This is a genomic window from Sphingomonas sp. Leaf231 (genome assembly GCF_001421995.1).
Classification (GTDB): Bacteria; Pseudomonadota; Alphaproteobacteria; order Sphingomonadales; family Sphingomonadaceae; genus Sphingomonas.
In genome coordinates this window covers 964981-1022297 of sequence record NZ_LMLS01000002.1, presented here as the reverse complement: position 1 = coordinate 1022297, position 57317 = coordinate 964981, and the positions used below count along the sequence as shown (strand labels likewise).

General features: G+C 64.1%; 53 protein-coding genes, 2 tRNA genes and 2 pseudogenes (2 of these 57 only partly in view). 30 read left to right on the top strand and 27 right to left on the bottom strand.

Going from position 1 to position 57317, the window contains the following annotated elements; genetic code table 11:
- From clpB to ASE95_RS10985, 5 genes are all read left to right on the top strand, one after another.
- Positions 1–652, top strand: partial view of an ATP-dependent chaperone ClpB gene (gene clpB / locus ASE95_RS11005; RefSeq protein ID WP_056635595.1) — the end only. The gene continues 1928 nt to the left of window position 1, outside the view; the window shows 652 of its 2580 coding nt (coding positions 1929–2580); its start codon lies off the left edge, out of view; the stop codon is at positions 650–652.
- A gap of 235 nt (positions 653–887) precedes the next feature.
- Positions 888–2570 carry a malate dehydrogenase (quinone) gene (gene mqo / locus ASE95_RS11000; RefSeq protein ID WP_235528270.1) on the top strand — a complete coding sequence of 561 codons (1683 nt, stop codon included), beginning with the start codon at positions 888–890 and terminating at the stop codon, positions 2568–2570.
- 89 nt (positions 2571–2659) lie between these two features.
- Complete coding sequence (gene dapB / locus ASE95_RS10995) at positions 2660–3388, top strand: 4-hydroxy-tetrahydrodipicolinate reductase (RefSeq protein ID WP_056635592.1); 729 nt, start codon at positions 2660–2662, stop codon at positions 3386–3388.
- Between the two features lie 10 nt (positions 3389–3398).
- Entirely contained in the window at positions 3399–4058 is a 660-nt protein-coding gene (nth, locus tag ASE95_RS10990; protein WP_056636251.1) for an endonuclease III, read from the top strand.
- A 90-nt stretch (positions 4059–4148) separates the two neighbouring features.
- Positions 4149–4225 (top strand) — tRNA-Arg (locus tag ASE95_RS10985).
- 171 nt (positions 4226–4396) lie between these two features.
- On the opposite strand, the gene mutL is transcribed toward ASE95_RS10985, so the two are convergent.
- Positions 4397–6169: a DNA mismatch repair endonuclease MutL gene (gene mutL / locus ASE95_RS10980; RefSeq protein ID WP_056635589.1), complete on the bottom strand. Its 1773-nt coding sequence runs from the start codon at positions 6167–6169 to the stop codon at positions 4397–4399.
- Between the two features lie 141 nt (positions 6170–6310).
- Between mutL and ASE95_RS10975 the strand changes: the two genes are divergently transcribed.
- From ASE95_RS10975 to ASE95_RS10945, 7 genes are all read left to right on the top strand, one after another.
- Positions 6311–7351, top strand: a complete 1041-nt coding sequence (locus ASE95_RS10975) for a rod shape-determining protein (protein WP_056635584.1) — start codon at positions 6311–6313, stop codon at positions 7349–7351.
- Positions 7352–7375: 24 nt separating this feature from the next.
- Positions 7376–8284 carry a rod shape-determining protein MreC gene (mreC, locus tag ASE95_RS10970; RefSeq protein ID WP_056635581.1) on the top strand — a complete coding sequence of 303 codons (909 nt, stop codon included), beginning with the start codon at positions 7376–7378 and terminating at the stop codon, positions 8282–8284.
- On the top strand, positions 8281–8790 hold the full coding sequence (locus ASE95_RS10965) for a rod shape-determining protein MreD (protein WP_056635577.1): 510 nt from the start codon (positions 8281–8283) through the stop codon (positions 8788–8790). The genes mreC and ASE95_RS10965 overlap by 4 nt, the downstream gene beginning before the upstream one ends.
- Positions 8787–10916 carry a penicillin-binding protein 2 gene (gene mrdA, locus ASE95_RS10960; protein WP_056635575.1) on the top strand — a complete coding sequence of 710 codons (2130 nt, stop codon included), beginning with the start codon at positions 8787–8789 and terminating at the stop codon, positions 10914–10916. Before ASE95_RS10965 ends, mrdA begins: the two co-directional genes overlap by 4 nt.
- Positions 10913–12025 (top strand): rod shape-determining protein RodA, encoded by a 1113-nt coding sequence (gene rodA / locus ASE95_RS10955; protein ID WP_056635572.1) that lies wholly within the window; start codon positions 10913–10915, stop codon positions 12023–12025. Before mrdA ends, rodA begins: the two co-directional genes overlap by 4 nt.
- A 99-nt stretch (positions 12026–12124) precedes the next feature.
- Positions 12125–12200, top strand: a tRNA-Lys gene (locus ASE95_RS10950).
- Between the two features lie 208 nt (positions 12201–12408).
- Complete coding sequence (locus ASE95_RS10945; protein ID WP_056635569.1) at positions 12409–13188, top strand: DUF1206 domain-containing protein; 780 nt, start codon at positions 12409–12411, stop codon at positions 13186–13188.
- A gap of 64 nt (positions 13189–13252) precedes the next feature.
- On the opposite strand, the gene ASE95_RS17680 is transcribed toward ASE95_RS10945, so the two are convergent.
- Entirely contained in the window at positions 13253–15817 is a 2565-nt protein-coding gene (locus ASE95_RS17680; protein ID WP_056635564.1) for a FecR family protein, read from the bottom strand.
- Positions 15818–16001: 184 nt separating this feature from the next.
- On the opposite strand from ASE95_RS17680, the gene ASE95_RS10935 reads away from it, so the two are divergent.
- Together ASE95_RS10935 and ASE95_RS10930 are read left to right on the top strand one after the other, a co-directional pair.
- Positions 16002–17645 carry a ShlB/FhaC/HecB family hemolysin secretion/activation protein gene (locus tag ASE95_RS10935; protein WP_235528269.1) on the top strand — a complete coding sequence of 548 codons (1644 nt, stop codon included), beginning with the start codon at positions 16002–16004 and terminating at the stop codon, positions 17643–17645.
- Entirely contained in the window at positions 17645–19930 is a 2286-nt protein-coding gene (locus ASE95_RS10930; RefSeq protein WP_056635560.1) for a putative bifunctional diguanylate cyclase/phosphodiesterase, read from the top strand. The genes ASE95_RS10935 and ASE95_RS10930 overlap by 1 nt, the downstream gene beginning before the upstream one ends.
- A gap of 5 nt (positions 19931–19935) precedes the next feature.
- On the opposite strand, the gene ASE95_RS10925 is transcribed toward ASE95_RS10930, so the two are convergent.
- A complete protein-coding gene (locus ASE95_RS10925; protein WP_056635557.1) occupies positions 19936–20331 on the bottom strand; it encodes a hypothetical protein in 396 nt (131 codons plus the stop codon).
- Between the two features lie 119 nt (positions 20332–20450).
- Here ASE95_RS10925 and ASE95_RS10920 point away from each other — a divergent pair, with 119 nt between their 5' ends.
- Entirely contained in the window at positions 20451–21194 is a 744-nt protein-coding gene (locus ASE95_RS10920) for a dienelactone hydrolase family protein (RefSeq protein ID WP_056635554.1), read from the top strand.
- Between the two features lie 16 nt (positions 21195–21210).
- Here ASE95_RS10920 and ASE95_RS10915 read toward each other — a convergent pair whose 3' ends face one another.
- The gene (locus ASE95_RS10915; protein ID WP_056635549.1) at positions 21211–22887 is read right to left on the bottom strand and encodes a GMC oxidoreductase; all 1677 of its coding nucleotides are present in this window, start codon (positions 22885–22887) and stop codon (positions 21211–21213) included.
- Between the two features lie 66 nt (positions 22888–22953).
- The gene (locus ASE95_RS10910; RefSeq protein WP_056635546.1) at positions 22954–23541 is read right to left on the bottom strand and encodes a gluconate 2-dehydrogenase subunit 3 family protein; all 588 of its coding nucleotides are present in this window, start codon (positions 23539–23541) and stop codon (positions 22954–22956) included.
- 303 nt (positions 23542–23844) lie between these two features.
- On the opposite strand from ASE95_RS10910, the gene ASE95_RS10905 reads away from it, so the two are divergent.
- From ASE95_RS10905 to ASE95_RS10890, 4 genes are all read left to right on the top strand, one after another.
- Positions 23845–24114: a hypothetical protein gene (locus ASE95_RS10905; protein ID WP_056635543.1), complete on the top strand. Its 270-nt coding sequence runs from the start codon at positions 23845–23847 to the stop codon at positions 24112–24114.
- Positions 24115–24415: 301 nt separating this feature from the next.
- Positions 24416–25492 carry an extracellular catalytic domain type 1 short-chain-length polyhydroxyalkanoate depolymerase gene (locus ASE95_RS10900; protein ID WP_056635541.1) on the top strand — a complete coding sequence of 359 codons (1077 nt, stop codon included), beginning with the start codon at positions 24416–24418 and terminating at the stop codon, positions 25490–25492.
- 225 nt (positions 25493–25717) lie between these two features.
- Positions 25718–26551: a PEPxxWA-CTERM sorting domain-containing protein gene (locus ASE95_RS18295; protein ID WP_056635537.1), complete on the top strand. Its 834-nt coding sequence runs from the start codon at positions 25718–25720 to the stop codon at positions 26549–26551.
- Positions 26552–26655: 104 nt separating this feature from the next.
- On the top strand, positions 26656–27606 hold the full coding sequence (locus ASE95_RS10890; protein WP_235528268.1) for a formate/nitrite transporter family protein: 951 nt from the start codon (positions 26656–26658) through the stop codon (positions 27604–27606).
- Positions 27607–27822: 216 nt separating this feature from the next.
- Here the strand turns inward: ASE95_RS10890 and ASE95_RS10885 are convergent, their stop codons facing one another.
- From ASE95_RS10885 to ASE95_RS10845, 9 genes are all read right to left on the bottom strand, one after another.
- Positions 27823–28134 carry a hypothetical protein gene (locus tag ASE95_RS10885; protein WP_056635534.1) on the bottom strand — a complete coding sequence of 104 codons (312 nt, stop codon included), beginning with the start codon at positions 28132–28134 and terminating at the stop codon, positions 27823–27825.
- Entirely contained in the window at positions 28131–29240 is a 1110-nt protein-coding gene (locus tag ASE95_RS10880; protein ID WP_156347980.1) for a hypothetical protein, read from the bottom strand. The genes ASE95_RS10885 and ASE95_RS10880 overlap by 4 nt, the downstream gene beginning before the upstream one ends.
- 254 nt (positions 29241–29494) lie before the next feature.
- Positions 29495–29806, bottom strand: coding sequence for a hypothetical protein (locus ASE95_RS10875; protein WP_056635528.1), 312 nt, complete (start codon positions 29804–29806; stop codon positions 29495–29497).
- Positions 29803–30912, bottom strand: coding sequence for a hypothetical protein (locus ASE95_RS17670; protein ID WP_156347979.1), 1110 nt, complete (start codon positions 30910–30912; stop codon positions 29803–29805). The genes ASE95_RS10875 and ASE95_RS17670 overlap by 4 nt, the downstream gene beginning before the upstream one ends.
- A gap of 245 nt (positions 30913–31157) precedes the next feature.
- Positions 31158–31559 carry a thiol-disulfide oxidoreductase DCC family protein gene (locus ASE95_RS10865; RefSeq protein WP_056635522.1) on the bottom strand — a complete coding sequence of 134 codons (402 nt, stop codon included), beginning with the start codon at positions 31557–31559 and terminating at the stop codon, positions 31158–31160.
- Positions 31552–32088, bottom strand: coding sequence for a DUF4166 domain-containing protein (locus ASE95_RS10860; protein ID WP_056635520.1), 537 nt, complete (start codon positions 32086–32088; stop codon positions 31552–31554). Before ASE95_RS10860 ends, ASE95_RS10865 begins: the two co-directional genes overlap by 8 nt.
- A complete protein-coding gene (locus ASE95_RS10855) occupies positions 32082–32555 on the bottom strand; it encodes a DUF2269 family protein (RefSeq protein WP_056635517.1) in 474 nt (157 codons plus the stop codon). The genes ASE95_RS10860 and ASE95_RS10855 overlap by 7 nt, the downstream gene beginning before the upstream one ends.
- Positions 32548–33825 carry an SDR family oxidoreductase gene (locus ASE95_RS10850; protein WP_056636244.1) on the bottom strand — a complete coding sequence of 426 codons (1278 nt, stop codon included), beginning with the start codon at positions 33823–33825 and terminating at the stop codon, positions 32548–32550. Before ASE95_RS10850 ends, ASE95_RS10855 begins: the two co-directional genes overlap by 8 nt.
- Positions 33826–33836: 11 nt before the next feature.
- On the bottom strand, positions 33837–34160 hold the full coding sequence (locus tag ASE95_RS10845; protein ID WP_056635514.1) for a hypothetical protein: 324 nt from the start codon (positions 34158–34160) through the stop codon (positions 33837–33839).
- A gap of 151 nt (positions 34161–34311) precedes the next feature.
- On the opposite strand from ASE95_RS10845, the gene ASE95_RS10840 reads away from it, so the two are divergent.
- The 7 genes and pseudogenes from ASE95_RS10840 (at position 34312) to ASE95_RS17660 (ending at position 41580) form a co-directional block, all read left to right on the top strand.
- A complete protein-coding gene (locus ASE95_RS10840) occupies positions 34312–36066 on the top strand; it encodes a sensor histidine kinase (protein ID WP_082450056.1) in 1755 nt (584 codons plus the stop codon).
- Positions 36063–37403: a sigma-54-dependent transcriptional regulator gene (locus ASE95_RS10835; RefSeq protein ID WP_056635507.1), complete on the top strand. Its 1341-nt coding sequence runs from the start codon at positions 36063–36065 to the stop codon at positions 37401–37403. Before ASE95_RS10840 ends, ASE95_RS10835 begins: the two co-directional genes overlap by 4 nt.
- Positions 37404–37405: 2 nt before the next feature.
- Positions 37406–37679, top strand: a pseudogene (locus ASE95_RS18290) (transposase); the annotation flags it as partial.
- Between the two features lie 276 nt (positions 37680–37955).
- Positions 37956–39185: pseudogene (locus ASE95_RS10825) on the top strand (IS3 family transposase).
- 604 nt (positions 39186–39789) lie between these two features.
- Complete coding sequence (locus ASE95_RS17665; RefSeq protein ID WP_156347978.1) at positions 39790–40623, top strand: hypothetical protein; 834 nt, start codon at positions 39790–39792, stop codon at positions 40621–40623.
- 60 nt (positions 40624–40683) lie between these two features.
- Positions 40684–41118 carry a C40 family peptidase gene (locus ASE95_RS17300; RefSeq protein WP_082450055.1) on the top strand — a complete coding sequence of 145 codons (435 nt, stop codon included), beginning with the start codon at positions 40684–40686 and terminating at the stop codon, positions 41116–41118.
- A gap of 105 nt (positions 41119–41223) precedes the next feature.
- A complete protein-coding gene (locus ASE95_RS17660) occupies positions 41224–41580 on the top strand; it encodes a hypothetical protein (RefSeq protein WP_156347977.1) in 357 nt (118 codons plus the stop codon).
- Between the two features lie 267 nt (positions 41581–41847).
- Here ASE95_RS17660 and ASE95_RS10820 read toward each other — a convergent pair whose 3' ends face one another.
- The 11 genes from ASE95_RS10820 to ASE95_RS10775 all read right to left on the bottom strand — a co-directional run bounded on the left by ASE95_RS10820 (position 41848) and on the right by ASE95_RS10775 (position 51119).
- Positions 41848–42315 carry a DUF5615 family PIN-like protein gene (locus ASE95_RS10820; protein ID WP_056635505.1) on the bottom strand — a complete coding sequence of 156 codons (468 nt, stop codon included), beginning with the start codon at positions 42313–42315 and terminating at the stop codon, positions 41848–41850.
- Complete coding sequence (locus ASE95_RS10815) at positions 42312–43004, bottom strand: DUF433 domain-containing protein (RefSeq protein WP_056635502.1); 693 nt, start codon at positions 43002–43004, stop codon at positions 42312–42314. The genes ASE95_RS10820 and ASE95_RS10815 overlap by 4 nt, the downstream gene beginning before the upstream one ends.
- A 51-nt stretch (positions 43005–43055) precedes the next feature.
- Positions 43056–43697, bottom strand: a complete 642-nt coding sequence (locus ASE95_RS10810) for a helix-turn-helix domain-containing protein (protein WP_056635499.1) — start codon at positions 43695–43697, stop codon at positions 43056–43058.
- Positions 43698–44590: 893 nt separating this feature from the next.
- On the bottom strand, positions 44591–45523 hold the full coding sequence (locus tag ASE95_RS17295; protein WP_162234678.1) for a DUF4747 family protein: 933 nt from the start codon (positions 45521–45523) through the stop codon (positions 44591–44593).
- 47 nt (positions 45524–45570) lie between these two features.
- On the bottom strand, positions 45571–46326 hold the full coding sequence (locus ASE95_RS10805; RefSeq protein WP_056635496.1) for a hypothetical protein: 756 nt from the start codon (positions 46324–46326) through the stop codon (positions 45571–45573).
- Entirely contained in the window at positions 46323–46601 is a 279-nt protein-coding gene (locus ASE95_RS10800) for a hypothetical protein (protein ID WP_156347974.1), read from the bottom strand. Before ASE95_RS10800 ends, ASE95_RS10805 begins: the two co-directional genes overlap by 4 nt.
- A 167-nt stretch (positions 46602–46768) precedes the next feature.
- The gene (locus tag ASE95_RS17650) at positions 46769–47293 is read right to left on the bottom strand and encodes a hypothetical protein (protein ID WP_156347973.1); all 525 of its coding nucleotides are present in this window, start codon (positions 47291–47293) and stop codon (positions 46769–46771) included.
- A gap of 11 nt (positions 47294–47304) precedes the next feature.
- On the bottom strand, positions 47305–47700 hold the full coding sequence (locus tag ASE95_RS10790; protein ID WP_056635488.1) for a hypothetical protein: 396 nt from the start codon (positions 47698–47700) through the stop codon (positions 47305–47307).
- A gap of 725 nt (positions 47701–48425) precedes the next feature.
- Complete coding sequence (locus tag ASE95_RS10785; RefSeq protein WP_056635486.1) at positions 48426–48941, bottom strand: hypothetical protein; 516 nt, start codon at positions 48939–48941, stop codon at positions 48426–48428.
- A 1318-nt stretch (positions 48942–50259) separates the two neighbouring features.
- Positions 50260–50538 (bottom strand): helix-turn-helix domain-containing protein, encoded by a 279-nt coding sequence (locus ASE95_RS10780; RefSeq protein WP_056635484.1) that lies wholly within the window; start codon positions 50536–50538, stop codon positions 50260–50262.
- Positions 50535–51119: a recombinase family protein gene (locus tag ASE95_RS10775; protein ID WP_056635482.1), complete on the bottom strand. Its 585-nt coding sequence runs from the start codon at positions 51117–51119 to the stop codon at positions 50535–50537. Before ASE95_RS10775 ends, ASE95_RS10780 begins: the two co-directional genes overlap by 4 nt.
- Before the next feature lie 373 nt (positions 51120–51492).
- Between ASE95_RS10775 and ASE95_RS17645 the strand changes: the two genes are divergently transcribed.
- The 4 genes from ASE95_RS17645 to ASE95_RS10760 all read left to right on the top strand — a co-directional run bounded on the left by ASE95_RS17645 (position 51493) and on the right by ASE95_RS10760 (position 55342).
- On the top strand, positions 51493–52635 hold the full coding sequence (locus ASE95_RS17645; RefSeq protein WP_156347972.1) for a hypothetical protein: 1143 nt from the start codon (positions 51493–51495) through the stop codon (positions 52633–52635).
- A 653-nt stretch (positions 52636–53288) separates the two neighbouring features.
- Complete coding sequence (locus tag ASE95_RS10770) at positions 53289–53744, top strand: hypothetical protein (protein ID WP_156347971.1); 456 nt, start codon at positions 53289–53291, stop codon at positions 53742–53744.
- A gap of 6 nt (positions 53745–53750) precedes the next feature.
- On the top strand, positions 53751–54263 hold the full coding sequence (locus ASE95_RS10765) for an ImmA/IrrE family metallo-endopeptidase (protein ID WP_056635477.1): 513 nt from the start codon (positions 53751–53753) through the stop codon (positions 54261–54263).
- Complete coding sequence (locus ASE95_RS10760; protein ID WP_056635475.1) at positions 54263–55342, top strand: beta family protein; 1080 nt, start codon at positions 54263–54265, stop codon at positions 55340–55342. The genes ASE95_RS10765 and ASE95_RS10760 overlap by 1 nt, the downstream gene beginning before the upstream one ends.
- Here the strand turns inward: ASE95_RS10760 and ASE95_RS10755 are convergent.
- A complete protein-coding gene (locus tag ASE95_RS10755) occupies positions 55309–56001 on the bottom strand; it encodes a hypothetical protein (protein ID WP_156347970.1) in 693 nt (230 codons plus the stop codon). The two genes, ASE95_RS10760 and ASE95_RS10755, sit on opposite strands and share 34 nt — an antisense overlap.
- 104 nt (positions 56002–56105) lie before the next feature.
- Positions 56106–57317: the 3' portion of a DUF6538 domain-containing protein gene (locus ASE95_RS10750; protein ID WP_056635469.1), read on the bottom strand. 213 nt of this gene lie beyond the right edge of the window; 1212 of the gene's 1425 nt are visible here — the last part of the coding sequence; its start codon lies beyond the right edge, outside the window; its stop codon occupies positions 56106–56108.

The window sequence follows — 57317 nt, the reverse complement described above, 5'->3', positions numbered from 1 at the left end:
CGTATCGCGGTTGATCGGTGCCCCGCCCGGCTATGTCGGGTATGAGGAAGGCGGCGTGCTGACCGAGGCGGTGCGGCGGCGCCCGTATCAGGTGGTGCTGTTCGACGAAGTCGAGAAGGCGCATTCCGATGTGTTCAACGTCTTGTTGCAGGTGCTGGACGACGGGCGCCTGACCGACGGACAGGGGCGCACGGTCGATTTCTCGAACACGCTCATCATCCTGACCTCGAATCTCGGCAGCCAGTATCTCGCCAACATGGCCGAGGATCAGGCGGTGGAAAGCGTCGAGCCACAGGTGATGGACGTGGTCCGCGCGCATTTCCGCCCGGAATTCCTCAATCGGCTGGACGAGATCATCCTGTTCCACCGGCTGGGACAGGCGCACATGGGGCCGATCGTCGACATCCAGTTGGCGCGGGTCGGGCGGCTGTTGGCCGATCGCAAGGTGACGCTGGACCTGACCGGCGCGGCACGCGCGTGGCTCGGGCGGGTCGGCTACGATCCGGTCTATGGCGCGCGTCCGTTGAAGCGGGCGGTGCAGCGCTACGTGCAGGATCCGCTCGCGGATCTCATCCTGCGCGGCGAGGTGAAGGACGGCGCGACGGTGCATGTCGACGAGGGTGACGGGCGGCTGGCGCTGACCGTCACCTGAACGCCCGCGTGCACGCACCGCACGCGGGCGGAACGGGCTTTGTCCCGCCCGCGCCTTGAACCTCGTCGCTTTCGACGCCAAGTGAAGCACCGACACGTTCCGTTTTTGGGTGAGGATTTCATACGCGCGCAGCCCCGGCCCTGGCCGACGTTGCACGCTCGACGATCATCGAACGATGGTCTTCCCGGTGGCCTGTCGCCGGGGAGGACATCGTCACAACGGAAAGACCAGAGCGGTGCAGACCGAAACCATCCCAGTCACGAACGGCGTCACACGCCGCAATCTGCTTGGCTCGGCGCTTGCCGCCGGCACCGCCGCCATTGCCACGCCGTCCGCCCGCGCGGCGGCGGCCGAGCGGAAGGTCGACGTACTGCTGATCGGCGGCGGGATCATGAGCGCGACGCTGGGCGTCATGCTGACGCAGCTCGAACCCGACTGGTCGATCGAGCTGGTCGAGCGGCTGGATACGGTCGCCGACGAAAGCTCCAACGGCTGGAACAACGCCGGCACCGGCCACTCGGCGCTGTGCGAACTGAACTACACGCCCGTCAACAAGGCCGATGGCCGGGTGGAGATCGCCAAGGCGATCGAGATCAACGAACAATTCCAGGTCACGCGTCAATTCCTTGCCGCGCAGGTGAAGGCCGGCGTGCTCGGCAATCCCCGCACCTTCATCAACTCCACGCCGCACATGAACCTGGTGTGGGGGGACGAGAATGCGGCCTTCCTGAAGAAGCGGCACGAGGCGCTTGGTGCCAGTCCGCTGTTCTCGGGCATGGAATTCACCAACGACCCGGCGCAGATCGCCGCATGGGTGCCGTTGATGATGGAAGGTCGCGCGGGCGGACAGAAACTCGCCGCGACGCGCTCGCCGCTCGGCACCGACTGCGACTGGGGCGAAGTGACGCGTCAATATGTCGGTGCGCTGCGCAAGCATCCCAAGTTCACGCTGACCACCGGGCACGAAGTCCGCTCGCTGGAGCGCAACGCCGACGGCACGTGGCGCGTCACCGCGCGCGGCATGAAGGACGATGACGAACAGGTCATCACCGCGCGCTTCGTCTTCGCGGGTGCCGGTGGCGGCGCGCTGCCGATTCTTCAGAAGTCGGGCATTCCCGAGGCCGACGACTACGCCGGCTTCCCGGTCGGCGGCTCGTTCCTCGTCACTGACAAGCCGGGCATCGCGCATCGCCACCTCGCCAAGGTCTATGGCAAGGCGGCGACGGGATCGCCGCCGATGTCGGTGCCGCATCTCGACACCCGCTATCTGAACGGCCGTCAGGTGCTGCTGTTCGGCCCGTTTGCGACATTCTCTACCAAGTTCCTGAAGGAAGGGTCGTATTTCGACCTGCCTGCATCGGTGACGCTGGACAATTTCCGACCGATGCTGGCGGTCGGCTGGGACGATTTCGACCTGGTCGAATATCTCGCCGGGCAGCTTGTCATGAGCCAGGAAGACCGGATGGACGCGCTGCGCGAATATCTGCCCGGCGCCAAGGATGCCGACTGGCGGCTGTGGCAGGCGGGACAACGCGTGCAGATCATCAAGCGCGATCCGCAAAAGGGTGGCGTCCTGAAACTCGGCACCGAGATCGTCGCGTCGAAGGACGGTTCGATCGCCGCGTTGCTGGGCGCGTCGCCGGGCGCATCGACCGCGCCGTCGATCATGCTGAACCTGTTGCAGAAGGTGTTTGCCGATCGGCTCGCCACCCCGGCGTGGCAGCAGCGCATCCGCGCGATGGTGCCCAGCTACGGCGTCCCGCTCAACGACAGGCCTGACGCGCTGGCAAGCGAATGGGCCGCGACCGCGGAGGTCCTGCAACTCGCCATCCCCTCCCCCGCCGTCCATGTCGCGCAGACCCCGCGGCCCGCGGCGACCCGCGTCAAGCCGGACCGGCATCCCGATCTGGCGCTGTAGAGCGGCGATGCCATCCCGCCCCTGTTCGTGACCGGACCTTTCGTGCGAAGGGTGCCGCCGCATTCGCCCTTCCGTTCAAGGTATCCCGCATGACCAGCATCGGCATCTATGGCAGCAACGGCCGGATGGGCCGCGCCATCGCCACCATCGCCGCGGCCGAGGGCGTGGCGATCGCGGGCGGCGGCGATGCGGGAAGCGATCCGTTGCCGATCGCGCAGGCTGCCGATGTGCTGGTCGATTTCTCCACGCCCGCCGCGATGGAGGCCCATCTGGCGGCGGCGGTGGCGGCACGCACCCCGATCGTGATCGGCACCACCGGATTGTTCGGGACGCACCATGCGCTGCTCGAACAGGCGGCGGTCGTGATCCCGGTGCTCCAGACCGGCAACACCTCGCTGGGGGTCACATTGCTGGGCGTGCTGGTGCGCGAAGCTGCGGCTCGGCTGGGCGCGGACTGGGATATCGAGATTGCGGAGATGCACCACCGGCACAAGGTCGACGCACCGTCCGGGACTGCCTTGCTGCTGGGCGAAGCGGCGGCGGCGGGGCGCGACACCCGGCTTGCGGAGGTGCGTGTCGACAGCCGCGCCGGGCTGGTCGGGGCACGCAGCGAGGGGACGATCGGGTTCGCATCGCTGCGTGGCGGATCGGTGGTCGGCGATCACATGGTGGTGTTCGCCGGAGAGGGCGAGCGCGTCGAGATCGGCCACCGCGCCGAGGATCGCACGATCTTCGCGCGCGGCGCGGTGAAGGCGGCGCTGTGGCTCGCCGGTCGCGCACCCGGCCGCTATGCGATGGCGGACGTGCTCGGGCTTTGAGGGCGTCGCCGTGAACCGGAGGGACGTCGCCGAATTCTACCACCGATTGGCCGAGGTCAACCCGCATCCGGAAACCGAGCTGGAATCGGTCAACGATTACACGCTGCTGGTCGCGGTCGTCCTTTCGGCGCAGGCGACCGACGCCGGGGTCAACAAGGCGACGCGCGCACTGTTCGCCAGCGTCGACACACCGCAGAAGATGGTGGCGCTCGGGCTGGACGCCCTGAAGCAGCACATCCGCACGATCGGGCTGTTCAACACCAAGGCCAAAAACGTCATCGCGCTGTCGCAGGCGCTGATCGACGAACATGGCGGGCACGTGCCGGCCAGCCGCGAGGCGCTGGAGAGATTGCCGGGCGTCGGGCGCAAGACCGCGAACGTCGTCATGAACGTCGCGTTCGGCGCGGAAACCTTCGCGGTCGACACCCACATCTTCCGCGTCGGCAATCGCACCGGGCTGGCGAAGGGCAAGACGGTGCTGGCGGTCGAGAAGAAGCTCGACGCCGTCACGCCGGCACCGTTCCGCGTCCACGCCCATCACTGGCTGATCCTGCACGGCCGCTACGTCTGCAAGGCACGCAAACCGGAATGCTGGCGCTGTGTCGAGATCGACCTGTGCGCGTTCAGTCCCAAGACACCGCCGCCCACGGCAAAGGCGACGAAGACCTGACCCTTCCTGAACGACAAGGCCGGGCGACGACAATTCCCGCATCAAAACGGGTAGCGCCCGCCGCGAACGCCTGCTAGGCGACGCTCACCGGCACCCGTAGCTCAGCTGGATAGAGCGCTGCCCTCCGAAGGCAGAGGCCACTGGTTCGAATCCAGTCGGGTGCACCAGCTTTTCGATGGCCTTCGCGGAGTGGCGCGTCCGTCGGGATGGCGCGATCGGCGGTACCCGTGCATCGCTTCAAGTGAAACTGCGAGTGGCTCCAATGGAGTATCGCGCGATCGCGCGGGCGCAGGATGGTTCGCGGCATCGACGATCGAAGGCGTGGTCGCCCTCGCCTGTCACCTGCGCCCGAACAGCTTCTCGATGTCGCCATGCGCCAGCTTCACCCATGTCGGGCGGCCGTGGTTGCATTGCCCGGAATGCGGCGTCGCCTCCATCTCGCGCAGCAGCGCATTCATCTCGGCCGGGGACAGCACGCGCCCGGCCCGCACCGACCCATGGCAGGCCATCGTGCCCGCGATCGCATCCAGCCGTTCGCGCAGTGACAACGCCTCGTCATAGGCGCCGAGTTCGTCGGCGAGGTCGGTGACCAGCCCCTTGGGATCGCCGCTGCCGAGCAATGCGGGCGTTGCGCGGACCAGCACCGCGCGCGTGCCGAACCGCTCCAGTTCCAGCCCGAACTCCGCCAGCTCGGCGGCGCGCGCCTCCAGCCGGTCGCATGCCGGTTCGTCGAGCTCGACCACTTCCGGGATCAGCAGCGACTGGCTGGCCACGCGCCCGCCCGCCAGCGCGGCGCGCATCCGTTCCAGCACCAGCCGTTCATGCGCCGCATGCTGGTCGACCAGCACCAGCCCGTCCTCCGCCTCCGCGACGATATAGGTTTTGGCGACCTGACCGCGCGCCACGCCGAGCGGAAAGTCGTCCCGCACCGGCGGCGGGGTCCAGTCCGGTGTGGGTCGCGCCTGCGGTGGGGCCGCGAAGAAGGTCGGGCGGCGTTCGTGGACGCCGGAGCCGGTCGCCTCCCCCGACGCGGTCGATGCGGGCCAATGGGAAGCGGTCGCAGCCGGCGGGGCGATTTCGGTGCGGAACAGCGCGGCGATGTCGGTCGGCTGTTCGTGCGCGACGCGGTGCCCGGCGGCGTCGAGCGCGCGGCGCAGCCCGGACACGATCATCCCGCGCACCAGCGCCGGATCGCGAAACCGCACCTCCGTCTTGGCGGGATGAACGTTCACGTCGACCTCATTGGCCGGGACGTCGAGGAACAGCGCGACCACCGCATGCCGGTCGCGCGGCATCATTTCGGCATAGGCACCGCGGATCGCCCCGATCAGCAGGCGGTCGCGCACCGGCCGCCCGTTGACGAACAGATATTGATGGTCGGCCACACCGCGGTGGAAGGTCGGCAACCCCGCGACCCCGCCCAGCACATGGCCCTCCCGCTCCAGGTCGATTGCGACAGAATTGTCGGCCAGCGCCCGGTCGGTCAGCGCAGCGACCCGCGCCGGGCGGCTGTCGGCGGCGGCGACCGACAGCACGCGCCGCCCGTCATGCTCGACCGAGAAAGCGATATCGGGACGCGCCATCGCGAGTCGCCGCACCACGTCCAGGCATGATGCATATTCCGCACGCGGCGAGCGCAGGAACTTGCGCCGCGCGGGCACGCGCGCGAACAGCGCCTCGGCGACGACGCGCGTGCCGGGCGGCAGCGCGGCGGGGCCGTCGCGCTCCGGCGCCCCGTTGTCGATCGTCCGCGCCCACCCCTCCGCGCCCGCCGGGCGACTCTCGATCGTCAGCCGCGCGACCGAGGCGATCGACGGCAGCGCCTCTCCGCGAAAGCCGAGCGTGCGGACCTGTTCGATGTTCTCATCGGGAAGTTTGGAGGTGGCATGCCGCTCCAGCGCCAGCGAAATCTCGGCTGGCGTCATGCCGCAGCCGTCGTCGGCCACCTCGATCCGTTCGATACCGCCGGCTGCCAGCACGACAGAAATTCGCGTCGCGCCCGAATCGATCGCATTCTCGACCAACTCCTTCAACGCGCTGGCTGGTCTTTCGACCACTTCACCGGCGGCGATACGGTTGACCAGATGCGAGGGGAGGCGGCGTATTGACACAGCGCAGCACCTAGCCCAAGCGGCGGCATCCCGCGACCCCGCAGATTGCATCGCCAGCATGATTCCTGCGGCAGGCGCGGACTTGGACGATCACAGCCGGCGCCCCCCATTCCGGCGACAACGACACGGACGACAACGTCAATGATCTTCTCGCGCCTGTTCAAGATGACCTCGCACGACATGGCGATCGATCTAGGGACCGCGAACACCGTGGTGTACGTCCGCGGTCGCGGCATCGTGCTCAACGAACCGTCGGTCGTCGCGGTCGAGACGATCAATGGCGTGAAGCGGGTGAAGGCGGTCGGCAACGACGCCAAGCTGATGATGGGCAAGACGCCGGGCTCGATCGAGGCGATTCGCCCGCTTCGCGACGGGGTGATCGCCGACATCGACGTCGCGGAACAGATGATCAAATATTTCATCGAGAAGGTGCACGGCCGTCGGCGGTTCATGCGCTGGCCGGAAATCGTGATCTGCGTTCCCTCGGGCTCGACCAAGGTGGAGCGCCGCGCGATCCGCGACGCCGCACAGAACGCCGGTGCCAGCGCGGTCTATCTGATCGAGGAGCCGATGGCCGCCGCGATCGGTGCCGACATGCCGGTGACCGAGCCGGTCGGCAGCATGGTGGTCGACATCGGCGGCGGCACCACCGAGGTGGCGGTGCTGTCGCTTCGTGGCCTCGCCTACACCACCTCGGTGCGGGTCGGTGGCGACAAGATGGACGAAGCCATCGTCAGCTACGTCCGTCGTAACCACAATCTGCTGATCGGCGAGGCCACGGCGGAGCGGATCAAGCAGGAGCTGGGCTGCGCCAAGCCTCCCGCGGACGGCATCGGCAAGACCGTCTACATCAAGGGTCGCGACCTGGTGAACGGCGTGCCCAAGGAAATCCAGATAAATCAGGCGCAGATCGCCGAGGCGGTCAGCGAGCCGGTGGCCGCGATCGTCGACGGCGTGCGCATCGCGCTGGAAAACACCGCCCCCGAACTGGCGGCCGATATCGTCGACCAGGGCATCGTGCTGACCGGCGGCGGCGCGCTGTTGCAGGGGCTGGACGAGGTATTGCGCGACGAAACCGGGCTGCCGGTGACGATCGCGGACGATCCGCTGATCTGCGTCGCGGTAGGCACCGGGCGCGCGATGGAAGACCCGTTGTTCCGCGCAGTGCTCCAGAACGGCTAATCTCGAAGGCGGGAGGTGACGGCAATGGCGCCGTCGCGGGATCGGCGGCCCGGCTTTTCGCGGCGCGCCCAATATGGATTGTTCGTCACCTACGTCCTCGGCATCGCCGGGGCCGTGGTAGGGGCGGTGCTGCTTGCGCTGTCGACCTTCAATCCGGCCGCCTTTGCCATGGCACGCGCCGCATTGGCGGAGGCGACCGCCCCGCTCTCCTCTGCTGGCGGCGTGGTGGTTCGCGCGGTTGCTGCCGTGCCCGAGACGATCGGGACATGGTGGCGTGTCCATGACGAGAACGCCGAACTCCGCGCGCGTCTGGCGCGGGCGCGCGGCGCGTTGCTGGTCGGCCGGCAGGCGCGCGTGGAAAACGCCCGTCTGCGTACGCTGCTCCAGATTCGCGACCGCCGACAGGATGTGGTCGCCGCGGCACGGATCGTCAGCACCAGTGCATCGAGCACCCGGCGCTTCGGCCTGCTCAACGCCGGCAGCTGGCAGGGGGTGACCGACGGCCAGCCCGTCAGCGGCCCCGAAGGACTGATCGGCCGCATCCTCTACGCCGGCCCCAATACCGCGCGCGTGCTGCTGGTCACCGATGCCGAAAGCGTCGTGCCCGTGCGCCGTTCGCGTGACGGACGCCCGGCGCTGGCCGCCGGTCGCGGCGACGGACTGATCGACATCCGCACGATCGATACCGCCGACGGTCAGTTCCGGCCCGGCGATATCTTCGTCACGTCGGGCACCGGCGGCATGTTCATCCCCGGCGTGCCCGTCGCGCAGGTGTTGCGCCACGGCACCGACAGTGCACCGGCGCGGCCGTTCGCACGCCCCGACGTGCTCGATTTCGCGATCGTCCATCGTGCGTTCATGCCCGCACCGCCACCTGCCCCCATGCCGACCCCAACCCCGTCGCCGGCTCCGACGCCCGCACCGCCGTCGTGACCCTCCCCGCCCGCTCGCCGTTCGACGAACCGCTGACCCCCGGGCGGGCGCGGCTGTTGCCGTGGGTGACGGTGATGGCCGGCTCGCTGGTCACGATCCTGCCGTGGGGCGCGACACTCCCGCTGCTGCCCCCGGTCGGGTTGCTGATCCTGTTGTCGTGGCGGTCGCTGGCGCCGCTGTCGCTGCGCGTCTGGGCGCCGGCGCTGCTCGGCCTGTTCGACGATCTGTTGTCGGGGCAACCGATAGGCAGCGCGATGTTGCTGTGGACGCTGGCCTATTTCCTGATCGACGCGATCGACGCTCGCTCGGGCGTGCGTGATTTCCTGCAAAGCTGGGCGACCGCCGCGCTGGCGATCTCGCTGGCGCTGGTTGGTGGGCGGCTGGTCGCAACGCCCCTCGGCGCGCATGTCGATACCGTTCTAGCGATCCAGATCGTGATCTCGATCCTCGTCTTCCCCGCCACGGCGCGACTGGTCGCGTGGATCGACCTGCGGCGCGCATTATGAGGCCGCGTGCGCCACGCATCATGACCGAGGCCGCGCAAAGCTACAGCTTCTCGCGCCGCGCCTGGCTGCTGGGTGCCGGGCAGTTCGGGCTGGGCGGGCTGCTGATCGGGCGGATGGGCTATCTGGCGATCGCGCAAAACGAACATTACAATCTGCTGGCGGAAAGCAACCGCGTCAGCATGACGATGATCCCGCCGCGCCGCGGCTGGATCGTCGATCGTCACGGGCAGCCGATCGCCAGCAACCGCACCGACTTTCGCGTCGATGTCATCCCCGATCGGCTGGAAGATCCCGACCGCGTGCTGGAGCGGCTGCGCGGCCTGTTGTCGCTCACCGAAGAGGACCTGGTGCGCATCCGGGCCGAACTGGAACATGCCCCCGGTTTCCGCCCGGTCGAGATCGCAGAGAACATCGACTGGGACCGGTTCGCCGCGGTGCAGGTTCGTCAACCCGAATTGCCAGGCGTCCAGCCGACCCGCGGCTTCGCCCGCCACTATCCCGGCGGCGCGGCGGTGGCGCATCTGATCGGCTACGTCGGTGCCGCCACCGCCGAACAATACAAGAAGACACGCGATCCGCTCTACGTCACGCCGGGATTCAAGCTGGGCAAGGATGGGCTGGAAAAGACGATGGAGCCGCTGCTGCGCGGCACGCCCGGCGCCAAGCGGGTCGAGGTCACCGCGCGCGGCAAACTGGTGCGCGAACTCGCCACCCGGCCTGACGTGCCCGGACGCACGCTGCGCCTGACCATCGACGCCGGGCTTCAGGAATATGCCGCGCGGCGGCTTGGCACCAATTCCGGCTCGGCGGTGGTCTTCGACTGCCAGAACGGCGAGATGCTGGCGATGGTGTCGATGCCGGCCTACGATCCCAACACTTTTTCCGAAGGCATCAGCCAGCTCGAATGGAAGATGCTGAGCGAGGACGATCACGTCCCCCTGATGAACAAGGTGACGCAGGGCCTGTATCCGCCGGGATCGACCGTGAAGCCGATGAACGGGCTGGCGCTGCTCGCCGCCGGGGTCGGCGCGGACGAGCGGGTGTTCTGCTCGGGCGCGATGCGGGTCGGCAATGGCGTGTTCCACTGCCACAAGCGCGGCGGCCATGGCCCGCTCGATCTCAAGAACGCGATCATGCAGAGCTGCGACATCTACTTTTACGAAATGGTGCGCCGGGTCGGTTACGACCGGATCGCCCCCGTCGCGCGGGCGCTGGGGCTGGGCCAGAAGTTCGACCTGCCGTTCGCCACGCAGCGTTATGGCACCGTCCCCGACAGCGCGTGGAAACAGCGAAAGTATCACACCGACTGGAAGGTCGCGGATGCGCTGAACGCCTCGATCGGCCAGGGTTACGTCCTGTCCAATCCGCTTCAACTCGCGGTGATGGCCAGCCGTCTGGCGTCCGGGCGCGCGTTGGTGCCGACATTGATCCGCGATCCGTTCAAGCCGCGCGCCGAGCCGCTGCCGATGGATCCCGAACATTTCCGCCTGATCCGCGAGGCGATGAACGGCGTCGTCAATGGCGGTGGCACCGGCGGCGCGGCGCGGATGCTGGTGCCCGGGATCGGGCTGGCCGCCAAGACCGGCACGGCGCAGGTGCGCCGCATCACCATGGCGGAGCGGCGCTCGGGCGTGCTCAAGAACGGGCAGCTGCCGTTCAAGCTGCGCGACCATGCCCTGTTCGTCTGCTTCGCCCCCTACGACAATCCGCGCTATGCCGCGGCGGTGGTGCTGGAACATAACGGCCACACCATCCGCAATCTCGACACGCCGTTGATCGGACGCGACATCATGACCTATCTGTTCGATCGCGACCGCGCGATGAAGAGCCTGGCGGAGGTCGAGCCGACCTGGGGCGGCGACATCACCACGCGACTGGCGACGCAGCGCGCGGCCTTCCGCGCGGCGCATACGCCCGCACCGCCTGTGGTGCCGGATCAGGACGACACCCCCGCCTCCGCCTCGCCCGCGGTCGCGGCGGCGACCGACGCCTCGAACGCCGCCGCCGAAGCTGCGGCACGCGACGTCGTGGCCGGCAACGGCCCGGCGCGCACCGGCTCGCCCGAACCGGAAACCGAAGCGGAGCGCCGCGCCGCGCCGCGCGACCGCGAAGCCGGCCCGCGATGAGCGGCTTCGTCCCCGCCCCGCTCGTCGCGCTGCCGTGGCGCGTATTGTTGCTGGTCACCGCGATCGGCGGCTTCGGGCTGGTCGTGCTCTATTCGGCGGCGGGGGGCAGCATCCGGCCATGGGTCATCCCGCAAGGGCTGCGCTTTGCCGTGTTCATGATGGGTGCCGTCGCGCTGTCGCGGGTGCCGCTCGACTGGTGGAAACGTTCGGCCTTCTGGATCTACGGCACCTTCCTGATCCTGCTGGTCATGGTCGAACTGCTCGGCGCGGTGCGCGGCGGCAGCCAGCGATGGCTTGGCTTCGGGCCGATCCGCATCCAGCCGTCGGAATTGATGAAGGTGGCGATCGTGCTGGCGGTCGCGCGCTTCTACGACATGCTGCCCGCGGCAGAGACCCGGCGTTTCCAGGCGATCTGGCCGGCCGCGGTGCTGATCGGCATGCCCGCGCTGATCGTCATGATGCAGCCCGATCTGGGCACCGGACTGATGATCTGCGCGGGCGGGGCGACGGTGATGTTCCTCGCCGGTATCCCGTTGCGGCTATTCGTCGGAGGTGCGCTCAGCGCGGCGATCGCCATTCCGCTGGCGGTCACCTACCTTCTCCACGATTACCAGCGGCACCGCGTCCTGATCTTCATGGACCCCGAAAGCGATCCGCTGGGCACCGGCTATCACATCAGCCAGTCGAAGATCGCGATCGGATCGGGCGGGCTGTTCGGCAAGGGTTTCCTGCAAGGCACGCAAAGCCATCTCGATTACCTGCCCGAGGGGCACACCGATTTCGTCTTCGCGACGATGGCGGAGGAATGGGGCCTGGCGGGTGGTGCGTTCCTGATCATCGGCTTCCTGCTGGTGATCCGCTGGGGCGTGAACGTCGGCGTGCGCGCCGAGGATCGCTTCGCCAAACTGGCCGCCGCGGGGCTGGCGACCACGATCTTCTTCTACATGGCGATCAACCTGATGATGGTCATGGGCCTTGCTCCCGTCGTCGGCATCCCGCTGCCGTTGGTCAGTTTCGGCGGCTCGGCGCAGATGACGGTGTTGATTTCGCTCGGCATCCTGATGGGCATCGATCGCTCGATCTCGCTGCGCCAGCGCACGCGCTGGTAAAAAGTCAAAAAAAGGGTTTGCGAATCCGCGAAGCGCTGTTAGAGGCGCGCTTCCCGATCGCGGGGCGGTTCTTCGGAACGGCTTCTCCCGCCGATCAATGGACGCATAGCTCAGTTGGTAGAGCAGCTGACTCTTAATCAGCGGGTCCTTGGTTCGAGCCCAAGTGCGTCCACCAGATTTTCCAACGGCCTCGCGAGCGATCGCGGGGCCGTTGTGCTTTCAGCCGTCACGATCCCGCTTTTCACCCGCGGCGTGTATGGCATCGTGCCCGCCCTATCACCATCAGGCGAGGCGCATCGGCCATCAGTGGCCGCCGTTCGTTCATTACAGCGTTGGAACGACCGGGCGAACACCGGGTTTCTCGTTCAATCGGAGGAACCTGCATGAAAACCAATGCCCGCCTGACCTTCCTGACACGGGTCGGCTTTGCCACGCGTGGCCTGCTCTACATCGTCATCGCCGCGCTGATCCTGCGGACCGGGCGGGCGGAAGATCCCAGCGGGGCGCTGGAATTCCTCGGTCAGGGCGGCGGCCAGATCCTGCTGGGGGTCATGACCCTCGGCTTGGTGGCTTACGGTATCTGGCGACTGGCGGATGCCGCGCTCGACATCGAACGGCATGGTGACGACCGAAAAGGCTGGGCCGAACGCGTGGGGGCGGGCGTCAGCGGCGTCGTCCATCTGGCGCTCGCGTGGCAGGCGGTCGGGCTGATGCGCGGCGCGGCGCTTTCCGGCGATGGCACGCGTGAGGGTGCGCAGGTGGCGCTGCGCCTGCCCGGTGGCTGGGCGCTCGTGATGATCGCGGCGGTGGTGCTGCTCGCGCTCGGGATCGTGCAGCTCGTCAAGGCGGCGAAGGGGTCGTTCCTTCGCTATCTCGATCCCCGCATCGCCCGTCATCCGTGGGTGCGATGGAGCGGTCGGGCCGGCTACGCCGCACGCGGGATCGTCTTCCTCATCAGCGGCTGGCTGCTTTTCAACGCCGGCATCGAGGAACAGGCAGGCGGCACCGGCGGCATGGCCCGCGTGCTGGGATGGCTGACGCATCCGTTCGATCTGATCGTCGGCGCGGGCCTGCTGGGCTTCGGAATGTTCAGCCTGATCGAAGCGCGCTTCCGACGGTTGCACGATGTTCCGATCGACCAGGTGACGCGCAGGTTCGGCTGAGCGCACGGCGTTTGCGTCGCGCGGATCGCCCAGCCGGCGCGACCGACGGGCGGCCTTGGGATCGCTACGGCTTGAGCAGGTTGATCAGCTTCTTGGCGGTTTCCTCGACCTGCCTGCCGGCGCCTTGAACCACCTGCTCGACTGCCTTGGTAGCGCCCTTCAACACGTCCTTGGCCTCCTTGTCTGCCTTCGCCGCGGCCTCCGCCTGCGCTTTGGCGGCATCCTCCGCCGCCTTCGCAGCCGTCCGTTCCGCGGCCTTGGCAGCCTGCTCCGCATCGCGCGCAGCCTTCGCCTCGGATGCGCGCGCAGCCTCCTTGGTCGCTAGTTCTGCCTCCTGCGCCGCCTTGGCCGCGGCCTGATCGTGCAGAAGCTTTTCCGCCTCGCGCGCTGCCTTGTCGGCATTCGCCTTCGTCGCTTCCTCCGCGGCCTTCGTGGCGCGCTCCGCTGCCTTGGCCGCCTCCTGGGCGGCGCGCTCGGCTTCGCGGGCGGCGGCGGCGGCCTTGTCGGCCGCGTCCTTGCCGACCCGCTCGCTTTCGCGCGCGGCGGCGGCGACCTGCTCGGCCGCCAGCTTTGCGGCATCGCGCGCCGCCTTGTCGCGCGCGGCCTGTTCGGCGCGCTCCGCCGCACGTGCCGCCTCCTCAGCCGCCTTGGTGACTGCCTCCGCCGCCTTTGCGGCTTCCCTGGCGGCCTTGTCCGCTTCCTTGGCCGCCTTGTCGCTTTCCTTGTCGGACATTTCCCTCGCGGCGCGTTCGCTTTCGCGCGCCGCGCTCGCGGTCTGATCGGCGATCAGCTTCGCGGCGTCGCGCGCTGCCTTGTCGCGCCCGGCCCTGTCGGCCTGCTCGGCGGCACGTGCCGCGTCATCGGCGGCGCGCGCCGCCTCGCGCGCGGCCTGATCGGCGGCGGCATGACTGGCCGGGTCATTGTTCGCCAGCGCCTCGGCGGCCAGTCGTGCAGCGGTTTCGCTCGCCTGTCGCGCTGCGACCTGCGTGGCGGCCTGCACCGCCTGATGCGCCATCAGCGTGTTCTGCGCCTCGGCCGCAGCTTGCGCCTCGCGCGCCGCCTCGGCGATCCGCGCCGCCGTGTCGGCGGCAAGCGCTTGCGCGCGCGCCAGCAACGCGGCCACCGCCTGCCGCGCGGCGGCGCCGTTCCGCTCCATCTCGGCCGCCGACGTCGCCGCCGCTTCCGCCGCGTTGCGCGCGGCCGCATCGGCCGCAACCCGCTGCGCCTGCTGCACGGCCAGTGCGTCGCCGGCACTCGCGGCGGCCTCTGCCGCCAGTCGCGCCTCGCTGTCGCGCGCCAGCGTGGCATCGGCCTGCGCCCTGGCTTGCGCCGCCTGTTCGGCATTCGCCTGCGCAGTGGCGGCGGCCATGTCCTGCGCGGCCCTGGCCGCCAAGCTGGCCTCGGCCTCCGCCTGCGCCTGCGCGCCTGCCCTCGCCAGCCGCTCGACCTCCGCCTGCGCGGCTTGCTCGGCAGCGACGGCGGCGATCCGGGCGGCGTTGTCGGCTGCGGTCGCGGCGGCAGCGCGCGCCGCTGCGCTTTGCTCCTGCTCGGTTCGAGCACGCGCCGCTTCCTCCGCGGCGGTGGCAGCGGCGGCGGTCGCGCTTGCGCTGGTCCGCTCCGCCTCGGCGCTCGCCTGCGTCGCGGCGACCGCGTCGGCGCCGGTCTTCTCGGCCGCTTCCGCCGCCGCCAGCGACATCGATTGTTGCGCGACGATGACCGAGGCCGTTTCCACGACCCGCGTCGTGGTCGTCGCCGCTTCGGTGGCGATGCGCGTCGCCGCTGCGACCCCGCCGACCTCGCCGCCGATCGTTCCGGACACCAGCCCGCCGGTCACCGCCGACAGCGACGCCGATGGCGCATATACCGCCTCCGTCAGCGTCGGCGCGCCACTCGCCACGACGATGCTCGCCGGAGCATCAACGACGGACGCCGGCACCGACGGTGCGGCCGCCGCCGGCTGCGTCGCTTCCCCCGCCGGGACTTCCGCTGCGGGTTCTTCGGCGGGCGCCTGGGGAGCGGCGGCGGGCGGCGCGGCCGGGTCGACCGTGGCGGCGGCGGGCGAATCGATCACCCGCGACACGCCATTGTCCTCGATCGTCATGCGCATGCGGTTCGAAGCCGACACCATCGCCACCGCGCCCGGCGTCACGAGATCGTGCGCGCCGCCATCCAGGGTGGCAACGTCGACCGCGCCCTCCAGCACCTGCACCGCCGTTCCCTGATCGGACACACCGACCGAAAAGGTCGTGCCCTTCACGACGGCGGCCAGATACGGCGTCTTCACCTCGAAATGCGGGGTCATCTTCTTTTTGATCATGAAGACGATGTTGCCGAACTCCTCGACGACGCGCGTCACCCCGGCGGGTTGTGCTTCGGCGGGCAGCCGCAGCCGCGACGACGGTGCGACCATCATGAACTCGGACCCGCGCACCAGCACCGCACGCCCCCCGGCCGCGGTGGTGACGACATCGCCCGCCGCCACCGCCATCCCGCGCGTGGCGACCGTGCTGACCCCCGAGCGCGCGATCGTGACCGTGCCTGCAGCCTCGCTGATCGTCCAGCCGGCGGGCGCGGCCAGCGCCGGGACGGAGCAGGTTGCCGCCAGAAAGACGAACAGGGCGCGGCGCATGACGATCTCCCGTACCGCGGGCCATATGCCCCCGATCACTTCCGTCCCGCATGGCCGGTGGACGGTTGAGAACCTCTCACCATGCATGGTTTACGATGTCGTAAGGTGCTGACGTGGAAGCCTAAACCAATTCACAACCTCTTCGCGGCTACCCGCCGTCCGTGATGGGGCGAGTTGGGACGGCATGGCGCGCAAGGTAAATTGGTCGGTACTGCTCGCGCTGATGTCGCAGAATGCCGCAGCGCAGACCGCGCTCGACCGCGCCGATCCGCGATTGATCGAACGGACGTTGCCGACGCCGATCGTACCCGACACCGGCACGCCCGCGCCGCCGACACGCGCCGCCCCTACCGCGCAAGATCACGCGCGCATCACCGGCATCGTGCGCGCGGTGATCGTGGAGGGGCGCGGCCCGCTTGGCGCGGAGGTGTTCGCCACCCCGATCGCCGACGTGGCCGGACAGGAACTCAGCCGTGACGACGTCGCCGCACTCGCCGGTTCGATTGCGGCGGTCGCACGCGCGCAGGGCTACCCCTTCGCCACCGCGCAGGTGCCGGCGCAGCGCCTGCGCGACGGCATCCTGCGCATCGCGCTCGACCTCGGCCGGATCGACGCCGTCCGCGTGATCGGCGCGCGCAGCGCCACCGCGGACCGATTGCTCGCCCGCGCGCTGGCGACCGGCGCGCCCGTGCGACGGCAACAGCTGGAGCGCGCATTGTCGCTGGCCGGCGACGTGCCCGGCGTGCGGATCGTCGACAGCCGGCTGGTGCGGCAGGACGGCTTCGGCATCCTGCTGGTGACGATCGAGCATGATCGTGCGTCGGGTTATGTCCAGCTCGACAATCGCGGCAGCAAGGAAGTCGGCCCGGTTCGCTCCACCGCGCTCGCCAGCGTGCGTGATCTGGCGCAGGACGGCGACGAACTGTCGCTGATCGTCTCACAGACGCCGCTCCAGCCAACCGAATTCACGTTTCTGCGCGCGCGCTACGGCGCGGCGTTGGGCAGCGATGGCGCGGTGCTCTCGGCCTCGGGTTCGCTGGCGCGCACGCGTCCCGGCGGCATTCTGCGCACGCTCGACGTGCGCGGGCGCAGCGCCGACGCGGCGATCGCGCTGCAATATCCGTTGCTCCGTACCCGCGCGCGCAGCCTGTGGGCGACCGCCGAGCTGCGCGCGCTGGGCACCGACCAGGATCTGGCGCGTCGCCGCCTACGCCGCGATCGCATCGCCACGCTTACCGGCACGCTGGGCGGCAGCGCGACGCTGGGCGGCGGCCTGCTGCGTGGCGAGGTCGCGACGCTTGCCGGGCTGCCGGTCGGCGGCGGCACGCGCGAAGGCTCGTTGCTCGCCTCGCGCTTCGATGGCGATGCGCGGTTCGTCGCCGGTACCTACATGGTCGACTGGACGGCCACGATCGGCAAGCCGTTCAGCGTGGTGATCGCCAGCGCAGGGCAGGTGTCGTCGCGGCCGCTGCTGGCCGCCGCCGAGATCGGCCTTGGCGGTCCTGCCTTCGGTCGCGGCTATGATTATGCGGAACGAACCGGCGACAACGGGGTGATGGGCTCGTTCGAACTGCGCGTCGACACCGGCCGCATTTCCGGCAGCGTCGTCGATCGCGGGCAAGTCTATGCCTTTGCCGATGGTGGCGTGGTCGGGAACTGGCGCGGCGGGTTCGGCGGGGGCAGCCTCGCCTCGGCCGGCATCGGCCTCCGCATCGGCACCGGCCGGTTCGACTGGATGACGGAGGTCGCACTGCCGCTCGGCCCCGAACGGTTCGACACCGGCGATCGCCGCCCGCGCATCTCGTTGCGCGTGGCGCGCGCCTTCTGATGCGCACGTCCAGCAACGCGCTGATCCTCGCCGCCGCCGCCCTTGTCGGCATGGTCGCGATGCTGCCCGGCGTCGGTGGTCCGATCAGGCGCTCGCTGGAGCCGCTCCGCTTCGCGGTCCAGTCGCACGCCGCCAGTGGCCGGGTGGCGATCGTCGAGATGGACGCGCGCAGCGTGGCGGAGATTCGCCGCTGGCCGTGGCCACGTCACCATTATGCCACGGTGGTCGACCGGCTGCGCGCCGCAGGAGCGGCGACGATCGTCTTCGACGTCGATTTCTCCAGCGCGTCCGATCCGGCCGACGACCGCGCCTTCGCCGCCGCGCTGAAACGCGCCGGTGGACTGGTCACCCTCCCCACGTTCGGGCAGCAGGCGGGCGCGGGCGATCGCCGCAACCTCGATGCGCTGCCGCTCGCGGCGTTCCGCGCGCATGCCAGCCTCGCCTCGGTCAGTTTCTCGCCCGACGTCGACGGGCTGGTCCGCGCATTGCCGATGGCGACGATCACCGCCGGCACCCCGCGCCCGTCGCTATCGGCGTATATTGCCGCGCGCGCAGGGGTCGCGGACGCCGATTACCCCGTCGATTTCGCTATCGACCCTGCCACGATCCCGCGGCTCAGCTTCGTCGCGGTGGAACGCGGCGCGTTCGATCCCGCACTGGTCAAAGGGCGCAACATCCTGATCGGGGCCACCGCGATCGAGATGGGCGACCGTTACCCCGCGCCGCTGCGCGGCGTGCTGCCCGGCGTGACCATTCAGGCGCTGGGTGCCGAGACCCTGTTGCGCGGCATACCCGTCCGCGGTGCGCCGCTGGCTTCGTTCGCGCTGGCGCTGGCGCTGTGCGTGCCGATCGTGCGGGCGCGCCGCCGCGATTTCGCCGGGGCGTGTTTCGTGGCCGCGATGGTCGCGATGACCATCGTCATTCTTTCGGTGCAGCGCGGCCTTGCGGCGCATTACCCGCTCGGGCTCGGCCTGCTGATGATCGCCGCCGCAGGGATGCTCACCGTGGCGCGCGACATCGTGCGCCGCTTTCGCGACGGCCGGCTGCGGGATGAAGCGACCGGCCTGCCCAACCAGCGCGCGCTCGCGGCACGCACCGACCCCGCGACCGGCATCGCCGCGGTGCTCCAGCTCACCAACCTGGAGGAACTGTCGGCGCTGCTCGACAACATGCAGGTCGCGCAGGCGATCGTCCGGACTGCGGAGCGGCTGCGCCTGTGCAGCGCGCATGACGCGGTCTACCGCGTGGGCAGCCACCAGCTTGCGCTGCATCTGCCGACGCACGAAATCGTCGAGGACATGTTGGCGACCATGCGCACGTTGCTGCTCCAGCCGGTCGAGATCATGGGGCGCAAGGTCGACGTCGCCGTCGCGCTCGGCATCGCGGAGGATGGCGACATGCACGCCGCCGCGCTGGCCGCAGGGGAAGCGGCGGCGGCGGGCGTGTTCTGGCGCCGCGCCGCGCTCGACCGCGACCGGCTGGAACATGCGGTATCGCTGATGGGCGAGCTGGACGCCGCGATCCTCGACGGGCAGATCGAGGTCCATTACCAGCCCAAACTGGCGCTGGCGACCGACCGGATCGGCAGCGTCGAGGCGCTGGTGCGCTGGCGGCACCCGGAGCGCGGGTTCGTGTCGCCGGGCGCATTCGTCCCGCTGGCCGAGCAGACCGACCGCATCGAGCCGCTGACACTCTACGTCATGGCACAGGTGATCGCGGACGCCGCACGGTGGCGCGCCGCCGGGCATCGCGTAACCGCCGCGGTCAACATCTCCGCCAAGCTGCTCGACGCCCCGGCCTTCATCGCCGCGGTCGACCGGATGCTCGATACCGCGCCGGTCCCGCCCAGCGCGCTGATCTTCGAGGTGACCGAGTCTGCCGCCATGTCCGATCCGCTGACCGCCACCGCCACGCTGCATCATTTCCGCGCGCGCGGCGTCGCGATCTCGATGGACGATTACGGCACCGGCCAGTCGACGCTCAGCTACCTGCGCGAACTGCCGCTTAGCGAATTGAAGATCGACCGCAGCTTCGTCCAATACGCGCACGAACGGGAAAACGACGCCAAGCTGGTGCGCTCGACGATCGATCTCGCGCATGCGCTGGGGTTGAAGGTGGTGGCCGAAGGGATCGAGGATGCCGCCAATCTGGCCTTCCTCCGCGCGGTCGGCTGCGACTATGCGCAAGGCTATTTCATCGATCGCCCGATGCCCTTCGATGCGCTGGTCGCCCGCCTCGACCATTCGGCGGCGGGCAGTACGCCGGACACCGGGCGCGCGGGCTGATCGCGTCAGCGCGGGCGTTCGGCCGTATCCTCCGCGTACAGCCACGCCAGCGCCGTTGCCTCGTCCCCGAAAACGGCGTGGCGGTGATCGGCGATGCGCTTGGTCTGAAGGCGATGCAGCGGGCCCGATACGATCAGCGCGATCTTGCGCGACGGCGAATCGGGCCGCACCATTCGCGCGAAGTGGTTCGCCACCTCCTGCGGAAGGACGTTCTTTTCCCGCATATCGATCAACGTTCGCAGATGGCCGTGACGCAAGCCGCTTTTCAACATCCGTTGCAACGTCGCCGCGACATCGTCCGCGAAGCGCGCGGCGATCTCTGCGCCCCAGTCACCGGTCAACGTCAGCCGGAGGAACTCTCCCCGCACGTCCGGCTCGATCTTGTAGGTCGGCTTTGTCATGATAGGAGGCTAACACAGCATCCTTAACGAATAAGGCAGTGTTGCAAAAAGGCCTGCGGTCGCCAGCCGTCGACTTCGTCCCTAAGGGGGCGGCTGACCGCAACGATGGAGGCGACGGCATGATCCTGCGCAGCGACGAGGTTCTCGATATCGACGTGCCGGCGGGCGGCACGATGCGGATGCATGTCTTTCGCCCCGCTGCCGACGGGGAATTCCCCGGCGTGCTGCTGTTTTCCGAAATCTATCAGGTCACCGCGCCGATCCGCCGCCTCGCGGCGATGATCGCCGGCAACGGCCATGTCGTTGCGGTGCCCGAAGTCTATCACGAATACGAAGCGGCCGGCACAATCCTCGCCTATGACGCGGAGGGGACCGCACGCGGCAACGCGCTGAAGATCACCAAGCCGGTCGCGGCCTTCGATGCCGATGCGCATGCCGCGCTCGGCGCACTTGCGGCACATCCGGCGTGCAATGGCCGTCTGGCGACGTTCGGCGTCTGTCTCGGCGGCCATCTCGCCGCGCGTGCCGCACTCGACCCGCGCGTCCGCGCCGCGGCGTGTTTCTATCCCACCGACATCCATTCGGGCACGCTCGGAGAAGGGCGGCGCGACGACACGCTGGCGCGCCTGCCGGACATGCGGGCGGAGCTGATGTTCGTCTGGGGGCGGCAGGACCCGCACGTCCCGCTTACCGGTCGCGCGGCGATCCGCGACCGGCTGGAGGAAGTCGGCGCGGCGTACGAATGGCATGAATGGAACGCGCAGCACGCCTTCCTCCGCGACGAAGGGCCGCGTTACGATCCGGCGCTGTTTCTCCAGTCCATGGCGCTCACCCTCGCCTTCTACGCCCGCACGCTGGCCTGACCGCCGCCGGCGGCGATCAGATCACGCCCGCCTTCATCTGCTTGACCGCGTGATCCGCCGCGCGCGCGGTCATCGCCATGAAGGTCAGCGACGGGTTGACGCACGATACCGACGCCATCTGCGCGCCGTCGGTGACGAACAGGTTCGGCGCATCATGCGCCTGGTTCCAGCCGTTGAGCACCGACGTGCCCGGATCGCGCCCCATCCGCGCGCCGCCCATTTCGTGGATCGCCTCGCCGGGGACATGCTTGCCGCGACCGCCCGTGACATTGGTCAGCCCGGCGCGGCGCAGCATCAGCTGCCCCTGCTCCAGCGCGTCGTCCATCATCCGGATCTCGTTGTCGCGGAACGTCACGTCGAAACGGAGCAGCGGCGTTCCGAAGCGATCGGTCTTGGCGAAGTTCAGCATGACGCGATTGTCGTCGTACGGCAGGCACTCGCCGAACGCTCCCATCGAGAAGCGCCATGGCCCGTATTCGCGCATGCCGTGCTTCATCGCCGCGCCGAACCCGTCGACGACGGCGGGCTGGCGACTCGCCTGCCCCTGATAGCCATAGCCGCGCTTGAAGGGCAGTTCCTCCGCGGCAAGGTTGCGGAACCGCGGGACATAGACCCCGCCGGGGCGCCGGCCATATTCGACCAGATCGGTCATGCCGGGGATGTCGCCCGACACCCCGACCCGAAAGATGTGATCCATGACCGCGCTGCCCAGCGCGCCGTTCGAATGGAACCAGCTGCGCTCGCTGTCCGCCGGACGCGAGTTGAGCAGCACGTGGAGCGAACTCATCGCCGACGCGCACAGGAATACCATCCGCGCCTGGACCACTTCGGCGCGCCCGGTCTTCGCATCGACCATCCGCACCCCGGTCACGCGCTTGCGCGCCGGATCGTATTCGAGATTGGTCACCCATGTGTCTGACCGCAGCGTCAGCCGCCCGGTCGCCCGCGCCGCCGGCAGCGTCACGGCCTGCGTCGAGAAATACGCGCCGAAGCTGCACCCGCGCGAACATTGCGACCGCTTCTGGCAACGCGAGCGATTCTGCTCCGGCTTGTCCTCGGTGATGTTGCTCAGCCGGGCGTTGATCAGCTTGCGCCCGGGAAATTCATTCTCCAGCCGCTCCTTCAGCCACGTCTCGGCGACGTTCATCGGGAACGGCGGCATGAACTCGCTATCGGGAAGATAGTCCAGATTCTCCTTCCCGCCCGATACGCCGATGTACTTCTCGACATAGCTGTACCAGGGGGCGACATCTTCGTAGCCGATCGGCCACGGTGTGCCGACGCCCTCCCGCCGGTTCGCCTCGAAGTCGTTCGGCGCCCAGCGGAAGCTCCATCGCCCCCATGTCAGCGACTTGCCGCCGACTACCGACGGCCGCACCCAGTTGAACTTGTTGGGGGCGTCATAGTCATACGGATTCAGCCGATCGTTGATGAAGAACGGCTGCGTCGCCGGCGATACCCAGCCGTTCAGCGCGAAATAGTCACTCTTCGCCAGGGCCGCAGGCATCTTGTCGCGCGCCGGAATGTCATAGGCGGATTTGCCGTCGAACGGATAATCCTCGCCATGCTCGACCATGCGGCCCCGGTCGACCATCAGGACGCGCAATCCCTTTTCGGTCAGTTCCTTGGCGGCCCAGCCGCCGCTCACGCCGGAGCCGATGACGATTGCGTCGAAGCGATCAGTTGCTGTCATGATGTGCGAAGCCCGCGGGATGGATGTTCGGGGAAAGTGGCCGGGCGGTGCGATCCGCCCGCCCGCTCAGGACGAGAAGATGCGCTTGACCTTGGCGTAGGGATACGCGCCGTCGTAATCGCCCGGCACCGGCAGGTAATGCCGCTCCTGCGTGATCCCGACTTCTGACGTGTAATAGCCGGTGAGCACGAGTTGCTTGAACGCCGGGAAGAACTCGGCGGCGTCCGCCAACCCGCCCGTCATCGCCAGCGTCAGCAGTGCGTCCTGTTGCGCCGGCGTCGCCTTGACGGCGGGGGTGCGATAATCGGTCATGCTGCGCGCGTCGATCGTGGCGAGGCCGCCCAGGATGACTGCGCGCTCGTCGTCGATCGCCCAGTCGCCGAGCATGTGTTCGATATAGGCGGGGACGCCCGCCGCGATCGCACCCGGCGTGTCGGTGGTGGGCACCACGCGCTCGCTCAGCGCCGCCACCAGCGCACGCTGCGCCGGCGTGAACACCTTGGCAGGCGCCCCGGTGTTGATCGCCGGATTGGGTTCATAGGCTGCGGCGCGGGCCAATGGGGCGAACACGGTCGCGCCGAACGCGGCAACCATGCCGGCCAGCGCATCGCGACGATCGATTACCGGCGCACCGCGCGCATGAGCTTCGCGCATATCTCTCCCCAACCCACTTATATTGTGGCCGAACTTATCCATGCTGCGTCGGAACAGTCAATGCGATCGGAGTCTAGGGTCTGGTGACACCGCTTGAATAGTCCCCTGCCCCTTACCCGTATTGCGGTCCTTTCCGCGCGACCGGCTGGCCGGGCGATCCGCCCCCTTCGCCGGGAACCCGGCCGCCCGCCGCAGGGATGGCGGCCGGCCCGACCTCGCCTCTCTTCCCGGCCGTTCGGAACAATTCGACGACGGCAGCACTTCTACGCGCCTGGGTAATGCTTCCAGCCAAAAGGGGTTTTCATGAAGAAGATTTTCGCGATCGCATTGTTGGCCGGTACGGCGGCATTGAGCGCCTGCAACTCTAGCCCGCGCGAGCAGGCCGCCGACAATATCGAGGCGAACGCCGATGCCGTCGCGGACAATCTCGAGGATGCGGCGGACGACGTCAGCAACGACACCGCAGAAGACCAGCTTGAGAACAAGGCGGACGCGGTGCGCGAGACCGGCGAGAAGAAGGCCGATGATATGCGCACCAACGATGCCGACACGAACCTCGGCAACGGCATCTGATCCCCGTCGGAGCGGGTGATCCCGTTCCGCTCGGCAGATCGAGACGAGGGGGCGTCCTGTGAAGGGCGCCCCTTTTCGCTGACCGGCGACATGCCATCTGCATGATCTCCAGGTGGTCCGAACGAGTCCGCTTCATGCATGAGCCCGACTGCATCGTCGGATCTCCGCGACGGCGCGCTCCAAACCGCATCCTTGCGCTATCGTCTTGCAGGCACCAGTTATGCTGCACCGCACAACGTCGGCGTGCGTGGCAGTCGCATCGTCGGTTCGACGCTCCTCACTGTCGGCAAGGAGCATCATCATGCGCTCGATTTCCGAAACGATTGCCCGGCTCAAGAACATGGCTCCTGCCGCCCAGACAGGTGGGCGCGACGATCGACTCACGCCGATGGAGGACGTCGGGCAGAATCCGGGGGCGCTCAAGGCGTTCCTGCACATTCCCGCCGATCTGGCGCCGGGTGCGCCGCTCGTCGTCGTCCTGCATGGGTGCACGCAGACGGCGGCGGGCTACGATCATGGCTCCGGCTGGTCGTCGCTCGCCGACCGCTTCGGCTTCGCGGTGTTGTTCCCGGAGCAGCAGCGCGCGAACAACCCAAATCTCTGCTTCAACTGGTTCTCGGCGGAGGATACGCGGCGCGGCGGCGGGGAAGCGGCATCGATCCGCGAGATGATCCTCGCCGCCGTGCAGCGACATCGGCTCGATCCGACCCGCATCTTCGTCACCGGGCTGTCGGCCGGCGGCGCGATGACCGCGGCGATGCTGGCTTGCTACCCCGAATTGTTCGCCAGCGGTGCGATCATCGCCGGCCTTCCCTTCGGGACGGCCGCAGGGGTGCCGCAGGCGCTGGAGCGGATGCGCGGCAACGGCCACGATCGCGCGACGCTCAGCGTGAAGGTACGGGCAGCGTCCGCGCATCGCGGTGCATGGCCCACGGTGTCGATCTGGCACGGCACGGCGGATGCCACCGTCGCTGCCTCGAACGCCGCTCTGATCGTGGAGCAATGGCGCGGCGTCCACGGTGTCACCACGTCCGACGCGGCGGAACGGGTCGATGGCCACACCCGCCGCACATGGCGCGACGCGGCCGGTCGCGCCGTGGTGGAGGAATATGCCGTCGCCGGCATGGGACATGGCACGCCGCTCGCCACCTCCGGTGACGAGGCGTGCGGCACGCCTGCCGCGCATATGATCGACGCGGGCATCTCCTCCACCTACCGCATCGCCGCCTTCTGGGGCATCGTTCCCGCTGTCGCCCCGCCGCTGCCAGGCGGCACCCGCCCGGCACCCACTATCGGCGAACCACGCGCGCCGGCCCGGTTCGATCCTGCGACCGCCATCACCGACGCCCTGCGTGCGGCGGGGCTGATGAAGGGGTAGGCCTAGGCCTCGCCATCGGCAGGGGTCGGTCGGGCGGACGGCAGCGCGCCTGCCCGCTGCTGCGACATCCAGGACCATGGCAGAAACCTGCGCCCGCCCCCCCATTCCCGATATGGCACAGCTGTAAAAATGCTCAGCTTTGCCGCCGTTAACTTGTTGTTAACAAAGAAGTCGGTCGCGGTCGGGCAACTCGTCCCGCGACCGAACAAGATTTGGGGGGATCGAATGTCGAAATATTGGGTAGCGCCGCTGATCGTGGCGCTCACGCCGTTTGCCGCTCATGCAGCGGAAGTGACTCCGGGCAACCTGCAAGGGTGGAAGTCTGCGAACCTCGCCGGCGGCGGGACGGCGGTGATCAACGACACCTACACGCCGCCAGGGGCGGGACAGAACGGGTCGTTGCAGCTCAAGACGCCGGCCAACTCCGGCAAGGCGGACTTTGCCTACAGCCTCGCCGGCAAGAACGTGACGCTTGCCGACATCGCGAACGGCGCGATCTCGTTCGACTATTATCGCTCGTCGACCTCAACCGTCGCCGGCCACTTTCTGCCGGCGCTGCGCTTCTCGTTCACCAACGCCGAGGGCAAAAGCGGGCTTCTCATCTGGGAAGGCGTCTACAACAGCGTTGGCACGGTCACCACCGACAGCTGGCAGACCGCGACGTTGACCGGCGACTATTTCTATCAGCGTACCGCCAATTACATCGGCAGCTTCCCCACCGGCGGGACCACCGACGCCCAGGTTTATGACAAGTCGCTCGCCAGCTACCTCGACGGTTCGGTCTACACCGGATCGACCGGGCGCAAGACCTATGCACTGGGCGCGGGTACGGTGATTAACGGGCTGGAGATCGGTATCGGCAGTGGCTGGGGCGGCGCTTTCGACGGCGCGGTGGACAATGTGTCGATCGATCTGGGCACCAAGGGCCAGATCAGCGCCAACTTCCAGGTCAAGGCGGCGGCGGCGGTTCCCGAACCCGCCACCTGGGCGATGATGGTCCTCGGCTTCGGCGTGATGGGCATCGCGCTGCGCCGGAAGACGGCGCTCCGCTTCGTCTGACGATCGCCATCCACGGCGATAAAGGCCGCGGGAGCGATCCCGCGGCCTTCGTGCATGCGTGGTGCGGCGTCGGAGCCCGCGTCCATAAAGCTCTCCACGCGACCGTGCGGACGCCAGGCGTCGCCGACACGAACGAGATCGCCCCCGGCGCCGTCGATCACCACCCGCGACATACCGAACTTTCCGCATCGACCCAAGGCGACGGCTGCCGCATCCATGCGTTGATCCGCCTGGAACAGGGGAACGAGATGGACGCCGAAGAACGCGCGGACGAGGCACACGAGGCCGAGGAACGAAGCGCCCCCACCGCACGCGTCGTCCACGCCGCGGTCGTCGAACAGGGCGAAGACGAACTGGAGCGACCGATATCGTCGCTATTCTGGTCCGGCGTCGCGGCAGGCATCGCCATCATGGCCTCCGTGTGGGTCAGTGGCGCGCTCCACCTCTACCTGCCTGAGGCGGGCTGGTCGGAAATGGTCGTGGCCCTGGGCTATCCGTTCGGTTTCCTGATCGTCATCCTCGGACGGCTCCAGCTCTTCACCGAACATACCGCGGTGGCGGTGCTGCCGGTAGCCCAACACCCGACGATGCGCGGCATGCTGCGCCTTGCGCGCCTGTGGGTGACGGTGTTCGTGGCTAACCTGATCGGCGCGGCGGCGATCGCGGCATTGGTCGTGGTCGGGCACGTCCAGTCGCCGGAATTACTCGACGCGATGGTTGTGGTATCGCACAAACTGGTCGAGCGCGGCGTGATGGACACGCTGTTACAGGCGATCCCGGCCGGCTTCCTCATCGCGTCGATCGCGTGGATACGCTCGGCGATCGAGGGCAGCGGCTTCATGGTGGTCGTCGCGGTAACCTATGCGATCTCGCTGTGCGGGTTCGCGCATGTGATCGCAGGCGCCGCCGAGGCATTCGTGCTGCTCTGGCATGGCGACGTGACCGCAGGCTGGGTAGCCACCGGATTCCTTTTGCCGGCGCTGGCGGGAAACATCATCGGCGGCACCGGCCTGTTCGCGCTGCTGGGTCATGCCCAGGTCAAGAACGAACTATAGGATGCACCGGTCGCACGATGGCAGCCGTCTGTACCAGACAAACGCAACAGGCGGATGATCTCGCCATCTTCCCTGGCGTGTGACGCATCTGGGAGGGGGGTGGTGCCCCACAGAGGCCAAAGCTGGGCACTCAGATCATTGGAAAATTTTGATCAGTCGCCGGTGATAGAGATGGACGAGGCCATGATCACGCTGTTTTGAAACTCCAGCCGGCGCTCAGTCCCTCGCGTCGCGCAGCGCTTCCAACTCGGCCAGTTTGACGGGATCGTCAGCTGCCAGTGCCTCTTCAAGATACAAGCTGCGGGCGATGTTGCGCACAACCTCCTGCGCTTCGCCACTGTATCCCTCCGCTATAATCGGAAAGGCATTCACTAGCTCGCGAAGAAATACTTTGTCCATCTCTTCCAGATGGTCGGCGAGAGATTCACTCATCTTCACGGCAGTGTCAAGATTGAGCTCCTCTTCATCAGTCAACGTTAGGAACACATAATATTCCGCGATCAAGCTCGCAACCTGCATAGCAATCATGGCTTGACTACCTTCACGTGGATATTGGTGACTTTCATCTTCTTGAAGAACTTCAGTGCCTTGCCTCTCTGAGCAGGAGTAGGAACCTCCCACGTACCGATCAGGCGATGTTCTGCCAGCACCTCCGATTGTCGCAAGAGCTGGGATCGGGCGTGGGGAGCATCGACCACCTTCCATTTCCGGTCGATCACGTAGTCGCCCTGAATGCCGTCGAACTTGACTGGCCGCTTCGAACCGTCCGCCATAGTTCGCATCAACGTCGGCGCCCGACCGGGCTGGGCACCCGTCGCAGCGTCGTTGTAAGCCTTCCAGGGCTTTTGCGACTTGGTCGTCTCCGTTACCCAACCGATCTGCGGCGGATCATAGGTCGTGCGCGGCCTCGCCATGCGAAGTCGGCGCAATGCGGCCGCCTTCGAGAGCGCCGCCCCCGGCCCTGCCGCCAGCGCAACGTTCCCGGCAACCGTCCCCGTTACACGACCGATATCCCGCGCCGACGCGTTGGCGACAGCGCTTGCCGCACGCGAAGCCTGGATACGCGCGGGCGTATCCTCGGCAGCGATCGCAGCATCGATCATACCCGCGATACCGCGACCGGCGTTGCGAGCGGTGGTCACCGGATTCGTCGTCAGCGCAGCGCGGACTCCTGCCGCCGTTTCTGTCCCGACGTCGTAAAGTCCTTCGCCTACGCCACCGACGAATTCGGTGACAGGGTTCGGCTGGTTGCCGGGCCGCGATCCCACAACGGGCTTGGGTTCTACTTTGGGCGACGCACGACTCACCGGCCGCTGGCCATCTCCCGCCGCCGTTTCAGCACGTGACGTTCCCGCCTTTGGCAATGTCGAAGTCCTCGACTTGCTACGATCCCATAAAACAGGGGCGCGATCAGAACTGGTCGGAGCCGGGCGTTTCTCACTGCTAACCGCGTCGGTCCCGCTCGTACCATAATGGCGTCCCGCGCCAGCAAAGGTGAACCGGCCGTCCTCCGGATCGTGCCACGGATTGAATTTGAGTTCGAGACCGTCAGGACTGAGCGCAGGCGGCAGCTTGCCGGTTCGCAGCCACCATGAAAAAGCGCTCGATTGCTTGCCGCCAGAGATCCCGATCATGCCGTCCCGCCTTCGTCATTGCGACGGGAACATATAGAGAACGGTCTGCAAAAAGTCAAGCCTGCGACACGACAACCCCGCGCGCTGGTGCCGGCCTTTGTCTTCTATGAGGTGGGATGTCACGAGGATGGTGCCCCACAGGGGACGAAGCTGGGCACTCAGATCATTGGAGAATATCGGTCAGTTATCGCTGATGAAAAGGCATCGACCCTTATGTCACGCGGCCTTTACGTTGGTTGGCGCTTGCTTCCCGTTTAATCTCTTGCGTCGCGCAACGCTTCCAACTCGACCAGTCTCACGGGATCGTCGGCGGCAAGCGCCTCTTCAAGGTAAAAGCCATGGGCGATATCGCGCACCACCTCCTGCGCCTCGCCACTATATCCCTCCGCTATAACCGGAAATGCATCCACCAGTTCGCGAAGAAATCCCTTGTCCAGTTCTTCGAGATGGCCGCCGAGAGCCTCCATCATCTTCACGGCGGTATCGGGGTTCAACTCCTCCTCGTCGGTCAGTTCTAGGAACACCACATACTCCGCAATAATGCTCGCGACCTGTAGGGCAATCATGGCTTGACGACCTTTACGTAGATGTTCGTGATGTTCATCTTCTTGAGCAGCTTCAGAGCCTTGACCTTCTGAAGAGGCGTTGGGACCTCCCAAGTTCCGATCAGGCGATGTTCTGCCAGCGCCTGCGACTGACGCAAGATCTGGGCCCGCGCCCGGGGCCTATCAACGACAGACCACTTCCTGTCGATCACGTAATCGCCTAGAATTCCATCGAATTTGACTGGCCGCTTCGAGCCGTCCGCCATCGTCCGGATTAACGTCGGCGCCAGACCAGGTCTGGCACCCGTCGCGGCGTCGTTGTAAGCCTTCCAGGGCTTTTGCGACCTGACCGTCTCTTTCACCCAGCCGATCTGCGGGGGATCAAAGGTCGTTCGCGGCCTCGCCATGCGAAGTCTGCGCAATGCGGCAGCCTTTGAGACCGCCGCCCCCGGCGCTGCCGCCAGCGCAACGTTCCCGGCAACCGTCCCCGTGGCACGACCAATGTCCCGCGCCGAGGCGTTGGCGACGGCGCTCGCCGCACGCGAAACCTGAATATAAGCGGGCGTATCCTCGGCAGCGATCGCGGTATCGATCATGCCCGCTACACCAAGACCCATGTTACGAACGGTGGTTGCTGGATTCGTCGACAGCGCGGCATGGACGCTCGCGACCGTTTCTCTACCGACGTCGTAAAGTCCCTCGCCAACGCCACCGACGAATTCAGTAACAGGGTTAGGTTGGTTGCCGGGCCGCGATGCCTTGACGGGCCTGGGTTGCACCTTGGACAACGCACGCTTTACCGGCCCCCGGATATTTCCCGCCGCCGTTTCAGCACGTGACATTCCCGCCTTCGGCAATGTCGAAGGCGGCGACTTGCTACGATCCCTTAAAACAGGCGCGCGATCAGAACTGGTTGGAGCTCGACGTTTCTCACTGCTACCTGAATCAGTCCTGATAACACCATAACGGCGTCCCGCGGCGGCAAAGGTGAACCGGCCGTCGTCTGGATCGTGCCACGGATTGAATTTAAGTTCGAGACCGTCAGGGCTAAGCGCGGGTGGCAGCTTGCCGGTTCGCAGCCACCATGAAAAAGCGCTCGATTGCTTGCCGCCAGATGTCTCGATCATTCTGCCCCGCCCCGTCAATGTAGAAGAACATATGAGGAACATTCTGGAAAAAGTCAAGCTAAGGCACGACAACCCCCGAGCTGGTGCCGGCTTTTGTCCTCTATGGAGGTGCGATTTTATCAGTGTGGTGCCGCCAATCAGACGAAACTGGGCACTCAGATCATTGGAGAATTTCGATCTCCCGCCGCTGAGGGTGGACGTGTTCCGACCGCCAAGCGGCCTTCGTTGTTAGAGCGGCGCAACTTTCACAACACGCGATCCGCATCCTCGGGATGTGGAAGCCAGCACGTCGCCCGCTTGCCGAAGAGCTGGTAGCGGTGCCGCGCCACCCACCGGTAGACGGGATCTCGCAGTGCGTGGGGAACGATCCTTGCCCCCGCCGCCACACGCCACGGCCAGCCAAGCCCGGCATAGATAGCGATCACCGCATCACTGTCGCGCAACGCATGATCGCCATCGACAACGATGATCGTGTCGGGATCGGCGGGATCGATGCCGTGACGGCGAAACAGAGCTGCACCGACCTCGCCCTGCATGGCCGCAAGGCGGAAGCGGCGAGCGCGGTCGTGGCGGAGGATGAACTGCGCGTTGGCCGAACACAGCACGCATTCGGCATCGAACAGGATGATCGGGTGCCCGTCAGTCATGGTGGCGGTCCATGCAGCCGGTGTAGCGGATGATGCGTCCCAACCACCATAGGCTGACCGGCACGTCGAAGAGGTAGCGGCCGTCCTGCTCGCGCTCGCTGGCATTACAATGCGGCCGAAACGCCGAGGGCAGCGGGATGCCGAAGAAGCGGAAGCCGACTAGGTCGAGCCGGAGCGCGTCGTTTTCTACGGACACGTGGAAGATGTTGGTGGCGGGCCCCATCCGCTCGACCATCAAGCCGCGCCGTTCGGACAGCGTGCTTTCATAGCGGCGGCCAGCGAAGTTCCGACACCAGCGCTCGCGATCGCCGTGGCGCTCGAAGGTCACGGTGACGGGCACGTCGGATCCCGGCGCAGGCAGTCGCATCATCCGGCAAAGCAGCCGAGCCAACGGGGTGCGGCTCGCCTCTACCTCGGCGCGCCCCGACCAGCGCTGGTTCTGGTCACTATCGTGAGCGGCGCGCAGGCTTGGCGGCAGCGCGTCGATCGCGGGGCCTAGCAGGCGGCGGAACAGCGGCACGGTCACCATGCGATCTCCGGTTTGGTCACCATCAGCCAGAAGATGACGATGACCCCGATAAACGCCGGCCAGCCCAGCAGGAACCACATCCGCGAGAGGCGAAAGTAGCGCGGCGGCAATGGCACGCCTGCCGGCGTGCGATCGGCGATGCGCCGCATCTCGATCTGGATTGCCACCACCGGCAACCAGCAGGCGCCGACCAGCAAGTAAAGCGCGATGGACGCCGCCAACCACCCTGTCGTCAAGGGAAAGCCGGCGATCTGCGCCAGCCACACACCGGTCACCGGTTGGACGATGACCGCCGGCGTCGTGAACAGCCAGTCGGCGATCACGACGTTGCGGTTGACCACGCGGCGCGCGGCTGCGTCGCCCGAACGGTTCGCCATCCAGCCGTGGAAGGCGGTGCCCAGCCCCGTCCCGAACAACAGGGTTGAGCTGAGGATGTGGACGGTCTTGAGCAGCAGATAGTCAGCCATGACGGGTCTCCAGCGCGTGGACGGCAAGCGACAGTCCGAGGACAGCAGCGTTCTTGACGAGCGCGCCGAAGGGATCAGTCCACAGCTCGGGCGCGATGCGTGTCAGGATCAGGGTATAGGCGGTCATGAGCACGACGCCCGCGAGCGCCGCGCCGCGGCTGCGAACGAGCAGCGCCAGGCCGATCGCGATGTCCGCCATCGAGCCCGCCCGGAGAACCGCAGTGGCCGGCATGCCGGTGAGGCCGACGCGAGCCAACCATGCGGCACTGGTCGCCTGCGGCGTGAAGACCAGTGGGACGATTCCCCCGGCCAGCCACACCAGCGCCAGCATCAGGCGGAGGACGGGTGCCACTGGCACGAGCCGGGCCTGACGAAGATCGGCATCGATCGCCGGGTGCCGCGCCAATGCCTGGTGCAGGGGTGCCGGTAGATGGCCGGTAGCAAGGACCATGGGCGCGTACGCGGCGGTGTTGCCGGCGGCGAGCATTGCCATACCCTCGCGGGTGACCGGTCCGATCCCGATCCTCGCAACCGCAGCCAGGACCAGCCGCGGCACGGTAAAGCCCCACGCGGGCAGCAAACCCAGCCACTGGCGGAAACACGCGGTCAGTGCATCGGTGGTCATCGCCTGCGGCCCGACGACATCCAGCCGCTTTGCCAGTGGCAGCGGTGCGCGCAGTAATCGGATGACGACCTCGACCAGATCGTCGACGTGGATCGGCTGCACCAGACCTCCGGCTTGCGCAAGACGCGGCATGACCGGCAGCGCGGCTAGCGCCGCGAACAGCGCACTGCTTCGTCCGCCGCGACCGATCACCAGCGACGGGCGCAGCACCGTCCATCCCATCACGCTGCCGGCCGGGTCGAGCGCGGCCAGATGATCGTCGGCGGCGGCCTTGCTGCGGTGATAGGCACTGGCGGCCCGCGCATCCGCGCCCAGCGCGGAAATCTGGACGACGTGGCCCACGCCAGTCGCGCGGCAGGCGTCGAACAGCGCCGCCGGTCCGCGCTCGTGAACATCCGTGTAGCCGCGCGTGTCGCCGAACAGCCCGGCGCAGTTCACCACGGCATCCACCCCAATAAGCCGCCTGCGCCAGTCACCGATGTCGTCTTGGCTCAGGTCGCAGCGCAGGGCAGCCACACCAAGGATCAGCCGCTCCAGTCTTTCCGGGGCACGGCCGGCGGCGGTGACGCGCACGCCCTCCGCCACCAGCCGGCCCGTGAGATGGCGACCGATGAAGCCGCCAGCCCCGATGATGAGGACATGCATCGTCGGATCCGTCACGCGTCGGCGCGGGGCGTGCGGCTCCAGACCGCGAACCCCATGCCGGCAAGCGCCAGCAGCACGCCGAACAAGGCGCTGGTCATCGTGCCCTGCACCAGATCGGTCGGGCTGGTAGCAATGCTGCGCACCGACACGAACAGCAGCGGGGTGGCGACCATCATCACCGTCGACCACACCGCCCAGAAACGCGAGCGCTGCTCGGTGCCGCAAAGTTCGGCCAGCAGGATCGACAAGGGACGCCACAGGACGACGGCGGCAAGAATCGCGATCAATGCGGTCAATGCATAGGTCAGCAGCAAGGCTGCGATCGGTAGCAACATGGACAGTCTCCCTTCGAGCGCCGTGCGACAATCGCCCGGCTCGGGAGGTGCTATGCGAATGGCATGCCAGTTGCGGAGAATGGCGAAAATGCGCGCTTCCCGACGGAACAGATACGCGTAGATGTTAACGCAGTGAACGGAATGCCCTGCTATGCTGTCAACGATGGATACGGCTGTCGGCCTTTTCGCCTATATCGGCGCGTTGTCGCTGACCGCGCTTGCCAGTGCGCTCCTCGCGGCGTTTGTCGCCTTGCGCGCCAGAGCACTGCCGGGATCGACACTGCTCTCGATCTTCCTCGGTGGCGTTGCCTTGTGGAGCGTCGCGCAGGCGCTGCCCCCGATCCTCGGTCCCAACGCGTCGCCGGTTACGACGATGCTGATCGCGCTGTCGCCGCTGCCGGCCGCGGCGTTCGTTCATCTCGTCTTCGCCTTTGCCCTATGCGGCGCGCTGCGGCCGGTGGCGATCGCCAGCTATGCGATCGCGGCCTTCGCCGCGCTGGTCGGTCTCGTCTTCGGCGTCGGCGAGGTGGTGCCGTGGCGCGGCTTTCCGGGCATGTTCATACCTTCGCCAGTAGGCTGGGGCGTACTGATGGTGGCAGCGCTGCTGTCGATCGCCGGTCATCTGCGGCTCGCGCGAACCTGGCGCGAACAACTTGGGCAGCACCAGCGTCAGGCCGGCGCGGTGTTCGTCTCCAGCCTGATCGGCCTCATCGCACTGACCGGCTTCGCCTTCCCTGCGCTCGGCATCGACGCCTATCCCTGGCCAATCCTGTTGCTGCCGCTTTATTCGGTGGCACTGGTCTACGGCATCCTGCGGCACCGCTTCATGGCCGCGGACGTGTGGGCGCGGCGCGGCTTGGTCTGGCTGCTGCTGGTGGCAGGAGCGGGCGCGGCGAGCGCGCTGATCGCTTCGCTGCCGCTCGCGCTTGCCGGTCGTCCCGCGGGTCTGTTCGCAACCTGGGCGGCGCTTGCGGCAACACTTGCGCTCGGGTTGGTGATCCTGGCGCCGTTGAAGCGCCTTGTGGATCGCCTCGTCTTCCCCGGCGGGCGGATCAGCGAGGAAGACGTCGCGCAGTGGCGCGACCAACTGGCGGCTGCGGCGGACGAGACGACGCTGGCTGATACCGCACGCGCCTTGCTGACACGGCGGTTGAGCCTGCCCGGCGATGGTCCAACGCTCACCGTCGCCGGAGAAGCGGTGACGCTGGTCGGCTGGGACGAGGCCCCACCCGCTACCCGCCACGTCGCCGAGCGCTTCGCGATCATCGTCGCAGAGAGTGCGCGCCGCCTCGCTGCCGCGCACTTGCTGGTCGAGGCGGAACGCGAGGCACGCCTCGCCGAGATCGGCGCGCTGGCGGCCACGATCGCGCACGACCTGCGCAACCCGCTCGGCATCGTTCAAATGGCCGCGACCGGCGCCCCGGCCGAGGTTCGGGCGGAGATTGGTGAACAGGTCGCGCGCATGAACCACCTCGTCACCGACATCCTCGACTATGCGCGCGCCTGGACCATCGCGCCGCAGCCGGTGCGCGTGTCGGATCTGGTCGCAGCGTTCGGGATCGATACCTACGTCCCCGACGACCTGACACTCTTCGCCGACCGGCAGGCACTGATGCGCGTGTTGACCAACCTCGTCGACAATGCCCGCGCGCTCGGCACACGGGTCGCGATATTCGCGGAACCTGGGCCAACGATCATCCTCGATGTGTGCGACAACGGCCCTGGCATCGCGCCGGAGATTGCCGACAGCCTGTTCCGTCCGTTCGTGTCACGACGCCCCGGGGGCACCGGACTTGGCCTCGCGATCGTCCGCCGCATCATGGAAGCGCATGACGGCACCGTCACGCTTGCCCATCGTGGCGGATGGTCCACCTGTTTCCGTCTCACCTTCGGAGCAACGCCATGATCCTGCTTGCCGACGATGAACCGGCGTTCCAGCGACTGACCGGCGCCTGGCTGCGTGGCTTGGGTCATAAGGTCGAGGTGGTGGGCGATGGCGATGCCGCGCGTGCGGCCTTCGCGGCCAAGCCTTTCGACCTTGTTCTGCTCGATCTCGCCATGCCGCCGCACCATGATCCGGAGGCCGGACTGGCGCTGATCGCGGCCTTCGCGCCGGCACCCGTGGTGGTGATGACTGGCCATGCTGATCATGCACTGGCGTTGAAGGCGGTCGAGGCAGGCGCATGGGACTTCCTCGCGAAGCCGGTCGATCCCGACCTGTTGCGCGTGGTCGTCGCCCGTGCGCTCGAACGCGCGCGGCTGGCGCGAGAGGTGACGATGCTCAAGGCGCAGGCTGGCGGCGATGAGGATATGGGTCTGGTCGGCGCGTCGTCCGCAATGACGGCGTTGCGCGATCTGATCCGCCGCGTCGCGCCGACGCGGTTGCCCGCACTGGTGCTCGGGCCGAGCGGCACAGGCAAGGAACTGGTCGCACGGGCAATTCATGCCATGTCACCACGTGCTGCCCGGCCACTGGTGCCGATCCATTGCGGCGCGGTGCCAGCCGAGCTTCTGGAAAGCGAGCTGTTCGGCCATCTGAAGGGCAGCTTCACCGGGGCGGCCAGCGATCGTCCCGGCCTGATCGAGACCGCGGACGGCGGCACGTTGTTTCTTGACGAGATCGGCGAGATGCCGGCCGCGATGCAGGTGAAGCTGCTGCGCTTCCTTGCCGATGGCAGCTACCAGCCGGTCGGCGCGCGCGCACCGCGCATGGCCGACGTCCGCATCGTCGCTGCCACCCATCGCGACCTCACCGCTGCGGTGGCGGACGGCAGCTTCCGTGAGGACCTATTCTACCGCCTGAAGGGCGTCGTCCTGCGAACGCCATCGCTCGACGACCGCATGAGCGACGTGCCGCTGCTGGCTTGCATTTTCCTGCGTCGGGCAAGCGAGGGTCGCGGAAGCTTCGCTCCCGATGCACTTGACTGGCTGGCGGCACGCCACTGGCCGGGTAACGTCCGTGAACTGCGCGCCGCCGTCGAGTGCGCCGCGGCGCTAGCCGTGCCCGCAGCGGCCGGCGTAGTGGTCGGTGCAGCCGATCTTGCCTTTGCCGTCGGTGACGTGCCCGCGGCACCGATCCACACCGTCTTCGGAACGCTGGACGAAGAGGTCACCGCGCTCGAACACCGTCGCATCGTCGAGGCACTCGCGCGCACCGGCCACAACCACACACACACCGCCCGCGAACTCGGGCTGTCGCGGGTCGGCCTGCTCAAGAAGATGGACCGGATGGGACTACGCTGACTGCGGCGCAATGGCTGCTTGGCGACCGCGGCTATGATCCGAATTGATTCAGGGACGCGCTAGAAGCCAAGAGCATCCGGCCATGCATCCTAGGTCGGAGATCGCGCAACGAGCCAGTGAAGCACGGCTAAAGGCACCACCGAGGGCGCAGCCGCATCGAGATCATGTTCGGCCGTCTGAAGGACTAGCGCCGCGTTGCAACGCGCTACGACCGGTGCCCCAACGGTCTTCTTCTCCGCCGTTTTCCTCGCTGCGACCGTCATCTTCTGGTTATGATCGATGAATTTTGGCCTTAAGCGCACCCCTACCACATGATGCGTCCAAAGCAGCCAGCGCCCTCGGTATACCGATCATATCCGGGGTTTCACCTGCCTGGGATCGACAACCAATGGTCCGGGTGATGATACCGGCGACATCGTGGATGGACGGTGATAGATGCCCTCTGTTGAAGGTCGTTCCATGGCCACCACGATGGGCGTGAGCACGCCAAACTGAGCTGCTGCCGGTTTCGTGGACACCGAGATAAGGTGTTTTTGGAACCGGAGGATGGAGATGCAACGACGGAAGTTCAGCCGCGAGTTCAAGCTCGAGGCGGTGAAGCTGGTGCGGGAACGCGGGGTGTCGGTATCGCAGGCGGCGCGATCTGGACCTGCACGAGAACGTGCTGCGCAAGTGGGTGCGCGAACAGACGGCTGACCCAGGATCGGCGTTTCCCGGACACGGCGTGCTGAAGCCCGAGCAGCAGGAGATTGAGCGGCTGCGCCGCGAGTTGGCTAGAATGAAGGCCGAGCGCGACATCCTAAAAAAAGCGGCGGCCTACTTCGCCAGGGACTCGATATGAGGTTCGAGTTCATCGCGAAGCACCGAGGGATCTGGCCGGTGTCGAAAAAGCGGCGGCCTACTTCGCCAGGGACTCGATATGAGGTTCGAGTTCATCGCGAAGCACCGAGGGATCTGGCCGGTGTCGTGGATCTGCGAAGCGCTCGGTGTTTCTTGGCAAGCGGCTTTCACGCCTGGCTGGTTCGTGCGCCCAGTGCCCGCGCCCATAGTGATGAGGAGTTCGGCACCAGAGTCCGCGCGAGCTTCATCTCCAGCTATCGCACCTACGGCGCGCGGCGCGTCTGGCACGACCTTCTGGCCGAAGGCCTGTCATGTGGTCTGCATCGCATCGAACGGCTGATGCGTGTCCATGGCCTGAGGGCCCGTCCGCGACGTCGTGGCCTGCCCAAGGACGACGGCCTGCGGTCGGTCATCGCCGACAACATCCTCGACCGCCAGTTCACCGCCGAGGCGCCCAACCAGAGGTGGATCGCCGACTTCACCTACATCTGGACGGCCGAAGGGTGGCTCTACGTCGCTGTCGTCATCGACCTGTTCTCGCGCCGCGTGGTCGGATGGTCGATGAGCGACACCATGACCGCCCAGCTCGTGACCGATGCGCTGATGATGGCGATCTGGCGACGCGGAAAGCCCGACGCCCTGCTGCATCACTCGGACCAGGGCAGCCAATACACGAGCGAGCAGTTCCAGCGGTTGATGGCCGACAATGGCGTCACCTGCTCGATGAGCCGGTCGGGCAACGTCTGGGACAACGCAGCGATGGAGAGCTTCTTCTCGTCGATGAAGACCGAACGGATCGGCCGGAAGACATATCGAACGCGCAATCATGCGAAGGCAGACGTGTTCGATTACATCGAGCGCTTCTACAACCCGACGCGCCGGCACTCGACCCTGGGCTATCTCAGCCCCATGGACTTCGAGCGGCAAGCGCATGTAGCCTAACTAGGTGTCCATGGGACCGGCAGCAGCTCAGATGTCCTGCTGGAGCGATGGTCCGACGAGGTGCGCAAATCACCCGGCTGGGTGCAGAAGCCATTAGCGTGCGACTTCATCGCCTATGCTCACGCGCCGGCAGCTACGTGCGTGTTGCTCCCGGTGCCGTCGCTGCAACGGGCTTGGCGTCAACACGGTCGGCAGTGGATAGGGCTATACGGCCTGCGCCGAGCTCAGAATGCAGGTTGGACGTCGGTTAGTGTGCCCGTACCACGCAGCATTCTGATGCAAGCAATTGTCGAGGCTATGTTCGTCACCTAAGCGTGAGCTTTATTACAATTGGCTTTGCCAATCTTGCAATGCACCGGCTCTAATATCACTCTCTCTCCTGACGATTCGGGGGAGAACAGGAATGCGCTGGCTTATAGGTTCTATTCTGATACCCAGCCTTTGCCTAACGGGTTGCTACTCAATAGAGGGGCCGCCCCAGATAATCACTGGGAATGGTGTCGTAAATCAAAAAGGTGCAGTTCAGTCTAAAACCGAAAATCTCGTTAATAACTTTCGATACTCCGTTGACGGCGCAGTGAAGTCAAACGATGGCGCGCCCCTCATGGTCGATAGTGGCGTCTTGCTGGTCAGATCAAATTGCAACGATTTTTTCCGCCAGATGGGCTCTATCCAGCGCGGATCTCAGATTAGTCGTGATCTTATTACGCCCATAATAGCCGTTTTAAGTGGCGTGGTAGCACTAAAAGGATTCTCGGGCGCGCGCAGCGATCGATACCTGCAAGGCCTTTCTCTCGGATCAACAGCTGCGCTGGCTGGGATAGATGTAGTGGACCGGCATTTCTTGTTCGGCGCGGAGAATATTCACTCAGTCCGGCAGCTTACGTTCCGTGCTTTAGATGCGCACCGTCGCGGTCTATTGCAGTCTCATTTGAGCTCATTTGAAAACTCGGTAATGTATTTAATCGACCATCAAGTTATATGTACGCCCGCCAGCATTCTTGACCTAACAAAGAGAGCAATAGCTGCTGGGGAAGTTGCTCCTCGTAAGGATCAATCCGTCGTCGATACTGATGATAAAGCTTTGAGGATGTTGGGCATGGAGCTTGGGCTTCCTGGGCCAGCTTCTCCCGACCAGGCAGGTGCCTTGTACTGGCTATTTAAGGGCAATCCGACGGCCGATGATTTGGCCAATATAGCGAACAAGCTAGGGTCTAATTCTGTAGCGGTGCTAAGCAAGGATCCGGTAACGCTTGCAAATGCTCCTTTGCCGTCAACAGACAGCAAGAGAAAAGCCATTTTGGAAGCATTGAATGAGCTTAGCGTTGAAACGAGAGGATTATTCTCCGCTGATATTCTGAAGCCCGTAGATAAACGGCCGCCTGAGTTTACGCTGGCTCCGTCTTTGTCATCGAGGGTTGAACTGGATGTGCGCTAGCTGCGTGGGTATCAATTAAGGGTTTTCATACCTTAGGTTTTGGTGAATGGGAGGACGCAAATGAACCGTGAAGATTTCAAAAGTGCTTGTAAAGCGGAGCTTGGAAAACCGTATATTTGGGGAAAGGATGGACCTGATTCTTACGATTGCTCGGGCTTCGCTCAATGGGCGCTTGGTAAGCTCGGCCTTGATAAAAGAGGCGATCAGTCCGCGAATGGGCTATATCAGCATTTTTCAGACAAGAAGTATGGCACAATCGTCGTTGCTCGGAAAGATGCCGACGTCGGTGACGTAGTGTTTTATGGGCGAAAAGGTCGTGCCACTCACGTCGCAATCGGCTGGGGAAGCGGGCTAATGATCGAGGCAGGCGGCGGTGGCAGTAAAATGAAAACCATCGATCAGGCAAGGGCGGCAAAAGCTTGCGTAAGGGTAAGGCCGATTACAAGGCGTAAAGACGTAATGGCGATCATCCGACCGAATAGCCTGCCTTGGTAGGTGAATTTTGCAACATATAACTTTGATCGTTGCGCTTTGGCGTCAAAGCACCTTCCGTTGCATATTGCCACCACCGCGTTCTTAGCTGCGTGACGATGCTGTGGAATGCAGTTTCTTAGTGCAAATGCTGTTGTTTATTCGAGGAGATTTAAGATGGATTTTCAACCAGATGGATGGCTAAAATCGATTGACTCAAAAGGGGACGATGCCATCAAGGCTGGCTCCGAGCTCGCCAGGGAGCAGCTGAGGGCGATCAAGAGTCTGCGATTTGGTCTGTACTTGATTGCCGCGTTTTTTGTGATTGTGGCGGCCTTCCTGGCGGTATTTGCCCCAACCGGCAGGGAAGATATCACGAAGGCGATTGTGGCTGTCTTGGGGATATTAGCGCTAGGGTGTGTAGGTTATAGTCACTTTGCATTCAGTGGGTTTGGAGTTCGAGCTTCCGCAAAAAAGCGGGGCTAGTAAAATCACCATCCCGCGTCGATGGCATCCGCTTCCATAGTGCTGTCCGGGACGGACTGCTTCCGCCCGTGCGCAGCACATCTTTTATCTGCATGGCTCGGTCCGGCTCGTCTTCCATGATCAGGACGTGCCACATATCTCGCATCCTCCAAGCAGGAAATATGAGGCCGGGAGGCTTCTCGATGCAAAGGCGGCATAAAGCCGCGTGCCAGTGCACGAGGTGCCTATATGTGCGCCATTGCGGCGGCCAAGGCCAAGAGGTGATGATTAGCCCATATAGCTTCGCCTGTCGGCTTTTCTTGCCTTCTTGCCCATGCTCTGAAAGTCCAGAGGGACGCGCTTCATATCGGCGTCTTCGGATAAGTTGAACGGCATAGTGAAGCACTCGCGTGGCTTCATAGCCGTGAGTTGCGCTTCTATACGTCGCCACCAAATTAGCAGATGACCCGCCTGCAACGCCCGTTTGGCATTCGCCCAATGCGATGGAAGATGGATGACCCGCACGCCTGTGCGCTGAACCGCAAGCACTTGGGGCGGCAGCTTAAAAAAATCGGTGTCGGCAGTCAGGATTGCTTCCCCACCGTCGTTTGCGAAAGCTGTAATCCAGTGAACGTCCGTGGCCCCTGCGAAGCCGGCGTTCAGTACCGAAGTAAGCTCGAATCCTTCGCCCAGGGCGATGTCGCTCACCGCCTGAACAATCGCTGGTGCGATGTGCTCGTCTGCTCGGATCCTCAACTGCCTATCGTTATCTCATACTCGACAGCCGATCGCACGGCGTCTTGCCCAATGCCGTAAGCTTGGGCAACCCGCCCGATATTGCCACCCTCTGCTCGCCACATCCTATGCAATGCAGCAGTAGGGATCCGCTCTAGGGCCAACGCGGGCTTACCGAACGCTACAGCTGGATCGATGCTTATGCCGGGGAACTCGCTTGGTAGCGGAAACCACCGCGTCGCAAGATCAGACGCGGGGTCAAAATCGACCCCCTTCGCGATCGTTGACTCGATTACATCCCACATTTCGTGCTGCCCGGAGACCATGTCCCAGGTCACCCGGTCTTTGTCCTCGTCTGCGACCTGCGCAAAAACGTGGCGACGATCGGTGAGATACTTAGCTTTAGACAGGGCGAACGGATGGGTCGTTTTCCAATCCTCGCGAGCTCGCGCCGCAGCCCGCCGTAGCGTTTGCATGGGCACGCCCTGCTTGCGGAAAGCTTCGATGAACCGTACCTCGATTAAATCGAGAAAACTGATCGTCCGGTCGCCTTTGAAATCACGGTCGATGATGGGACCGGCCCCATTGTTACCCCAGCCGTTGAGCCAACCTCGGAGCTTTGGAGAAGCGACCTGAAGCAGGCGCGCCACATCGTCCGGGCTGTAAAAGCCGGCAAGCAGCGGGTCCGCTTTTATTCGCTTGTGCTCCACTGAGCCTCCGATTGCGGTAAACTGCTCAATCGAGCACTGCCCCCCCCGCCGTCAAGGGCCGGCCTGCACAGCTAACGCTTTGACGCTCGCCACGGTGATGCGCACGCCACCATCAATCTTAACACGCTCCAGTCGGCCGGCGTTGATCAGCTCATTGACCTTCGTGCGACCGAAGCCCAACGCTGCCTCCACCTGCCTCACTGTGGCGAGGAGCGCGCCGTTAGGGATGGCAGATGAATCTGGTTGACGCTTCGGCGACTCCGCAGATTGAAGTTCAGGCACAAGCTCGACGCCCACGACTGATGCCTTCTTCGCCGCCGCAGGCTTCGGGACACCGCCCTGCTGGTGCTCTATCAGCCGTTGCAGATCCTTGTCGTTGAACCCGATGCCCGTGATGATAGCCGCCGGCATACCCCCGATCAGATCGGCACCGGCTAGCCACACGGCCCCACCGATCCATGCGGCGTCCTCGACGCCATCGCCGACGATCCGCTGCCATAGCCCCGTCGGTATCGCGCCGCCCCGCACGCACGTCCTGCGGCCAGCCGGTTCGATCGTCTCCAGGACCAGCGCGTAGGACTTCACCAACCCGGCAGCGGCGAAGTCGCGGATGAGTTGAGCTGCATTCGAGATGCCGGCCGCTTCGACGAGCTGTATCGCTTTCGCTGGAGGCACGGGATGGAAGGCGGTCAACGTCGATCTCCTGGCTGCCGAAACCGACTGCACCAAGAAGCATGAAAAAGACCTATACGGCGAGTCGCATAAGCCGCCGTTGTTCGCGGTTGTTCGGAGCAAGCCGCGCCCACATGAGGGAACGCATGTGGGCTCTCGCAGCAGGCGCCTCCCGCCAACTTACCGTAAAATCACAAAAATGTTGAAGGTGGGTGGTGCCGCTTACAGGACTCGAACCTGAGCGACAAAAACCGCAGAAAACCGTCACTTTTCTTGTAACGCCTGCACCATTTGGTACAGTCAGATGTAGCAGTTAAGCTTGGTTTAGCAAGTCGCGTCGGTGCAGCAGAGGAAGCCTTTCCACATACCCCCGCGACCACACACCATCGCGCAACTAAACTCTCGACCTAATCTCTAGAATTCTAAATATTGATAAAACAGACGCCAAGATTAACACAACACCATAGAGCGTAAAAAAAAGTCCCGTAAATGAGATAATGATGTTTGCCCAAATTCCAGCATTCTCCAAGCAAGATAAAAATGGAAAGGGCTTAGACGGAAAAATAATTGCAATCACAAGCGCAGTGATTTGGATCAATACGGCGTGGCTTATAGAGCTTGCGAGAACAAGTAGTGGAGAACGCCCTCCAAGCTCGGGATCGGGAGCGCGAAGAGCCTGCCGAGCTCGTTCGTCAAGAACCGCGAAGAATATCGCATACGCCGCGATTGAGAAGCCTGCCAATGTAGGCAAAATACTTCTTGCGATTTCGGCCCATTTTTCTTCCGCCCCCAACCGCCACGACAATGCGGTTAAGATGGCCGTCAGCCACAAGTACTCAGACGCCAAGAATGACCGAACACCGCCGTAGCTTCTGTAAAGCAAGCTTAAGGATTCACGAAGACCCGTGTGCCCATCATCCACGGAGAGCCACCCTCATAGCGTGAATTCTTGAGAATAAAGACTTGGCCACCCGAACAAATATTGGAAGTCCCGGCTCGTCGGATTTGAACGTCGTTGTTTCTATAAGCGGCCTATCGTTTGTATCGGTGTCAGTCATCACACCATTTACCAGACTACGCCCTTTTACTTGCCCATTCTCACCCGCAACAAGCGCGAGCTCACGCGTTCTCTCAGAAGGACTCAAGTTATGAGACCCTTTAGCTTTGTAAACCTCTTCATATTCATCGCCGCCGTTTTCTTTCAGACGCTCCTCAATGATACGCGCAAGCCTCCCACCCACATCATCGCTATTTGGACGCCTGATGGTTAGGCGGAGCTCTTTTAGATCAGGGAGCGAGAGAATTCGCTCAATCTCACCGTAGCTCTTAACGGCGTCACTCTCCACTCGCCCAAATCTACTGACAATGCTCGGCGACTTCAAAGCCTCAGAGAAGTATCGCTCCACCGACCTAGCACTTAGTCCTTTACTGTCAGCGTACGCTTCAAAAGCAATGACATGTAGGTCCGGCTCCAGAGCAAAAAAGAATTGCGACAGATTAGGCTTTAAATTTGCCGGTATTCTTACCTCCTCAAGCATCTCGGAACTGGCGGCGTCAAAGTCGTCCAAATCGAACCATTGACCATCCACATCAATTTCGGTATACTTAGAGAATACCCCAATCCTTTCCTGCTCGCTCCAATAACTGATAGCGAGAAAGGTTTCCCCTCGTATTTTAACGCCTTTTCTAAGGTCAGCCAGCTCAGTGATTAACGCGGTATAATCACGATCATGACTCTCAGGTATTCTGATATTTATACCTGCCACTTCAATTTTGGGGTCTCGAGCCACACGCACCTCTCCACAGTTGCGAAACCATACCACGGCATGATCAAGGCCAAAAGTCACTTCTATTCAAAGGGGGGGGGGGGCTCCCACCCCCTCCCCATTCACGCTCAAATATCGTTCGGCTTCTCCACCCAGCCGCGCGGCGCGCTTGCATCAGCGGAGTACGCATCTCTAATCTGCCCCGGCGACATGCCCGCGTATGGCGACGGCTTGCTGTACGTTGGCAACAGGGCTGCATCCCATCGCGCCGCCACACCCGGCGTTCGATACCCCGTGATGCTGCCTTCAGCGCCCGCCTGATTAGCGAAGGCCGGTGCCGGTGTAGTCCGCGTGGCCGTCTGCGGAACGGCCTTCCCAGCCGTCCCAGACGCGAACGCGAAGGTCTGCGGCGCGGGCGCTGGCGACGCCAGAGCGGCACCGGCTTCAACCGCGCGGCCGCCCGCCAGGCCCGGCATCCCCATCCCGGCCCAATCCACTCGCCCGGCACCGGCATCTTCCACCGACAACTCGCCGGATCGAACGGCCATGGCCGTCAAATCCGCGCGCATCATCGGCTCCAGCGCGTCCATGGCAGTCTCATCCCTGTTCGTGATGTACGCGCTCAAGGCATGTTCGTACTTCGCCACCGTGGCGGCGTCGCTCTGGTCGATCAGCTTCGTCACCCGCTCAAGAGTGGGCTTCATAGCTGGTGAGCCGCGCAGGAACGCGCCCACGGCGGCTTCATAGGCGGGTGCTGCGGGTTGCCCGCGCCGCATCGCGTTCTCTGCCTGCCGTTCGATGCCGCCCACGTCGTAGCCGCCCTTGTGCAGGATGGTGAGTACCGCTTTGATCTTCGTGCCGACACGGCCTTGCAGCGCGCTCAAGCGACCAACCCCGCTTCAACAAGGTTGCGCTCGTATAGCGCCGCCTGATGGCAACTGCGGATCATGTGATCCTTGAGGGTGCCGCCTGCGGCAAGCCATTCCTCCCGAGCCTTGTCCGCAAGCGCGTCAACGTCGGCACGCTCATCATCGGACAGGAAGTGCGCAGCATGCCCATCAAACCACGGCTCGCGGCAAGCCGGGTTATTGTAGCGTCGCTGATCCAGCACGCCCCTCAGCCGGACAGCCGTGGCGGTGGCGTTGATGTCGCCGGTCAACGCCCCTTCCGCCTTTCCGCCATGCAGCCATGCTGACACACACACCCACATAGACGCCACAATGTGCGGTTCCACGTACTTGCCCATACGGGCGCGAAGTTCATTTACAGTAGTTGCCCACCCACCCTCGGGCGGATGGAACGGAAATAGGTCAGATACAAAGCCCGTCAACGGGCGTTCCTTTCGATGTAACGAATAGCGCTCAAGACACGCTTGTGTTGGTTGGCAATAACTTGCGGCGTGAGGAAGCGGCGACAAGAACGCTGCCAATTATCAATGATGTCGCTGGCGACTGAGCGTATGTACGCTTGGTCTTCCTCTGCGAACTTCGGTGGCAGCGAGGTCCAAGGCCGTCCATTTGACGACGGGAACTTAAGCCGCACCCGATCATCGTCTTGGCACAGGCGCGCAACCTCATACGAGAAGTCGGCCCCGTGCGTAAGCTTGGCGTGATCCCACTCCACATTGATCCATTTCAGGACCATGCACCAAGTAAGGTCGATCAGAACGGCATCGCCGTGTTTCCCGCAGGCGGCGTGCAACTCATCAAGGTTGGCGGCCCAAACATAATTTGGCTTTCTCTCCACAGGTCGTGGAGTGGGGCGAAGCGCTTCGAGATTGTGGTCCTGACGGGGTGCGAAGCTCCGCAAACGCTTTAGTTCTCCGGTCGCACGACCGGGCATGTAGTGCAAGATTGTAGTCCTTATAGGGTTGCTTTGCCGCCAGCGGCGAATTCAAGGTTTATGCGTTTAAGACGCTGCCAACCCGTCTCGCCGTTCACACGACGATGCGGATTTAGGCCGCGCGCTACCGCTGCCTTCGCCTGAACTTGCGCCGGACTAGGTTGACTTGCGCTCACGTTGGAACTGATCCGCTCGCGTGCAGCGGCTTTGAAGTCCGGCACGCCGATCAGGACGTTGCGGCGCTCGCCGTCTTTGCCATGCGCGACGATGTGGAAGGCAACATCGCCGTTCGGCTTGTTGACGTAGTTGATGTCGAGCGCGGCATCCATGCCGGACGCAAATCCGGCTGCCTTGAGGCGCTTGTCCACAAGGCTGGTGAACACCTTGTCGGCTTCGTCCTGTTGCAGACCCAGCAATGCGCGGAATGGCTTTGTACCGGGCGCGGCACGCCAAGCCTCACCGCCTGCGGTTTGGATGCTGCCATCGGAGATATCCGGTAGCCATCAGACGCGCGGCTCCCGGTAAAGGTATTGGGTCATATGTTCCTTTGAGTTGGTAGGCTCACGTCGGCTCGCGACGGGAACTAATTTCAGGCTGTGGAGTGCAGGCAGCCTCAAGAGCTGCGCGCACCCGATTGGCGATGGCTTCGCGGGCATCGTCGCCGTAGCGCTCCTCCCATGTCAGGGGGATGCGGCGGGCGACTTGGCGTAGGTACCCGCGTACAGCTTCTATGCCGATAGCGAGCATCGGCGACCCTGCTTTCTGCCACCGCGCGAATACCGTGAGCGCCCGTTGCTTATCCGATCTACGCGCCGCGATGGTCGTAGCGACCGAAATTGGTATGGGACGCCCTCTGAGAGCCGCAGCACTTGCCAGTACATTCGCGTAGCGGGCGACTTGCCGGGATACTTCCCGCATATCAGTAGGTCCATGGCGACATCGCCACGGGCGCTGCGTCGTGATCCACTTAGATGCAGCGATCCACTGAGCAAGCTCAACGGCTGGTGCGGCGAAGGAACCTGCCGACAAGGCAAGCTCCTCCAGCGTGGCCGCTGCCCCGGTGCGCGCAGGACGAACAAAGGTCCGATCCTCTTTGGCCCATGCGCCCCACTGCTCTGCGGTTCGGGGTGCGGTCATCGCTTTAGATTGACACGAAGCCGCGTGACCGAGACACGAAGTACCGGTGCATCGCCAACTCGGGGTCTTCCGGGGCCAAGTCCATAATCAGGGATGGGATGGCCTCGCGGCGGAACTCCATCAAGTACGCGTAGATGTCCTCGCTCAGAGAGGTAAAACCTACAGCCCGCTTTGCCGTCCAGCGGCTTTCGCGCGTCTCGTGGTCATACGAAGGCTGTTCCCACGAGATTGTGAACGTAGCGCTGAGAACGCCACTGGCGCGGTCCGGCATGGTGGTTGTGATAGCCAAGTTCCGTATCGCCGCCTTGCGCTTACGCTTATCCTCAGCCGCTTCCTTGGCGACAACCTTCTCTAGGTCGCGGGTGTATTGGGCTTCGGTAGCTTCTAGCTGGGCTAGCAAGGCTTCGCTGGCCATCAGGCGCTTGTAAAGCTCAAGGTCGGCCCGCGCAGCGGCAAGGGCTTGGTGATTGTCGATGATGCCGATGCGGAGGATTTCCGAAGGGCGCAGTGTGTCAGTCATTATGGTCCAGTTGAATTGAAGGTTGGGGTTAGGGACGTTCGGCGCGGGCCGCTGCTACGGTTTCAGCCGAAGCGTTAGGCTTGCGCGGAGCTAAGGTTGTTGCGAGGGGTTCGGGGTTGTCAGCGCGGTACGCGGTCAACACGGCTCGCGCCGGGCTGGGACCACGTTCCCGTCTATGCGCGTACTCAGGCACGGGTAGCTTGAGCATTTCAAGCGCGTACCTAAGTCCAATGACAATCCTTCGATCAGCCCGAGTGAAATACTGGCGCGCCGCCTCGCTGTTAAGCGCGTCGTCACTGACGTTGTATGTAGCCATGGCTACTCCGGTTTAGGGTGGTGGTTTTACGCGGGAGCTAAGTCCCGATGTATTCAGAGAGATAGCCCGTGCGCGTATACTCACAGGAAAGGCCGCGAAAACGGGCGCGATCAAGCTAAGCTGGCCAGAGCCATCGCCTTGTCGCCCCGGCGTTTGGCCTTGTGGAAGCTGCCGCCGTCCGGAACAGGAACCGCTTGATCTGGGCACCGGCTTCAATCCGGGCAGCCTTGCAAGTCAGCAAGTCCGCTACTCGGCGACTATCACCAGCCCTGACAATGACGCGAGATACCATATATGCTCGTCCAAACCAAATGATGGGCCCGGCTGCACTGGCACGGATTGACGACGCTTCGCGAACTTCACGGTCTAAGACACATCCACCTCCTACTTAATGCGATCGCGGTTAGATCAGGTGAAGTCAGGTCGTAAGGTGCAGGAGGTTAAATCCGATGACTATGCATCGCCTATTTTGCAAAAACGTCTCGGATAAGCCCATATTCATGCTTATGCTACAGCTAATGGTAGGCATATTCATGTCTTAGCTGCAAGCAGCACTATCAATCCGGCCTAATCCTTAGCCTCACTATTATGGAACCTAGAGAGCTATGTCGGTGATGCTGTCCGGCCTCCTCCCGTATCCACTAGCGAAGCTGGGCTAATTCAGACTGCAATAGATATGAGAGAGCCGGTGCTAACTGCATGGAACTGTCAAGCTTACGCGGTTGATAGCTGCCGGTGACGCCAGCCGCTAAGCGCGGCCCTCCTCGTGGCGTTCATGCCCGTTGCCGAGCCATTGGAAGGAGTGTTTTCCTGTCCGGAGACGGCATCAATTCAACCGTCGAAAACGACCAATGTTTTCAGTAGCTTACAAAGTGGTTTAGTCGCACAGTACACATGCTCTAGTCGGGTCGGCTGGGAAGGGCGCAGGGGAGGATCGTTCGTGCGACGCCACCTGCGCACCCGTCTAGCCAGAACGCTTCTCAGCGCCCTTCTCTGGGCATTCTAGAGGGGCGTGTGGGACAACCTGAGCAGACGCGCGAGGGTGGCGTCGCTTGGTCGAGTGTCGTCCTGGGGGATTGTTGCAGTCGCACAGCCAGCCGCAGTCTCGATCTCGCCCGCCTTCTCATATTCGTCCACGGCGTCGGGCCGGACGCGAATGAGCTTTCCACCCAGCCGGAACGCGCGAAGCCGACCGGCCTTTATCTGGTCGTAGACGAAAGTGTCGCTGGTGCCCCATCGCTCGGCGAGGTTCGCGACGGTGTATGCGTGCGGCATCGTCATGCTTCGTTCTCCGCGCAATAGCGAGACACGGATGCCTTGCTGATGTTGAAGTGGTCCATAGTCTGCCGGATGGTCGCGCCGTTCTCGCGCCGCCATGCTGCAACAGCTTTCGCATCGGCGGCGAAAGGACGGCCCAAGCTGGCCTTGCCGCGATGCGTCAGCCCCGTGCTGTCTAGCGAAGCGCGAGCAGCTACCCGGCCACTGTCGCACCGTTCCTTGATCCGCTGGCGTTCCATGTCAGCCATCTGGGCGAGCACGGCCACGATCAACTCCCCCACGCCACGGCCAATTGGCCCCAGCCCCTTCACGTCCAGCGTCACGCCCCGGTCTAGCAGCTTCCGCACTGTGGCCTGTACGTCCAAAGCATCGCGCCCAAGCCGGTCCAAGGCATAGACGTAGAGCGTGTCACCCTCCCGAATGTAGTCGAGCAGCTTGGCGAAGCCGGGACGATCAGCAGCGAGGATGGCCCCGCTTACGCCTTCATCGGCGAACTCCCGGTCGAAGCCGTCGCCCAACGCCTTGCGCTGGGCTTCAATGCTTTGCGCCTCGGTTGATACGCGGAAGTAGGCAACGCGGCTCATAGTCCAATCCTCACAAGGTACGCCAGATATGTGAGGTAGCATCATAAGCCTGTCAAGTACCTTTTGAGGTAGGCATCGGCACGCCACCTAGCATGGCTCACAAGCTACAACTTGCGAGGCAGGGCACCGGCAGGGTCAATGATCTAGCTAGGCTAAGACTTGGCTATTATGACACGCTACGCCGGGATGAAGAACCGCGCGAAATATAGCAGGACGCGCGCGCGTGTCATAGTCGTAAGCCTACCCCCCCCACGGGGGAAATCGCGCACTTGGTTGGTCGGAGTTGCCCCCTCTCAGATCTCTAGCAAAAATAGGCCGTAGGCGGCAGCGCTAGCGCTAGCTAGACTGGCAATCTGAAGCGATCGGAGCGCAAATGAACGAAGATGTTTGCAACATAGTCCAGGGCAGCAAAGACCCAGTCTTCAAAAGTAGCGTTGAATGCGCTAGAAATTTCGAGTGTCAAGCAGGGTGCGGGCAAATTCTGATTGAGGGGTATTATCCCGATTGTTTTGTGGAAATAGCCATAAGGTGCTTTAAATGCGGCGCAATTTCAAAAACTCCGCCGCTTGAAGACGGGGAGGTACTTACTACTATTATCACATCGGTGATCAAGGGTAGGTCTTACTTAATTGCTAGCACAATAGATTATTTTCCATCTGTAATTATGTCGGCACCTGAAGCGGTCGAAAAAGCACACGGTATGTGCCGGCCACTAGGAACAGAAGTAATTCGCCCGGTTGATGTAGCTTTACTAGATTTTACCAGAGCTAGATACGTAGAGTTAACGTCTGTAGACTACAATTCCCAGAAAAATGTGGTCAGGAAAAATGGGCCAAACGTTAGGTTTGAATACCCTTTGACTTGGGCGCTAGAGTCGCTTGGTCGGATTATGGAACAAGACGAGTCTAAGACAAGCCATGAAGCGCTAGTGGCGATACACATTATAGAACTTTTCAACAGCATATGCGATAGATGGGCCTTTAGCCATCGCTTTCCGGTAGTTGCCAAACAATTTGGGAATAAGAAGAATTTCTTTCACACTATATTCAGCTTAATGGCCGCTGATATGCTTACGTCAGACGGCGGAAGCATGGTCGGCCTGTCACTTGAAGACCAGCATGGCGTCCCAAACCCAGACCTCTATATAAGAAGAGGCGCTGCCGAGAAATTTCACCTGGAAGTGAAGGCGCCTGAGGAGTTTCAAATTATAACAGGCAGTACGGACGAGGGGCGGATAAAATCTCGGCTGCAGAAGGTTCTTAAGGGGTCATCTCGTCAGATCAATCGCAATAGCCGCGGTGTTCTTATCGTAGGAGCATCGATTGATGATAATGAAGCCGTTCGCAATCTTGAAAGATGGATGAGGAATCTTGTAAGATCAAGGGGGGCGTTCCACTCCGGATTGGCTGCCATGGTGATAATCGTTAGGCGTAGCGATGCCGAAGGCCCCTTTTACGAGATGATCAGCGCCACCAACGAGCATTATTCGTCGTTCAATCCATGGACATCGAGTTGAAGTGACACGTCCATTCAAATAGAACCAAATCCTAGCGCAACTGCCTCATTTCCGGTTAAGAAAAGCAGGTGTTTTTGCCGGTTTTGCGTTGTCCTTGAAATCATTCCGGGCAAATCGTTACCACGAGCTCTGCAACGCCATAGGCAAAGGGCCAAGCCTCCCAGCCCCTTGCCTTTGGCGTTAAACGAGTTGTCGGTGGAATAGACACGGCTGCTATTGCGCCGCCTATTCCTCAAGTGCGCTGATCGCTCGCCTTGCGGGCACCCGGATCAGGGAAGGTTGAGCTATGCTCTATGGCCCCGGCTCAGGCTCAAAGCCCTTGCCGCCAACCCGCATCGTTGTGCGGTTTAAGTGCGGTGAACCCGCTCGGTCGATGAGCCGAAGCTCAGATGGGGATGTGCAAGTTTGACGGCGCTTGCTGCCTCATGGGAACGCTCAAGGTACGTTCCGGTGAACCCGATGCTGCCTTGCCAGCCGGGGCGCTATACGGGGCGCGGTGGGCCAAATGCCCATAGCAGGCGCGATTGTCAATGCTCTTTGCTAACCGGCTTGTTCTGCTATTGTGCCTCCGAGGGGTTCGGCACAGCATGACGACACAAGGGAAGGATGGGCCTCCGATCTACAGGGTCACATGGGCATTTGTAGGCGCGCTCGTGGGCGGCGTTGTCGTCTGGGCGCTATCCACCCGCGAGTTGCGGGTTGTGCCCATAGGCGTGAGCTACGGCGATCTTGCGGCCATCGCCCTCACCGCCGTGACGGTGATCCTCGCGGTGTTCGGCCTGATCGCCGCGCTGGCAGCCCTGTACGGCTACAGGGCATTCATGAAAGTCTCTGCCGCCACCGCTGCAAACGTCGCGAAGGCGGAGGCGGTCGAGCAGATCAAGCTCTACATGACGGAAACTGCTGAGCCGGTCTTAGTGGAACAAGCTGAGAGGGTGGCATTGCGGGTGATAACCCCTCAGGCATTGCAGGAGCTGATCCGGGAACAGGTAAATGCTATGACCCTTGGAGATCAGCGCGACGTAGATTTAGATCAGGCCGAGGCGAGAATGGTAGACGCCGACACCCTCGACGACCTTGACCACGACGAAGATCAGACTGAGGAATAGCGGGCGATGCACACTACGGTCGCCGATAGCTGGCAATGGCATTCATTAACCTCCGACGTGAGAGAGGTAATTCAGCGGCATCAAAGGTCCGCTCCTGTTGACTTGGTTGGCCTTACTCGTGACCTAGGCCTAACTGTTAAAGCCGCTACCCTTGCGCCCGGAAAATCCGGCGAGATCAGGCCCTATGGACCGGATCGGTACATCATCCGGGTTAATCGTCATGACAATCCTGCACGACAGCGGTTTACCGTGGCTCATGAGATCGCGCACTACCTACTGCACCGCCCGCTGATCGGGACAGGCATATCCGATGATGCGCTCTATCGCTCCAATCAGTCCTCAAGCATTGAGGCTGAGGCTAACCGGCTCGCATCAGACATCATAATGCCAGCCAACTTGGTGAACAACGCTCTTGCGGTCGCACATACACTTGGTGTCACGGACGTTCGCGAAGCATTAGCTGACACCTTCAAGGTTTCGCCTGCCGCGATGGGCATCAAGCTGGGGATTGTTGATTAATGGCGCTGCGCGATCTTGCCTCCGTTCCCTACCTCCCGTTCTTATCGCTGCGCCCGGCAGAGATGCGCGCTTTACAGGAACTTCCGGACAGGACGAAGGACCACCTTCTTCCACTCGTCCACTTGCGTCCTTGGACAACTGCTCTCCAGCTTCAAAGTGCGTTGGATCGCCTTAATGAGGCATACGGCCCTCGCCCGACGGTCATCGCGGTTGGTGCAGCCGAGGGGTCAGGTAGCAAGCCGGTCCACGTTGACCTCGCTAGATTGCGGCATAAGGGAAGCGGCTACGCCAACTGGTGCGACTTCATAGCCAAGCCCGGACACGAGCACTTTATCCCCGCCGTCCAGCTTGAGGCCTTTGATGAAGTAGACCAGCAAGTGACCTGCTTCTACGAGCTTGGAAGAGGGATTGTAGTAGTCGTACCTAAGGCCGCATACGCGGCACTTGGGGCTATCGCCACTAAAATTGGTCTACTAACGAACGGCGGGGTCGATACCTGCTTCGTCTTAGATGAGGAATACGTCGCAAATGACCCGCTAGAGCGCGCAGTTTTTGTTGTTAATCACTGCCGAAACATCAGGCAGTCATGCCCGGTAGCCTCGATAGCGATTTCAGGTTCATCGTTCCCCGACAACTTCAAGTCTGTCACTGCGAAGCTCATACTTGAGCGCCTCCTGTTTGATGAAGTCGCGTCCAAGATAGGAACTTGGGGGATGATCTATAGCGACAGAGGGAGCGCGCGATACGAGCGCCAAAAGGGCGGCGGCGGGCAACCTGCACCGAGGATAGACTACCCACTCCCGTACGACTGGCGCTTCTACCGCAGCGACCTTGATGGCTTCGATGGCTACGCCGAGCAAGCTAGGATGTTGCTTCGCGCTCAACCTTCCGTGTTCGACCCCGCACTCCGTATCTGGGGTACGCTGATGATTGAGCGCACGGCAGGCGGTGACAGTTCAGCAATCAAAACTCCCGCCCGATCTACCGCTGTCCGCATCAACATTCACCTCCAGCGGCAGACTTTCATCAACGATCCGGCTTCGCTCTACGACACCGAGGACGATTGGAAGGGCGGGTGATCCGGCCCAGCCACCGCAACTCGCGCCGCCCATGCAACCCATCGGCGCTCCTCCTCAGCCGCCGCAATACGCCCCTGCACTCGTTGTTCGTGGAAGCGGCTAAGTATGGTCAAGTCGTCGCGGCGGATTGTTCGCCCTCGCACGGCTTCCCAGAACTTCGCACTAGTGGCGGCGTACCGTTGTTTGAAGGCCGTCTCAAACTCGCATCGGGCAGCTTCATGAACATCCGCGCCGGTCGCCAAGCGCTTTATCGCGCGGCGCTCCTCCTCTGCGGTCAACAGCCCCAAAAGGGTGTGACCAACAACATCATTGGGCTTCCCCTGCGTCAAACAAGCAAGCCCGTCTGGCTGCCGATAAGTCCATACCTGCGCACCGCATAGGTTCAGGGTTTCAAGGCCAGCCTCGTGCTTAGATGCTACGACAAGGATGGTTTGGTCGAAGTACCGCGAGTAGCCGTCCATCTGGCTGGGGAGCCGCTTGAGCGTGTCGGACGCGCTCTTGATCTCTACCCCAAGGAAACAATCACTCAGGACGGCTAGATCGGCTCTGATACCAGTGCCATTCAGCGAAAACTCGCTAGCGATCACCGGCAAGGCGCGGCCCCGAGACGCGCGGCGAACCCACGCCAGCACTTCTACCTTGAAGTCGATCTCGTCCATCGCGTGTCTCATGACGGCGCGCCGATGGCCATCGGCAACCCGCGTGTCAACACTGAGCCTCCGCCATCGACCTGTCCATAGGATTGCAGGAGGTTGGGACGCGCTCAGTCGATCACAAAGCGGGGTAGCTTGGCCATGGCATCGTTCATAGCTTGGAGCGACACGCGGCCATACGTCTGCCCAACGCTCCTGGGCGCATGGCCTTGGATTGCATCAGCAACCCGCTCTGGCATCCCCGCGTCCCCTGCGCGCGTCTTAAAAAGATGCCGCCATCCGTGGTTCGGCTGCACGTTCGGGTCGGTTATGCCAGCGGCATCCCGGACCCACCCGGCTAACAGTTCTCCAACCTTCTTGACGTGGCGGTTCCCCGGACCCGGCTTACGCACCCTGCCCGGATCGTAGAACAGTGGCCCACTATCGCCCCCGGTCGCAACGCCGGGGAACCCCTGCTCGATAAGATGCGGGTGCAACGGCACCGTGCGGGCTTGCCCGGACTTGACCGTGCCCGCCTCAGGCGTGATGCGGATGGTCCAAATGCCGTCCAATTCGGCAACGTCACTGCCGCGAAGCTGGCTTATCTCGTTCACTCGCGCGCCAGTGTACGCGCACAGCCACGGTATCCACCGCCGGGCGCGCTGCATGAACACAGATACGCCGTCCTGCTCCTTCATCGTCTCGGACAGGATGGTCTTGGCTTCATCGGCGGTGAAGTCGCGCTCGCGGAGCTTCGCCTTGCGAGGCACCCGCACGTCCACCATAGCCGCCACATTCTGGGCCAGCTTCCGCTTGCTGATGGCGTAGTTCAGGGTCGAACGCAGAGCCGATATGTACTTGTCCTTGACCGTCCGGGCTGATCGCGGCCCGCCTCGCTTGGTCTTTTCCGCCAAGAGGAAGTCACGCCAGCCGTCAATGTCCTCCACGGTGATGCGGGCGGCATCATCATGCCCTAAATACCGGACCAGCGCCCGCATGTTGCCGCGCCACTCATTGGCCGTCACGGCCTTCATGCCCTGCTCGATAGCGTAGGCGTCGAATAGCTCGATGAGCGGTAGCGCGGGCTGCGCTGGAACGGCTTCCTTCGGAGTGGACGCCTGTTGCCGCTCCTCCTCCCTCTCCCGCATGATGTCTTTCAGGATGGCGTGCACCGGATCGAGTTCCGACGTGGAGAAGGCTCCAGCCGTCTCCTCCATCTGCTCTCTCAAACGCTGCCTCGCCTCGCGCCTGTCAGCGCGCTCCTGAGCAAGCCGAGCCGAAAGAGCACTCGACATGCCGGGGAAGCGGGATCGGCTCTCAGCAGGCTTCCCTGCCCCGGCATC

Bases quoted from the DNA above. Each gene is read 5' to 3' on its own strand.
- dapB (WP_056635592.1), top strand. From the start codon at position 2,660: ATGACCAGCATCGGCATCTATGGCAGCAACGGCCGGATGGGCCGCGCC.
- ASE95_RS10975 (WP_056635584.1), top strand. From the start codon at position 6,311: ATGATCTTCTCGCGCCTGTTCAAGATGACCTCGCACGACATGGCGATC.
- mreC (WP_056635581.1), top strand. From the start codon at position 7,376: ATGGCGCCGTCGCGGGATCGGCGGCCCGGCTTTTCGCGGCGCGCCCAA.
- mrdA (WP_056635575.1), top strand. From the start codon at position 8,787: ATGAGGCCGCGTGCGCCACGCATCATGACCGAGGCCGCGCAAAGCTAC.
- rodA (WP_056635572.1), top strand. From the start codon at position 10,913: ATGAGCGGCTTCGTCCCCGCCCCGCTCGTCGCGCTGCCGTGGCGCGTA.
- ASE95_RS10945 (WP_056635569.1), top strand. From the start codon at position 12,409: ATGAAAACCAATGCCCGCCTGACCTTCCTGACACGGGTCGGCTTTGCC.
- ASE95_RS17680 (WP_056635564.1), bottom strand. From the start codon at position 15,817: ATGCGCCGCGCCCTGTTCGTCTTTCTGGCGGCAACCTGCTCCGTCCCG.
- ASE95_RS10935 (WP_235528269.1), top strand. From the start codon at position 16,002: ATGGCGCGCAAGGTAAATTGGTCGGTACTGCTCGCGCTGATGTCGCAG.
- ASE95_RS10930 (WP_056635560.1), top strand. From the start codon at position 17,645: ATGCGCACGTCCAGCAACGCGCTGATCCTCGCCGCCGCCGCCCTTGTC.
- ASE95_RS10925 (WP_056635557.1), bottom strand. From the start codon at position 20,331: ATGACAAAGCCGACCTACAAGATCGAGCCGGACGTGCGGGGAGAGTTC.
- ASE95_RS10920 (WP_056635554.1), top strand. From the start codon at position 20,451: ATGATCCTGCGCAGCGACGAGGTTCTCGATATCGACGTGCCGGCGGGC.
- ASE95_RS10915 (WP_056635549.1), bottom strand. From the start codon at position 22,887: ATGACAGCAACTGATCGCTTCGACGCAATCGTCATCGGCTCCGGCGTG.
- ASE95_RS10910 (WP_056635546.1), bottom strand. From the start codon at position 23,541: ATGCGCGAAGCTCATGCGCGCGGTGCGCCGGTAATCGATCGTCGCGAT.
- ASE95_RS10905 (WP_056635543.1), top strand. From the start codon at position 23,845: ATGAAGAAGATTTTCGCGATCGCATTGTTGGCCGGTACGGCGGCATTG.
- ASE95_RS10900 (WP_056635541.1), top strand. From the start codon at position 24,416: ATGCGCTCGATTTCCGAAACGATTGCCCGGCTCAAGAACATGGCTCCT.
- ASE95_RS18295 (WP_056635537.1), top strand. From the start codon at position 25,718: ATGTCGAAATATTGGGTAGCGCCGCTGATCGTGGCGCTCACGCCGTTT.
- ASE95_RS10885 (WP_056635534.1), bottom strand. From the start codon at position 28,134: ATGATTGCTATGCAGGTTGCGAGCTTGATCGCGGAATATTATGTGTTC.
- ASE95_RS10880 (WP_156347980.1), bottom strand. From the start codon at position 29,240: ATGATCGGGATCTCTGGCGGCAAGCAATCGAGCGCTTTTTCATGGTGG.
- ASE95_RS10875 (WP_056635528.1), bottom strand. From the start codon at position 29,806: ATGATTGCCCTACAGGTCGCGAGCATTATTGCGGAGTATGTGGTGTTC.
- ASE95_RS17670 (WP_156347979.1), bottom strand. From the start codon at position 30,912: ATGATCGAGACATCTGGCGGCAAGCAATCGAGCGCTTTTTCATGGTGG.
- ASE95_RS10865 (WP_056635522.1), bottom strand. From the start codon at position 31,559: ATGACTGACGGGCACCCGATCATCCTGTTCGATGCCGAATGCGTGCTG.
- ASE95_RS10860 (WP_056635520.1), bottom strand. From the start codon at position 32,088: ATGGTGACCGTGCCGCTGTTCCGCCGCCTGCTAGGCCCCGCGATCGAC.
- ASE95_RS10855 (WP_056635517.1), bottom strand. From the start codon at position 32,555: ATGGCTGACTATCTGCTGCTCAAGACCGTCCACATCCTCAGCTCAACC.
- ASE95_RS10850 (WP_056636244.1), bottom strand. From the start codon at position 33,825: ATGCATGTCCTCATCATCGGGGCTGGCGGCTTCATCGGTCGCCATCTC.
- ASE95_RS10845 (WP_056635514.1), bottom strand. From the start codon at position 34,160: ATGTTGCTACCGATCGCAGCCTTGCTGCTGACCTATGCATTGACCGCA.
- ASE95_RS10840 (WP_082450056.1), top strand. From the start codon at position 34,312: ATGCTGTCAACGATGGATACGGCTGTCGGCCTTTTCGCCTATATCGGC.
- ASE95_RS10835 (WP_056635507.1), top strand. From the start codon at position 36,063: ATGATCCTGCTTGCCGACGATGAACCGGCGTTCCAGCGACTGACCGGC.
- ASE95_RS17665 (WP_156347978.1), top strand. From the start codon at position 39,790: ATGGTCGATAGTGGCGTCTTGCTGGTCAGATCAAATTGCAACGATTTT.
- ASE95_RS17300 (WP_082450055.1), top strand. From the start codon at position 40,684: ATGAACCGTGAAGATTTCAAAAGTGCTTGTAAAGCGGAGCTTGGAAAA.
- ASE95_RS17660 (WP_156347977.1), top strand. From the start codon at position 41,224: ATGCAGTTTCTTAGTGCAAATGCTGTTGTTTATTCGAGGAGATTTAAG.
- ASE95_RS10785 (WP_056635486.1), bottom strand. From the start codon at position 48,941: ATGACTGACACACTGCGCCCTTCGGAAATCCTCCGCATCGGCATCATC.
- ASE95_RS10780 (WP_056635484.1), bottom strand. From the start codon at position 50,538: ATGACGATGCCGCACGCATACACCGTCGCGAACCTCGCCGAGCGATGG.
- ASE95_RS10775 (WP_056635482.1), bottom strand. From the start codon at position 51,119: ATGAGCCGCGTTGCCTACTTCCGCGTATCAACCGAGGCGCAAAGCATT.
- ASE95_RS17645 (WP_156347972.1), top strand. From the start codon at position 51,493: ATGAACGAAGATGTTTGCAACATAGTCCAGGGCAGCAAAGACCCAGTC.
- ASE95_RS10765 (WP_056635477.1), top strand. From the start codon at position 53,751: ATGCACACTACGGTCGCCGATAGCTGGCAATGGCATTCATTAACCTCC.
- ASE95_RS10760 (WP_056635475.1), top strand. From the start codon at position 54,263: ATGGCGCTGCGCGATCTTGCCTCCGTTCCCTACCTCCCGTTCTTATCG.
- ASE95_RS10755 (WP_156347970.1), bottom strand. From the start codon at position 56,001: ATGGACGAGATCGACTTCAAGGTAGAAGTGCTGGCGTGGGTTCGCCGC.